The sequence below is a fragment of the Parasediminibacterium paludis genome, from assembly GCF_042651445.1.
Classification (GTDB): domain Bacteria; phylum Bacteroidota; class Bacteroidia; order Chitinophagales; family Chitinophagaceae; genus Parasediminibacterium; species Parasediminibacterium paludis.
Genome location: NZ_JBHSDC010000028.1, coordinates 1 through 57,671, shown reverse-complemented (window position 1 = coordinate 57,671; position 57,671 = coordinate 1). Strand labels below are relative to the sequence as shown.

The window sequence follows — 57,671 nt, the reverse complement described above, 5'->3', positions numbered from 1 at the left end:
CTACAGCTATTGCACAAGCATTTACGCAAGTACCGCCTACTTATAGCAGTGCAGATATATTAATGCAGCTAAAAAAATTGCAAGTACTTGGTAGTGTTTTATATATAGCTGCGCATCCTGATGATGAAAACAATGGTTTATTGCCATTTTTTGCCAAAGACAAATTGTATAGAACTGCTTACTTAAGCTTAACCCGTGGTGACGGCGGACAAAACTTGATAGGTAGCGAACAAGGTGTTGAACTTGGCATGATACGTACACAAGAACTATTAGCTGCAAGGCGAATTGATGGTGCTGAACAATATTTTAGTACAGCATACGAATTTGGTTTTAGTAAAAACCCTCAAGAGGCATTGCGGATATGGAATAAGGATAAAATACTAAGTGATGTGGTTTGGGTGATAAGAAAATACCAACCAGATGTGATTATTACGCGATTTCCTGGGGATGCAAGAGCTGGGCATGGACATCACTCGGCGTCATCTTTATTAGCTAATGAAGCATTTAAAGCCGCTGCAGACCCAACTAAATTTCCTGAACAGTTTAAATATGGTGTAAGCACTTGGCAGGCTAAGCGCATACTTTGGAACACGTTCAACTTTGGTAATACCAATACTACGAGTGAAGATCAATTAAAAATTGATGTTGGTGGTTACAATAATTTGCTAGGCAAAAGTTATGGTGAACTTGGCGGCGAAGCAAGAAGTATGCATAAAAGTCAAGGCGAAGGCCGGCCAAGAAGACGCGGACAAATATTTGAGTATTTTACAACTACTGGTGGTACAGCACCTAAAACCGATTTAATGGATGATATAGATATTAGCTGGGGGAGAATTACTGGTGGTGATGTGATAGCTGCCAAAATACAACATATTATATCTACTTACAATATAGAAAAGCCAGAATTAAGTGTAAAGCCATTGGTACAGATATATCAAACCATTAAATCTTTACCTGAAAGTAATTGGCGTAATAAAAAACTACAAGAGGTTCAAGACATTATTGAAGCTTGTAGTGGCTTGTATGTAGAAGCAACGACTGCCCAAAATAGTGTAGCACAAGGCGATGTGTTGAAATTAACTAGTTTTTTAAACAAGCGTAATACAACCAATGTAGTACTAGAAAAAATAAATACAAAAGGGGTAGATACGAGTTTAAACTTAAGTGTTGGTTTAAATGTAAATGTGCAACTTAATAGCAGTATTATGGTACCTGCCAACCAGAAAATATCGCAGCCATATTGGTTAGAAAATCCTCAACTGCAAGGTAGTTTCGATGTGAGAGACCAAACATTAATAGGTAAAGCTGAAAATGATGCCGCTTTTGAAGTGAATTTTTCAGTAATGATAGAAGGCGTGCCATTTACCATAAAAAGACCTATAATGTACAAAGTGGTAGATCCAGCAAAAGGCGAATTGTACCAGCCGCTGGTAATATTGCCAAAGATGGAATTAAACTATGTAAAAGACAATTTTGTGTCGCTAAATGGTAAGCCTGTAGCTACACAAATACATTTTAAAAGCAATGTAAAAGACAGCACGCTGTATCGCATTCAGCAGAACTATTCAAACAATTGGAAATATAGCGCCTCAAATATTACCTACGGCACATTTAACAATGTAGAAAACTATTGGGCAGGCACATTTACCCCAAATACTAAAGCTACCAATACAACTGAAGTAGCAAGCTTAAGCACTAATGATGGTACTTATGATGGCTATACCAAAACCATTAGCTACGATCATATACCTACTATTACATATTTTCCAAAGGCGAAAACCAACTTGGTGAACGTAGATATAAAAATAGTTGGTAAAAAAGTAGGCTATATAATAGGTGCAGGCGATAAAGTAGCAGAAGCATTGGTACAAATGGGCTATGAAGTAAGCTTTTTAAACGAAAACGATTTAACGGAAGACAAGTTAAAACAGTACGATGCAATTGTAACAGGCGTAAGAGCTTACAATTTGTATGAGTATTTAACCAACAAATACGATGTACTGATGAATTATGTAAAAAACGGCGGAAATTTGATTGTTCAATATGCTAAAAGCAATACTGTAGGTAGTAAAAATATTAAAATGGGCCCTTATCCTTTTATTGTGAATGCGGGTTCTAGAGTTACTGAAGAAGATGCTAAAGTGAATTATTTATTACCACAACATGCATTACTGAACTATCCAAATATTATTACTGAAAAAGATTTTGATGGCTGGATACAAGAAAGAAGTACTTACCAAGCTGAACAAATAGATAGCCATTACGAAGCACTGTTGGGTATGAATGACACTGGTGAGAAACAAGGTAATGGTAGCTTAATCACCACTAAGTTTGGTAAAGGCAATTTTACCTATGTAAGTTTGGTATTGTTTAGACAATTGCCCGCAGGCGTGCCGGGTGCTTACCGCATAATGGCTAATTTAATTGCACAAGGAAAATAAAACATATGCAGCAACGGAAAGGAATAAGTGCTATTATACTGATACTAATAGCAGTCGCTATTGGTAGTTTTTTAAAAAATGTAAAAACTGGATTGATTATAGGATTAGCGCTTGGCTTGCTATTGAGTGGGCTACTAAGTACGAGAAGAAAATAAAATGCGAAATGGTTTAAAATTCTTAAAAAATGTCTAACATACCACTATTTAAAACTTGGCAACAATGGTATGTATTTACCCTTGTGATGCTTTTTGCCATTATTGGCTTCTTTATTTGGTTTACAAATTATTTTGCATGAGTCAATTAGATTGGATTGTACTAACGATTACCCTTGCAAGTATTATAGGTTATGGCTTGTACAAAAGTCGTACGTCTAAAAACTTAGAAGGTTATTTTTTAAGTAATAGAAGCATGCCTTGGTACTTGGTTTTGTTAAGTATAATGGGTACACAAGCAAGTGCTATCACATTTCTTTCTGCGCCAGGGCAAGCGTTTACAGATGGTATGCGCTTTGTACAATATTATTTTGGCTTACCAATAGCTATGGTAATTTTGTGCATCACGTTTGTACCATTATTTAGCAAACTTAAAGTATTTACGGCTTACGAATATTTAGAACAACGTTTTGATATTAAAACAAGGGTGTTTACCTCTTCACTGTTTTTATTGTCAAGAGGGTTATCTACTGGTATTAGTATTTATGCGCCTTCTATCATCATTTCATCATTGCTTGGTTGGGATATTTTCTGGACCAATATTGTAATGGGCGGCTTACTCATCATTTATACGGTTAGTGGCGGCGCAAGGGCTGTTGCTTACACACAACAACTGCAGATGGCCATCATATTTGTAGGCATGTTTGCAGCAGGTTACTACATTGTACATTATTTGCCCAATGGTATTGGTTTCAAACAAGCGCTACAAGTAAGTGGCGCCAATGGTAAATTGAATGTAATAACCACGGGTATTTCAGCCAAAGGCTTTGACTTTAAAGATCGATATAATATTATCAGTGGCGTTATTGGTGGCTTCTTTTTGGCTTTATCTTATTTTGGTACAGATCAAAGCCAAGTAGGTAGATATTTAACAGCAAAAGATAATACCGAAAGCAAGCTTGGCTTACTGATGAATGGTCTTGTAAAAGTACCAATGCAATTTTTTATTTTATTAATTGGCGCGTTACTATTTACATTTTATCAATTTAATACAGCCCCTATTTTCTTCAATAAATCTGTAGATGACAAAGCAAAGCAAACTAGCTACAAATCAGAATTAGCAATTATTGAACAACAATTTACCCAAGCACAAAACCAACAACAAGCCCTTACAGCGAGGTATGTGGTTAGTAATAATATAGCGATAAAAGATAGTTTGCAACAAGCAAGTAAGCAATTAAATAGTTTGCAAAAGCAATACAAATCGGTATTAAAAAAAGCGCTACCGACATCTGATACAAACGATACCAACTATGTGTTTCTGCGCTTTGTGGTTGATTATTTACCCAAAGGCTTGGTAGGCTTACTAATAGCTATCATTTTTATTGCCTCTTGGGGGTCTATTGCGGCGGCTTTAAATGCACTAGCAAGTTGCACTGTTATTGACTTTCACTTGCGTTTTCGAAAGCAAAACACATACGATGCTAATAATATTGTGCAATGTGAGAGCGATTATAAAACATCTAAATATTATACACTGGGTTGGGGTATTTTTTGCATAATAACGGCAGAATTATCTACAGGTATCGGCAGTTTAATTGAAGCTGTAAATGTTTTAGGCTCGTTATTTTATGGTGTTATTTTAGGGATATTTCTAGTAGCATTCTACCTAAAAAAAGTGCAAAGCAATGCCGTATTTTATGCTGCTATATTGGGCGAATTAATTGTAGTCACTTTATTCATATTAGATAAATATGACATTATCGGTCTTGGATTTCTATGGCTAAATGTAGCAGGCGCTTTGGCAGTAGTAATTTTAAGTATATTTTTACAGCCATTGTTACAAAAAAGAATAGTAGCTCAATAATTGGATATAATAAAATAATATTAAGCCACAAAATTATTTCACTTTAATTTTTTCAAGAGTCGATTCAACGATGATCAATTCTTGTGAGTTTGAAGCTCGGTATATTTGATACAATCAATGGAAATTTTTCTACTATTACATTGCTTGGATCTAAACCAAAGCCACGTTCTTCGCTTAAGCTAATTTCTTTTAGCCAAAAATATAATTTCATAATTATACGTTCAAAAAACGGCAACTCGTTATCTTGGCTCAAGAATTTCTCAAGCACAATAATTTGGAAGTCGCCTACAACATTGTTTCTTTCCAAACTGGTATATCGGCTTGTAATATTAACTTCCTTGTTAGACACTAAGTTTTGAACCACTTGTTTTAGCATCAACGTAATCTTCTGCTCTACTCTAAAACCCAGTCTAAATTCAATACGAATGACTTCATCTTTTACAATATGGTCTACACTGTATTCGCTTGTATATGGATCGTCTAATACATCAACATGCACAAACCAATAGACATTGGCACGCTTGGGCTTTCTATTTAAAATGGAATAAATGATTTTGTGTTCAATTTCTTTAGGATTGTTCGCACTTGTCATATATACCAAATGAGTCGCATAAGTAGGGATACTGGTATCTTCACTTAGTTCTTTCAACATTGGTATATAATGTTGCAAACGCACAAATTCAACATAGCGGTTTTTAATTTTTCTACTTCTAAACCATACATACATTACCGAAAACAACGCACCGCCAACAATTAACGTCACATAACCACCATGCGGAAATTTCTCTAAATTGGCTATTAAAAAAGATATTTCAATAGTAAAATAAGTGGCGAGATATAAATATATCCAAACAGGTAATACCCTATGACTTACTAAGAAATTAGCGAATAGGATAGATGTACTAAGCATACACATGGTAATAGCCAAGCCATATGCTGCCTCCATATTGGATGATTTTTGGAAAAATAAAACCACCCCTACACAACCAAAAAATAATAGCAGGTTGATGCCAGGTATATATACTTGCCCTTTCTCATCTGTTGGGTAAGAAATTTTCATTTTAGGCCAAAGGTTCAAACGCATGGCTTCTGAAATAAGCGTAAAAGAGCCAGAAATTAGTGCTTGACTAGCAATAATCGCCGCAATAGTTGCTATGATGATTCCCACTAATTTAAACCATTGGGGCATGATACCATAAAATGGGTTGAAACCATTCTCTAAAAGGGCTACTGGAATAATTTGATTGTGATAATTTGCTAATAACCAAGCACCTTGTCCTAAATAGTTAAGTATCAAACAGGTTTTTACAAAAACCCATGAAATCCTGATATTACCTCTACCGCAATGCCCTAAATCGCTATAGAGCGCTTCGGCACCAGTGGTACATAAAAACACGGCACCTAAAATCCAGAATCCTTTTGGATATACCGTCAGCAATTCAATGGCATAGTGCGGGCTCAGTGCTTTAAAGATACCTAAGTCGTCAAATAAATGGGAACAGCCAAGTACTGCAAGCATACTAAACCAAACAATCATAATTGGCCCAAACATTTTACCAATTGATGCCGTACCAAATTGTTGTAAAAAAAACAAAAAAGTAATAATGCCTAATACAATAAAAATAATGGTTTGGGTGGTAATCTCGTGTAAAGAAGGCAATTGACGTAACCCTTCTACAGCAGATGTTACTGAGATTGGTGGTGTAATAATGCCATCCGCTAAAAGGGCGGCACCGCCAATCATAGCAGGTATTACTAGCCATTTTTTTCTACGCCTTACTAGGGCGTATAAACTAAAAATACCGCCTTCGCCGCGGTTATCCGCTTTCAAGGTCAGTATTACATACTTAACGGTGGTTTGTAATGTTAGCGTCCAAATAATACAAGATAATGCACCTAGTATCAAATCTTCCGAAATATGCCTTCCGTTGATAATTGAATTTAAAACGTAGAGAGGTGATGTACCAATGTCGCCATAGATAATACCAAGCGCTATTACCAAACCGGCGGCAGAAACTTTGTTAATGTGCTTGCTCACAGTAAAAGATTTGCCTTATGAAAAATCAAAAGTATTCTTAAATTCAATCCACTAACTTAAAAGTTATTTATAGAACTTGATAGCACACGTAAAACTACTCTTTTTTATATTATCAAGCGCGCAGATATTTGCATGAATATTATTAATAATAAAGTAAATAATTTCTATTGTACTTCTGAAATAAGATATTTATCAATAAAAATTTATAACTGAGATTCACTTCTTATAACTTTTCATTCCAGTAAGCTTCTTCTGCCAATAAGGTTTGCTTACGAAAAACCAGTTTTGAAGGAATATCTTTTGCAAATATTACGATAGCTATCGTGATATTGTATACTAAAAGAATCATAAATATCCATGAAAAAATTAATAGCTGCAATACAAAAATGGCTATAATCAGTAAAATCAAATAACTGAACAATAATAATGCGCTGATGCAAACGCATAGAAATGCTGCAGTAGATTTACGTACCAATAACACAAAAGCAGTAATACTAAATAGAAAGATGGCAGTAACAACTAAGGTAATCCAATGACCTGGTGAAATATATAAGTTTTGAAATAAACAAGCAATAGCTAGTACTACGCCTGCTACGCCTGCCACGGCGCAAAATTCCTCATCGGCTTTTGTAAGTTGTTTAGGTTGCTTCATGTCAGTTGTATTATATTGCTAATATACAGAACTATTGTAAAGTAACTTCTATTTTTGTAAAAACTTAAATTTAGTGTTTACTTAATAATGCTGCGGGCACTTGCTTGCAACCTTTTAAACGATACACATAAAAATAACGTACTGCTTTGCCGCTGCGCATCTGATTTATCATTACTGGCGACTCAATGGTAGCAAAGAATTTGCCGTAGGCATCATTAACATTAAAAGGCAAATTTGAAGGTACGATACAATAGGCATCATCACCAATAGCCAATGGCTGCCGAATTGTATTTAACCACGCAAATTTGTGAACATCTTGTAATAGACCAACGCCTAAAACGCGCTGCCCCGTTAGCCTGCTTGTATAAAATTCTAAGTGCCCCGCCGGAAACCATTTGCCTACAACAATGGGTGCATTTGCGGGCATTTGTTTGGTAGCAATATCTTCCTTCACTAAATCATTAAATTTTTTACTAAAGTCTTTCCAGCCACTGATATCTAGCGTAGGGCAAAATTCACCATAATTTTTAGCATCATGACTACCAAAATTAGTGGGTACCAATTGAATTGCTAATACCCCAATCAGTAAAACAACGACTATTAAACCGCCAGCAATTTTTATAGCTAATGGATATATTTTCTGTGTTATATTTTCTAGATAAATTGCTGCAAAAAAATAAAGTGGTAAATAACCTGGACCACTCCAATGCGGTAATGTAGGATTGAACAAGGCAATACCCCAAAACAAAACAATCATTGGTACACTCATACAAACTAGCCAGGTGTTAGTGGTAGCTGTAAACAAAACTTTTCGTTTAATACCAATTAAGATACCAGTTATAATCAATATAAAAATGACAGGATTTTGGTAGGCAAATTCGCCCACAATTTCTTGCAGCAACATATCCCATTGCAGGCTAGTATGCGTTACACGTTCTGCGTGAAATTTATACGTTATAAAATCGTTGACAATATTCCAATAAACGATTGGTAATAAGCAAATTAAAGTAATAACAAATGCAACATACAAACGCCAATTAAGCAACCATTTAATACGTTTACTTAAAATAAATAAGCCCAAACCAGCCCATAAATACAAGCCGTGTACTTTGCATAAACAAGCCAATCCAATAAGTAATCCCAACCAAAACCATAAATTAGCCTGTTTTTCTTTTTGCTGGAAAATAATAAGACTCATTACATACAAAGCTGCTGTGTACAAAGGCATTTGTGGGCTATCGGGCAAGATAAATAAGCCAGCAATAATTCCAGCATATACCGAACAATTGTAAATAAGTGCCGCATACCAACCTGTGCGCTCGTTACGAATGGTTTTACCGATTAAAAATATAAACCAAGACGAAATAGCACAGCCAAAAATGGCACCAAGACGAAGCGATACATCATTGACCCAAATTAAGTTTAGCGATGTCAATCGAATTAGCAAACCTACCATTGGCGGATGGTCGAAATGGTTATAATCTGGCTGTAGTGCGTACGTCCAATAATATACTTCATCGTTACCAAGCTCCACAAAAAAAGCTACTATCACTTTTATAATGATAGTAGCCAGTAGTAAAATATAAAGTTGCTTTTTGTAATTAATTGATTGCATACCAAGCAAAGGTAAGCGGCCTAAGGTTGCTTATCAAAAGCTGCTTTTACAGCATCTAAATGATTGATAAACTTTTGAATATCAGAATCGTAACCATATTTTTTATCGCTTAATGCATTACCATTGATATCTAAAAACATGTAAAGTGGTTGTGCATTTAGGTCAAACTTAGTGACCTCATAATCTAAATTTTTATCACCGACAGTTACAATTTTATCACCTTTTTTATTGGTATACTGTTCTGAAGCTGGCAATTCTGTACTTTCATCCACATACAAACTTACCAATACGAAATTCTCTTTGATTCGTTTCAAAACGTCAGGATTATGCCATACTTCTTCTTCCATTTTACGGCAATTTGCACAAGAATGTCCTGTAAAATCCAGCATTAAGGGTTTATGCAAAATCTTGGCAGCTGCCATACCTTCTTCCAAATCAAAATAAGCTGTTAATCCAAATGGCACATGTAATTTATCTATATATTTTTTGGGGGGGTGCGCATTAGAAACTATAGAGGAAGTTGTCGCATTATTAGAATTACCAATAGTATATTTTAGATTATCTAAATTAAAATCTTGTGTAGTTGCTGGCGGCACAAAACCAGACAGAGGCTTTAAAGGTGCGCCCCACAACCCTGGTACTAAGTACAATGCGAAACTAAAAGCCCCGATTGAAAAGAATAAACGTGGCACACTAATAAACTTTAAATCACTATCGTGAGAGAATTTTAACTTGCCCAATAAATAAAAGCCCATTAGCGCAAATACTACAATCCATAATACTAAAAACACATCTCTGTTTAGTAAATGCCAATGATAAATTAAATCTACATTAGATAAGAACTTCATGGCCAAAGCCAATTCTATAAACCCAAAAGTTACTTTAACTGAATTTAACCAACCCCCACTTTTGGGTAATGATTGTAACATGGAAGGGAAAAATGCAAATAAAGAAAATGGTAATGCCAAGCCTAAACCAAAACCAAACATACCTAAGATTGGTGCAATACTTACGCCTTTTGTGCTAGTTTGACCAAGTAGCGTACCTACCAAAGGACCAGTACAAGAAAATGAAACAATCACCAATGTTAAAGCCATGAAAAATATTCCGATAATACCGCCCTTACCAGCTTGCTGATCGGCTTTATTAGCCCAACTGTTTGGTAACGTTAACTCAAAAGCGCCGAAAAATGATGCTGCAAAAACAATAAATATTGCAAAAAACAATAAGTTTGAAATGGCAGAAGTAGAAATAACATATAAGGCTTTATCACCAAAAATTAAAGTAATTAAAATAGTAGGTATTGTATAAATGGCAATGATAGACAATGAATAAATAACTGCATTTCTGATACCTGCTTGACGAGAGCCACTACGTTTTAAAAAGAAACTAACAGTAACAGGAATTAAAGGAAATACGCAAGGCGTGATAATGGCAAATAAGCCAGTAGCAAAACATAACAAAAACACACTTAGTAAAGTATCATCTTTTTTAGGTATATCGGCCTTAAGAGATACCGCTTCTACTTTTATAGAAAATTTTTCTTCTTCGCTAGGAAACTCCTCACCTTTTTTTAGCAAAGCTGTAAACAAGCCTTTTAATATAAGTGTACTATCAACTTTTACATGTACCAAATAAGTAAATGATACAGTATCACTGAATAATTTGTAAACACTGCTATCAGTTGATTTTACTAGTTGCAGCGTACCATTTTCAGTTACAGTATCTTTTAGTGTAGCCAATGGCTTTGCAGTTGTGTCAAGCATCAAAGCCGATACAAAAGCATCGTCGACATTAGATTTTTTGGTAGAAAATAGCTGCGAGCCTTTGCTAATTTTTGCTGCTACGGTAAGCTGTACAGTGGTGTCGTTAATCGCTTTGGCAGCAAAATTAAACTGCACAGGTTTGGTTTCCTGTGCAGTTCCTATTTTACATATTACCAATACGATTATTAGAAGTAATGCAATTTGTTTTTTCATGCTTTGTTGATATTCATTTTGTGTAATGACGTGTTTGTAACGTAATCATTACAATAGTTTTATGTCAAATGTTTTTTTAGTTGGAGGCAAACATTGTTCATCATCACACACCATATATTCAACCGTACCACTCACATTGGTTTTTACACCAGCTTTTACTTTAACCAATTGTGTAAAAACCACCTTGTTACTGTAAAATAATACGTCTGTAGAGAAGTTTTTATCGTATACTTTTTCAAGTTTACCAGTTTCTATCACTTTACCACTGATGGTAATCAATGGATTTTTTTTGAAACTAAAAGTCGTTGGCACTGGTCCATTTTTACCTGTATTCTGAGAGTAAATATGCCAAGGCTTATCCACAGTTGCGGTTAACACAATTTCATAATCAGCACCTTTCTTTTTAGCCTCAAATTGCCACTGAACGGGATTTTTTACTTGTGCATGTAATGTTGAAATACCTACAAACATTAACGCAGCGAATACTATTTTTTTCATTTATAAATTTTATTAATTTAAGCCAAGAATTTCAAACACTCTTTTGCCATCAATATTACCTAATGTTTGGTTGGTAGCCCTTTCAGGATGCGGCATCATACCAAACACATTACCTGCTTTATTACGGATGCCAGCAATATTCCTTACAGCACCATTAGGATTTGCCTCTGCATTTATTTCACCAGCCTCAGTACAATATCTAAATAATACTTGCCCATTTGCTTCCAATTCCTCGATGGTGGTATCATCTGCAAAATATCTACCTTCCCCATGAGCTATAGGTACCTTTAAAGCGTCATTCGTGTGCCGTAAGTACACATTTTTACAAATAAATTGTTGATTGGCATTTTGCAACAACACACCTGGCAGCAAACCGCTTTCACATAAAATTTGAAAGCCGTTGCAAACGCCCAATACTTTACCACCTTTATTGGCAAATTCAATCACAGCTTGCATCATTGGGCTGAACCTTGCAATAGCGCCACAGCGCAAATAATCACCATAGCTAAAGCCGCCCGGGAGTACGATACAATCATCTGTAGTAAACATGCTTAAGTCGTTGTCTTTGTGCCAAAGCATTACAACTTTTTTACCAAGGTCTTGTTCTAATGCATCTTGCATATCTCTATCGCAGTTAGAACCAGGAAAAACCACTACGCCAAATTTCATGTGTAAAAATTAATGTGTATGATAATAGATGCTGTAAAAGTAATTAGATACCAGTTAAGGCAATTCTAATTTTTAATGATTACCCAATTATTGTGAATAACCGCCGCCAAAGCCAAAAAAAACAAGATATTTGGCCACCACATTTTTCTAGGATAAACAAATACATTAGAAATAATAGCCGCAAAAGGCACCATACTTAAAGCTGTAGCAGCCATACCCGCATCTATAAAAAGGAATGGCAGTGGTATCATAATAAAAGCCATTACAGTAATAATACCCCAGTTTTTTCTAATTTGAATGACCATCCTATTAGTATTATTATTAAGCGTAATGAAACCAAATAACAGCAAGATAGTGGCAATGCCTACATTTACCCAAAACCAAATATTATTTGTAACCAATACTTTGGTGAAATGAATTCGTGGCACGAAGCTCTGCCACATTCCTATTTTATCGTTTAAAAATAATAATGCGCCAATTATATAAAATGGCATTAGTACACCAAGTAACAGCACAAACCATTCGCTTAACACAAATGGACGTACAATAATTAAAGCAAAAAACACGATGATTAATAGCAAGGCTATGGAATGATAACATAAAACAGCCGCACCAACAATGAGTCCTGTATTAAACAACAAACTTTTAGGCGAAGGGTTGTTGTACAATTTGGTTAATTGTATAAAAATCCAAATAACAAAACTATTAGCAATTAATGCGGGGGTAATACTAGCCCATTCTGGGAAAAACCCGGTTAGTAAAACATAGCTCATGGCAGTGGTAAAACCCGTTTGCGAAAACATCCGGTATTCGTTTAGCAAAATATTTAAACGAATAGCTTGCAGTAACACAATCGCCATGTACAATAAACTAATAGCTGTTGGCTGCAAAAACTTAATATACTTGATTAATACAAAAGCAATAACGCCACTATCCTGCATTACAGGCACTGTAGGTACATTGATAAACAAATGACCGTGTACTGCAAAACACAATAATATCAAGCAAAATACACTTGTAAACGACTTGTTTTTAAATAAAGAAACCACTATTGCCTACTGTTTAAAAAATGGGTTACATATCTATTTTAGCAAAGCAAATGTAGTTTCTATATTGGCATGGCATAATAATCTGTTTGCTGCCAGTTTGTTTTGCCTGTCTTGGCATAAAATCGTAGCCCTTATCAAGGTTTTTTAATGTAGGGGCTCTCGTAACTTGTCCTTCAGGATTAATACTTTGGTCTGTTAATAGCATCTGCCTTTTCTCTTGCGAGTTAAATAGAAAATGAATTTCACCACCTGTATTCACAATACCATAACCAATAAAATGATCGGTATTGTCATCATATTGCGATTTTCTAATCACATTCGACCAATCCATTTTTCCAGTTGGGTCAACAGATAATACAGCAATATTTTCTGCATAATATCTTACGATGTTAGTATTATAGCCAAACCTATTCCAAGGATAATTATATATGTTAAAAGCCGAGCTGTTATAATAATAATTATTTATAAACCCATTGTTTGGCGAGCCAAAATTATCCCATCGAGTATACGGCCCACTTCCTCTAGATGAAGTATAAACACTTTCAGCAGAAATAATAAAACCACCATCTTTACGCATAATGATATTATGTAAAAAATAGTCATTAAATGCCATTTTGGTACTTCCGTCACTCTTAGCTTCACTTCTTAACTCGTCACTAAATGTGATACTAGTATTCAATAATTCTTTGCGGTCAGTTTTATCGTACAAAAAGCAATACAAGCCGTCAATATTACCACGCCTTTGCTTACTACCAAAAGATGTGACCAAGTAGTGCTTGTTTACATTATCCACTTTTACCCTGATATCATCTAAATACAAACCTTTAATGCGCAAGTCCGTTTGCTGAATAGAGTCGTTAGTAGCAGCTTTTTGTAATAAAATAACTTTGTTAATATTATCATTTTGTGCCGTGCCTGATGTTTTGATAAACACCAAGTCACCATCATTATCTAATTGAAACTCATTTAACACATCGTTACGCTCTGGCATGGCAATAGCATTGGTCGTTTTCTTAATCAGCATTAAGTCTTTATTAAACAACGATGTTGTGAGATAATGTACTTTATCGTTTTTGTTATTTACTTTAAGTACCATCAGCGCTTGCTTGTCTTCGCTGTTTAAAACGGTATAAATTTTATTTGAAGCGGTATAATTTACCTCTGTTGTGTCTAATTGGATGGGCTCACCAATTTTGCGCGCCTTCGCATCTAGTTTTACCGCCATACAATACACAATATTGCGCTTTTGATATTGGTAAAACATATAGTAAAAACCAGGATATTGCAAAAAGTCGGCATTAAAAATACGATCTGGTAAAAAGTCAAGTTTTACTTTTTCTATTTGATTCATATCGTTATCAAACAAGCAAATAAAATTTTGATCACGGTAATTTTTATACACGTGAAAAGTACCATTCATTTTACCCATTATTTCAAAACTAATATCACGCGCATCATCACGGTCAGGCTCTGAATAGGTTATGAGTTGTGCGTGTGCTTGCAAACCGATTATTAATCCTATAGCGAAAAATACTGCAACAATTTTTTTCATGGCTTAGTGTTTTTAATGTGCCTATATATTATACAATCTTGTACATCAATAGGTTAAAAATAAGGGATGTAAAATGAAATAAATAGTAGCAAATCGTTAAAATACATCTGCTTCTATTTTGAAATAAGTAGCAGTAATTATCTTACCAAATTTCTTTTAAAGTTACTTCCGTTTTAGACACTTTTAATTCGTGATTGACACCTATTTTCAGCGCAACATTTTCTACACCATGGCTTACGGGGAAATTGTAACATACAGGAAATTTATAACCTTTTACATGGTGATTAATGAGGTTGTATACATCTGTGCCAAAAGGTATGGTGGTATCTTTTAAATCGGTAAAACCGCCAATAATTAATCCATTTAAATGCTTAAACATCTCTGCTCGTTCTAGCTGAATGAACATTCTATCAATATTGTACAGATACTCACCTACATCTTCTAAAAACAAAATTTTATGCCTCGTTTTATAGCTACTGTGCGAGCCAATTAAATGCGCAATTATCGATAAATTTCCCCCAATTAAATCGCCCTCGCCTTTACCTATTTTATTTAATGGATGAATATTTTTGCCATAATCAGCCGTTTCGCCCTCGAGCGCCATTTTTAGAGATGCTACGAATGGATTATGAAACCCTCCCTCGTTAAATGCAGCAGCCATAGGTGCATGCATGGTAGCTATTTGATAATGCTGGTAAATATGGGCATGCAATACTGTAATGTCGCTAAAACCAATGATCCACTTAGGATTTTTCTTAAATTTTTGAAAGTCTAAATCGTCAATAATTCTACTCAATCCATAACCGCCTCTTGCACACAAAATGGCCTTTACAGTACTATCATTGAGCATTTGTTGCAAATCTTGAACACGTTGCTTATCTGTACCACTAAAATAGTTGTATTGATGGCCCAAAGTGCTACCAATTTTCACCCGATAGCCCCAAGCTTCTAAGGTTTTAATACAAGTTTCAGCGTTTTCGGCAGGCATATAACCGCTAGGACACACAATACCTACTGTGTCGCCTTTTTTTAAATATGGAGGAATCGTAATCATATTGCAACATTAGCGATTTTTATTTAATAATATCCTTAAATATTACCTTATCTACAGCTACGTCTAATTCATGTATTATACCACATTTTAACGCATAATTATTTCGCTGGTGGCCTACTGGAAAATTGAAACAAACGGGATAATGATAGCCTTCCAATTTTTCTTTAATTATCTCATAAACGGTTTTGCCAAACGGCTCGCCACCTAAATCTTCTTTTATTTTAAAACCGCCAACAATTAAGCCAGCCAAATGCTTAAGCTTACCACTGCGCTGCAAATTCCAAAACATTCTATCGATGCTGTATAAATATTCGCCCGTATCTTCTACAAATAATATTTTACCAGCAGTATCTATGTCAGATGTGCTTGCAGCAAGACTTTCCAAGGTTTTTAAATTACCACCAACCAATACGCCTTTTGCTTTGCCCCACACATTTTCTGCTGTTGGAATTGCATTGTACACCATTGGCGTACCTTGTAAAGCATCTTTTATCGATAAAATGGTGGCTTTTTGTTCTGCATCAGCAAGCGACCAATCATCGGGAAAGCTATTGCACATTTTTGAGTGAATGGTAGCCACATTATATTGTTGGTGTATGTGCGAATGCAACACCGTAATATCGCTAAAACCTATTACCCATTTTGGGCGCTTTCGAAAGTTTGTAAAGTCAATATTATCTATAATTCTCACTGCACCATAGCCACCTCTTGCACACAAAATAGCTTTAATAGAATGATTATCTAGCATTGCTTGAAAGTCTTGCAAACGCTCAGCATCGGTACCGCCATACGTAAAATCTCTCTTGCCAATGGTGTCGCCAATTTTTACTTGAAAACCCCAACTAGTTATTTGTGCAACTGCGGGTTCAATATCTTTTAATGTAATATATCCAGCAGGACTTGTAATACCGATGGTATCGCCTGTTTTTAAGTAAGGCGGTATCATTAATTGGGGATTTTTGTCCCGATAGCTATCCGGATGAAATTGATGATTTTTATGTGGCTTAGTTTGCGCCAAAGCATTGGCTGCAATACTTGCTGGTAATATGGTGGCTAGAAAATGCTTACGGTTCATGTATATTTATATTATCAATTGTTAATGTGGCAGGTTTAGCATTTATTTACAGACAATTTTTTCAAATATGAGTGTTTATTTTCTACTTCGATTTGCCACTATTCCAATCATTTTTATAGGTTGGTTAATTTATCAAAGAGAATTTAAAAATAGGCAATGGAAGGATTTAAAAGATGATGCGCTCGTTATCTTTTTCTTCATAGTAATTAGTAGTCTGGTTTATTATTGGCTATTTTTCTAAAATTCTTGCTAACGGCAAATGCTTAACTTTGCAATCTTCGTTTGGTTGCATAGTAAACAAAACGTACAAGTTGTCCGCCTTAGGCGGGACGAAGTTTTATACAAGAACTAAAAGCTGGTTACAAAAGAAAAATGACGACACCAAAAAGATACTTGATTACGGCGGCTTTGCCTTATGCCAATGGTTTAAAACATATTGGTCATTTGGCGGGTGCTTATTTGCCCGCAGATATTTATGTGCGCTATTTAAAAACCCAAAAAAGAGATGTGGTTTTTGTTTGCGGCAGCGATGAACACGGCACGGCCATTCCTATTCAAGCCATGAAAGAAGGGACCACTGCGCAAGCTATTATAGACAAATATCACCCAATCATTGAGCAGAATTTTAAAGATTTGGGTATTCAATTTGATATTTATCACCGCACATCAGATCCATTACATCATGAAACAGCGCAAGAATTTTTTAAGGTTTTAAATAACAATAACGACCTAGAAATAAAGGAAAGTGAACAGTATTACGATGAAGCGAGCAACACTTTCTTGGCCGATAGATACATTAAAGGTACTTGCCCTGTATGTGCTAATCCCAATGCATTTGGCGACCAATGTGAAAAATGTGGATCATCGCTTAGTCCTGATCAGTTGATAAATCCGGTAAGCACTTTAAGCGGTAATCAGCCTGTAAAAAAAGCGACAAAACATTGGTATTTACCGCTAGACCGTCACGAAGCTTTTCTACGTGAATGGATTTTAGAAGAACACAAAAATGATTGGCGAGCGAGTGTGGTAGGGCAATGTAAAAGCTGGATTGATGGTGGCTTACAAGCAAGAGCTGTAACGAGAGATTTGGATTGGGGCATAAAAGTGCCAGTTGAAGGCGCTGATGGAAAAGTGTTGTATGTATGGTTTGATGCGCCAATTGGTTACATCAGCGCTACCAAACAATGGGCAAAAAATAACGATAAAGACTGGTCACCTTATTGGAATGATCAGGACACGAAACTTGTGCATTTTATAGGTAAAGACAATATCGTTTTCCACTGCATTATTTTTCCTGTCATGCTAAAATTGCATGGTAATATTTTACCTACCAATGTACCCGCAAATGAGTTTATGAACTTAGAAGGCGACAAAATGAGTACAAGCCGAGGTTGGAGTATTGAGATGGATGATTACATTAATGATTGGGTAAAACCAGACAATGGTGGCGAAAGCATGGCTGATGTATTACGCTATTATTTAACGCAAATTGCCCCAGAAAGTAAGGATAGTGAGTTTACATGGAAAGGTTTTCAAGATGCGAATAACAGCGAATTAGTAAGCATTTTTGGTAATTTTGTCAACAGAACTTTTGTACTAATGCACAAACTTTGTAAAGGCAAAGTACCTGTGTTTCATAATGATATTATTGACGATAAAGACAAGCAATTAATCATAGATATTAAAACAGCAACAGCTAAAATCGAAGCTTTATTAGAAGCTTATAAATTTAGAGACGCCTTGTTTGAAGTGATTGATTTGGCAAGAAAAGGCAACAAGTATTTACAAGAAAAAGAGCCTTGGAAAAAAGTACCAAAAGATGGTAGCTTACCATTAATTCCCGATCAACAGCAAATTGATAATTGTATGCATTTGTGCTTGCAATTAACTGCCAACTTGGCTATTTTAATACATCCATTTTTACCATTTACTGCCAAGAAATTATGCCACATGATGAAGGTGGTAGACAGAATGCTTGAATGGGAAAATGCAGGTAATATTAACTTACTAAAAGTTGGTTACAGCCTACGTGAGCCACAGTTATTGTTTAGAAAAATAGAAAACGAAGAAATAGAAGTACAACTTGAAAAATTAAAGCAGAAGTCAATGGTCAATGGTCAACAGTCAATAGAAAAAACAGAAGTTGTAGAAAAAGAAACAATAGCCTTAAAACCTGAAATAGTATTTGATGATTTTGCTAAAATTGACCTGCGTGTAGGCACCATTGTTTCCGCTGAAAAGGTTGAAAAAGCAGATAAACTATTGAAGCTTTCAGTTGATTTAGGCTTCGAAACTAGAACTATCCTTTCTGGTATTGCCTTACACTTTAAACCAGAAGATATTGTGGGCAAACAAGTGAGTGTAGTAGTAAATTTAGCACCAAGAAAAATGCGCGGTATAGAAAGCAACGGTATGATTTTAATGGCCGAAGACCATCAAGGAAAATTACATTTTGTAAATCCTGAAAGCGAGATAAATGCGGGTGCGGGTATTAGCTAAACATATTTGGCTGATGAATAAAAAAAGTGCCAATCATCTATGATGATTGGCACTTTTACTTTAACTAAAGTATTAATGGTTGTCGTCGGAAAATGCGGTTGCCTTTTCCTTCAATGCAGCCAATTTTTCTTTGCTATAAGCAATTTTAGAAATCAATACGAATAATACTGGTACAATAAAAATTGCCAATCCTGTGGCAGCCAACATACCACCAAGTACCGTCCACCCAATCGTATTGCGTGCTACAGAACTTGCTCCCGTTGCTAACGCCAATGGCAAAACACCTAAGATAAAAGCAATAGATGTCATTAAAATGGGCCTTAAGCGCAATCGAACGGCGTCCAAAGTAGCTGCAATAATTGGGACACCATTATCTACACGTTCTTTTGCAAACTCAACAATCAAAATAGCATTTTTAGCAGATAAACCAATTAAGGTAATCAAGCCAATTTGTGCATATACATTATTGGTTAGGCGTGGTATTAAAGTAAGCGTTAAAATAGCGCCAAATACACCAACTGGTACCGCCAATAATACTGAGAATGGTACTGACCAACTTTCGTACAAGGCGGCTAAAAATAAGAATACAAAAATGATGGATAAAGCAAATATATACACTGCACTAGAACCAGACTTCAACTCTTGCAAACTTAAACCAGAAAACTCATAACCATAACCCTCAGGAAGCACTTTTGCGGCAGTGCGTTGCAATGCCTCAATCGCTTGCCCACTACTAAAACCTTGCTTGGCATTACCATCCACTTCAGCACTTCTATATATATTAAAATGCGATATCAGCGGCGCACTTTCAGTTATTTTATAGCTCACAATGGTACTTAATGGTATCATTTGCCCCATATTATTTTTTACATAATAAGAACCAATATTTTTGATATCATTACGGAAAGTGGTATCGGCTTGGGCAACCACATAAAAATTTCTACCATATATTGTTAGCTGATTGATATAAGTACTACCCATATACATCTGCATGGTACTGTACACATCTGATAAATTAAGACCCAGCTTTTTGCATTTTTCTCTATCAACATTCACAGAATAGCCAGGGGTATGTGCACTAAAAAATGTGAATGCCCCAGCAATTTCAGGTTGTTTATTAGCCTCTGCAACAAAACTGTTCACTACTTTCTCAAAAGTTTTAATATCATCATTAGACTGCTTTTGTTCAATTTGAATACTAAAGCCGCCTGCATTACCAAGACCAGGAATTGCAGGTGGTGGAATAACCACAATTTTGGCTTCTTTTATGGCAGCAAAACGTTTGTTCAACTCGGCAATAATACCCATCAGTTGCTCAGATTTTTCCTTACGATCGTCCCAAGGTTTCAATTGCATAAAGATGGTACCACTATTGGATTTGGAACCGCCTGTTAAGATGTTTAAACCACCCAAAGCCGCAACGTGGAAAACACCTGGTACGCTTTTGGTAATTTTCATCATACTATCTAGTACGCCTAATGCCCTTACTGTTGAGCCAGCTTCAGGTATTTCATACGAAATATAAATACGCCCATCATCTTCAGTGGGTATAAAACCTGTGGGTTTATTTTTAAACAACAAAACATCCCCTGCTATAATACAAGCCAGTAACACCAATACCAATGGCGCCCGTTTAATCCATCCTTTAACACTTAAGGTATAGTTAATACTCAGTTTGCGATAGCTTTCGTTAAACGCATAAAAAAACTTATTTAACCCTTTCGATTCTTTACTAATCGTCTGAGGTTTTAATAACATTATACACAATGCAGGCGTAAGCGACAATGCGATAAAAGCTGAAATCAAAACAGAAATAGCAATAGTGATAGCAAATTGTTGGTATAGCCTACCCACAATACCAGGAATAAAACCAACAGGTACAAACACAGCTGCCAATATTAAAGCAATGGCAATAACAGGCCCAGTAATATCCTTCAAGGCTTTTGCAGTGGCATCTTTAGCCGATAAATGCTCATGATCGATATAATGCTGCACAGCTTCTACCACCACAATCGCATCATCTACCACAATACCAATGGCCAATACGAAGCCAAACATGGTTAATGTATTGATGGTAAAACCAAGTGGCACGAAGAAGATAAATGTACCCACAATGGCTACAGGGATGGCAAGTACTGGAATTAATGTAGATCGCCAGTTTTGAAGGAAAAGAAATACAACGATTGTTACCAGTAATAGCGCTATCAACAATGTTTGCACCACATCTGCAATAGATACTTTAACTACCGAAATAGACTCAAAGGGTATTACATAATCTACATCATTAGGAAAATATTTCTTTTGCTCGGCCATTGCCTTGTACACACCTTCGGCGGTAGTTAAGGCATTACTACCAGGTGCTTGGTATACCAAAAGATAAGACGACCGCTTACCATCAACAAATGAATTACTAGTATAGCTCACTTTTCCCAATTCTATTCTAGCGATATCTCTGAGATAAACGGTTGCATTTTGTTGTGGGCTAGATTTTATAATAATGTCACCAAAATCTTTCTCAGAAGTGAGGCGACTATTGGTAAATACGGTGAACTCAAAAGCTGTAGAGGCGCTTTGCGGTGCCGCACCAACAGAACCTGCCGCTACTTGTAAATTTTGTTCATTAATTGCATTTTGTACATCGTTGGACGTTAATCCCAACTGCGCCATTTTATCAGGTTTCAACCATACGCGCATACTAAAATTATCAGCACGGCTAAATACATCTCCCACACCAGGCACACGTAATAAAATATCTTTTAGATAAATATTAGCATAATTATCCATAAATGGAATACTGTGTGATCCTTTGGGCGAATAAATAGCTACCAACATTAAAATACTTGGATTACGCTTTAAAGTAGTAACACCCAGTTTTTGAACTTGACTAGGCAAAGCTGGAGTAGCAATTCCCACTCTATTTTGAATATCTAATGCCACAATATTGGGGTCAGCGCCAATATTCAATGTAGCCGTAATGGTTGATTGACCATTATTAGCACTGTTGCTTTGCATATAAGCCATACCAGGTACCCCATTTACCTGCGATTCAATGGCAGTAGTCGTTGTTTGCTCTACCGTTTGCGCATCTGCACCTGTAAAATTGCTAGTAATCTGTACGGTGGGTGGCGTAATATCTGGATATTGGCTAATAGGCATATTTAATATAGCCAAAGTACCTACCAACAGTATAACCAAAGAAATGACAATTGCCATTACTGGTCTTCGAAGAAATATATTTGATGATTCCATTTGCTTAATTATAATATGAATGAATAGTGTAGGGCTGATGGCTCAATCATTTTTACTATTAGCCATTAGCTACTATTGTTACTATTTTGAAGCAGGTGCTTTGGGTTTACCAACTTGTACCATTGAGCTATCTCTCAATTTTTGCACACCTTCGGTTACAACTTTATCCCCTTCTTGTAAACCTGTCAATACCACTATTTTATCGTCTATCTTATTTCCTAAGGTTACTTTATGTTGTAATACACGACTACCATCTAGCACAAACACAAAATTTTCGCCCAATTGCTCAACAACTGCTTTGTAAGGGATTAATAGAGTATTTGCTGCATTTTTATTTTGAACTCGTACATTACAAGTCACACCAACCTTTAATATTTTTTTAGGATTTGGAAAAATGAGCCTAGCTTTTATGGTAGCAGTTTGTGGGTCAACGGCACGATCTAAAAATGCAATTTTACCAACTTGGTCATAAATAGAACCATCAGGCAAGGTTACGGTAAATGTAGAATCGGTACTACTTGATTTTTGCGCCGCCAAATTAGCAAATTTTGGAATTAATGATTGGTCTACTGCAATGTCCACCGCAATAGGATCTTCGGTTGAAACGGTATTTAATACCGTATTACCAGGTGTTACGGCTGTTCCCAACTTTACTTGCGAAATACCAATAGTGCCAGATAAAGGCGCATAAATAGTGGCATATTTTAAGTTCGTCTGAACACTGTTTACCGCTGCCTCAGACGCTTTCAATTGCATTTTGGCGGCTTGCAAATCTGCCAATGCATGGTCTAATACTTGCTTGGCAATGGCATCATTTTTAGCCAAATCATTGTATCTATCTGCATCTTGCTGAGCCTTCGCCAAATTTGATTTTGAAACATTTAAATTGGCGACAGCTTGCTGATAATTGGCATTGTATAACTGCTCATCGATGGTATATAATTTTTGTCCTTTGGTTACTTGTTGTCCATCTGTAAAATAAATACCAGTAATATAACCGCCCACTTGTGGTCTGATATCTATTTGGTTTAATGCTGTAACGGTTGCTGGATAAATATCGTAGAAAGTAGCATTGCCTGTATGAACTTCATAAACAGATACTAAAGTTGGCGGCGGGGCTTGTGGGGCTTTGCTTTTATCGGCGCCACAGGCAGCCAATACTAATATAATAGTGTACGTTAGGGGATGTTTGCGTAATAAGCTATTCATGATATAAATATTAATAATTATTGTTAGTATTTGATAGTTCCTAATGCCTGTTGTACATCTATTTTAGCAGCTAAAACATTGTACAGCGCATTGGTATAATTAACTTGTGCAGATCGTAAATCTGTTTCAGCAGTGATTACTTCCAAATAGGTTTTGATACCCGCCTTGTATTGTAATTGAATGGTATTGTATACTTCTGTGGCAAGTGCTAAGTTTTCTTTCAAATTATAATAATCGTTCAAATTACTTTTATAATTCGTTAATGCTTGCGTATACTGCGTATTAATATTATTTTTTAGTTGCACAAAATCCCAATCCACACGCTTAATGGCTAGCTCTGCAGCTTTTGTTTGATATACTCTTTTATTACCTTGAAAAATAGGAAACGAGAACTTTAACCCCATAAACGAATTAGGAAAATTTTGATTATACAATTTACCAAAATCTGTATTCAAATAATTAAAATTATAGTTACCAAAAGCAGATACTGACGGTAAATAATTCCATTTGTAGTATTGTAAATTTGCTTCTTGCAAGCGTTTTACGGTTACAAGCTGTTGGTATTCAATTCTATTACTGTAATTTAAAGTTTGCAAAGTATCAAGCACTACTTCATTGGCCATGGCCGTGGTATCGTATTGCAATTCAAAACTATTATCAGCCGCATAGCCCATTGCATTTTTCAAAATTGCAATTTTAGACTTCAACAATTCTTGTTGGCTCTTTAGTTGCGCTTTCGAATTGTTTAACGATATTGTTGCTCGCTTATAATCAATTTTATCTACAATGCCGCCTTGATATTGGAAATAGGCGTTTTTAAAACTTGTCTCTAACCGCTTAATATCATCATTCAACAACTCAATTTGCTTTTGAGACAGCAACACATTGTAAAAAGCTTTACTAACGTTTACAGCTACATTTATTTTATCACTTTCTGTATTTTCCTTTGATTGCTTGCGAACGTCAACTGCAGACCTTTTTGCCAACAATACATCTTTATTAAAAATAGTTTGTGTTACCGAAAACAGTGCCGACGATGTGTTGTCTATCCCCTGTTTTATGTAATTACTATTAAAATAAGAAGTTGGTAATTGAAAATTGTGCTGCACATTGTAATCAAGATTAAGCTGCGGATACCAATCTGCGAGTTTACTTTTAATAGAATACTCCGTTGTTTGTTCATCAATAGCAGATTGCTGCAATAACGGTTGGTGCTTTAATGCATATTGAACACAAGTTTCTAAAGATGCATGCTGTAAAACGGAATCGTTTTGCGCAAATGCACACGAGAAGAAAGTAGTAATCAACAATACGACTAGCATAATTTGTTTACTCATATAATAAAATCAACTTTTAAATAAATAAATGGCCAGCAGAAGTCAGAGAGACAAAATTTTGTAGATGTGCAAATGTAATGTTTTAAGGTTTTTTTAAATTGTTGAAATAAGGAAGTTGTAACATTGAAATGACAAACGGTAATAAATGTTAAGTTTTATTTTTTCTATAAATAGTTGCATAGCTAACTATTTTTTATTTTAGCTTTGTTTCTGCGAGATATAAATAAAATAAATGCTTACATATGAAACATTCTATTAAAAAAGTAGCTGTTCTTGGTAGTGGAGTAATGGGCAGTCGTATTGCTTGCCATTTTGCTGGTATAGGCGTGCAGGTTTTACTGCTTGATATGGTGGCTAAAGGTGCTGAAGAAAGTACCAAACCTGCCGAAAGAAATAAATTGGTTAACGATGCTTTAGCAACAGCTATTAAGAGTAATCCTAGCCCTGTATTTACCAAAGATGTAGTTAAAAAAATCACTACTGGCAACTTTGATGATAACCTTAAAGACATTGCTACTGTTGACTGGATTATTGAAGTAGTGGTAGAACGTTTAGACATTAAACACCACATTTACGAGAAAGTAGAGCAATTTCGCAAGCCTGGTACTTTGGTCACTTCTAATACGTCTGGCATTCCTATTCATTTACTAAGTCAAGGCAGAAGCGACGATTTTAAAAAGCATTTCTGTGGCTCACACTTTTTCAATCCGCCACGCTATTTAAAACTATTAGAAGTTATCCCTACACCTGATACAGATCCTGCTGTGGTTGACTTTTTAATGCATTATGGCGATTTGTATTTGGGTAAAACCACAGTGCTTTGTAAGGATACACCTGCTTTTATTGCCAATCGCATTGGCGTATTCAGCATCATGAGCATTTTTCACATAATGGATAACTTGGGCCTTTCTATTGATGATATAGATGCTTTAACTGGCCCTATCATTGGTCGTCCTAAATCTGCAACGTTTCGTACAGCCGATGTGGTAGGTATAGATACATTGGTAAAAGTGGCAAAAGGCGTGGCTGACAATTGCCCTAATGATGAAGCCAGAGCTATTTTTGCCATACCATCTTGGCTTGAAAGTATTTTGACTAATAACTGGCTTGGCGATAAAACTGGTCAAGGTTTTTTCAAGAAAAATAAATCTGCCGCAGGCAAAGAAATACTAACACTTGACTTAAAATCACTAGAATATCAACCACGCATTAAGCCCAAATTTGCCACACTTGAAGCTGCTAAACCTGTGGAAAATTTGCAGCAACGCTTAAAAATAGCCGCTGCTGGTACAGATAAAGCTGGCGACTTTTACCGTCAATTTCACTACTCACTATTCTCATACATTTCGCACCGCATACCAGAAATAAGCGACGAATTGTACCGTATAGACGATGCCATGATGGCTGGTTTTGGCTGGGAAATTGGAGCTTTTGAATCATGGGATGTTTTAGGCGTGGCCAAAACTGTTGAAGCCATGAAAGCCAATGGTGTGAAGGTTGCTACTTGGGTAGATGATATGTTGGCTAGCGGCGCCACTTCTTTTTACAAAGTAGAAAATGGCAAACGCTTGTATTACGATGTAGCTACTAAAACTTACCTAGCAATACCTGGTGGCGATGCATTTTTAGTATTGAAAAATAATAGCGATAAGCTTGTTTGGAAAAGCAGTGCTTGTAAGCTTTACGATATAGGCAACGATGTACTTGGCCTTGAATGGAGCACCAAAATGAACAGCATTGGTGGCGAAGTTTTAGAAGGTGTACAAAAAGCCATTGCTATGGCAGAAGATAAATACAAGGGCTTAGTTATTGCTAATGATGGTCCTAATTTTAGCGCAGGTGCTAATGTGGGCATGATTTTCATGTATGCCATTGAGCAAGAATATGATGAATTAGATTTTGCAATTCGTCAGTTTCAAAATACTATGATGCGTGTGCGTTACTCATCTGTACCTGTGGTTACCGCACCGCATGGCCTTACGCTTGGTGGTGGTTGCGAAATGAACTTACATGCTGACAAAGTTTGCGCTGCCGCAGAAACTTATATTGGCTTGGTAGAATTGGGTGTGGGGTTAATTCCTGGTGGTGGGGGCACCAAAGAGTTTGTATTACGTGCATCTGATGAATTGCATGAAGACGAGCCTGATACCAACACACTTAAAAAACGCTTCTTCGATATTGCAACGGCCAAAGTAGCTACTTCTGCGCATGAAGCTTTTGATATGGGCATTTTACGTAAAGGCCACGATGAGCTGGTAATGAATAGCAACCGCAGAATAGCAGAAGCTAAAAAATCGGTGATTGAAATATACGATGCAGGTTACGTAACACCTACACAACGCACCGATATTAAAGTGCTTGGTCGCTTGGGTTTAGGCGCTATGTTGGCGGGCATCAATGGTATGTGGCGTGGTGGCTATGCTACAGAACACGATGCGTTAATTGCTCGCAAATTGGCGTACGTGATGTGTGGTGGCGATTTAAGCGAAATGACTTTAGTAAGCGAACAATATTTGCTTGACCTTGAACGAGAAACCTTCTTATCGCTTTGTGGCGAGCGCAAAACGCTTGAACGTATACAAAGTGTACTTAAAAGCGGAAAGCCTATTCGCAATTAAAATATTTCTTTTAAAAAAACAAGCGGCCTCACCATTATGGGACCGCTTTTTTTATTTAACAAAAGGAAGTCAATTAAAATTTCTTCGCATCTTTAATCAAGTCCTTCTTGTCTTTAGTTACATCTTTTTTATCTTTATTGTAATCCTTTAAATCTTTGTTTTTCTTATCTGCTTCTTTCTTTAATTGTTGCTTATCCTTGTTGATATCAGCAATATCTTTACTCTTATCTTTTTTTAATGCATTAATTTCGTTTTGTTCTTTTTGAGCTGCAGAATATTTCTCTTTTTTAACATCTGCGTTTCTTTCTTTGTACTCTTCCGCTAATTTAGCATTGTCTTTTTTAACATCTGCAGCATCCTTATTAATATCCTGTTTAGCTTTATTAGCAGCAGCTTTATTTTTTTGATAATCTGCTGCATCTTTTTTCATATCCGCCCTATCCTTATTGATATCTTTCATATCATGGTTCATATCCTGAGCCTTTTTAACTGGCTTTGGCTTATTTTGGGCGTTTACAGAGGTAATGCCAACGAAAGCTGCAAGGGCTGCAATAACAATTTGTGTTTTCATTTTTTTAAGTTTTTAAGTTTAATGTGTAGACCAAACACAAAATAATCGGTTTAATGAAAACATAGAAATTATGCCATCCTTTTTAAAAATCATATCAATAGTAACAATTGTTCTCAAGATAAAGGTTAACAATACAAGCATACATAATGCTAGGAACAATTACACTGCACAACGCTACTTCGTATTTTAAAGACATTTTATTTTAACAAGCAGTAGTAAGACGATGCAGCAGCATAGGCGGCACACACTGAAGCTGTCGAATTTTTAGGTGGCTTTTATGGTAGCTTAGATTTTTTCTTAAAAAAAGAAGGCAAGAACATAACTGCTATTTTAATGATGCACAGTCGTTGTTGTGTCTTTGACCAACAACGAAAAAGCCACACCTACAGTGGCTGAAAATAATTCAAATGCTTTCCTTACGCCAATAATTTTATGAAAAAAATCCATCTTAACTATACTATATATCAAAATATATATTACATTAGCTTTTATAAATCTACAAACTATGGCTAATTTAAAAGTTGTTCGTATTTATTCTGGTAGTGATGTTGACATGTTGACCGCTGCTGCTACTATTATTGGTCATGCTAAGGACAATAAAGCGGCCTTAATTGCCAAACGTAGTAGCTGGAAGGACCCATTTTTCAACAACATTGCTGCCGCTATTGACCAAGCATTTACCAATATTTTAGGTACTAATGGTGTCAAAGAACAGAAAAAAGCAACCAAAGCATTGGTCAAAGCCATGAAAGAAATTGTACCACTTTTGGGCGATTTCAAAACACAAATAGAAGTAGACTTTGAAGACGATAATCGAGAAAAAGACGTTTTGCTTAGCCTTGGCTATGGCTTAATGCCTAAAGTACAAAAGGGCGACCAAGAAGCACTTACCAAACTATTAGCCACTTTTACCACCAATATGTCGGCCTCTTTAAAACAAGAAATTGTTGCTGCGGGCACCGATGCTGACATTATAGATACCATCATTAGCTATGCTGCCATTATCAAAGACAGCAACATAGCACAAGAAAAACAAAAAGGTATTAAGAAAACCATTACCGCCGAAGGCATTACACAACTCAACGCTATTTACAAACAAACCATTGGTGTGGCAAAAATAGCCGCTCGTTTTATGGCTGCAGATGCATCAAAAGCCGCATTATTTAGCTTTCACAAAACCAAAGCGGCTTTAAACACCACTACAACGGCAGCTTCCAAAATTAAAAAAGCAGCCCCAAAAGCCTAGTACAACAGGGTAAAATTGTATACTTTAAGTTTATTACCTAACTTTTCTAACATAACCCTAGGCTTTAGCCTTGGGAAAAAGAAACACCTAAAGAATGGCTTCAGCCAAAATACTATTAGGCTTTGGCTAAAGCCAATATTACGCTTATTATTGCCCAATGCTGAAGCCTTGGGTTGTTATTTTTAGGTACATACAAGCAATTTTAACTCATGTGCCTATTTGTCTATGTGGTAAAAAAAAAGCTTGCTTATCTAAATAGTACCTGCCCTTATCTAAGTTATATCTGTTCTTATATCAGGCATAGCGGCGTTATCTAAACAATTGCTGCCATTATCTAAATAGTTTTGGTGCTTAGCTAAGCACTACCTGCTCTTATCATAAATTCTTGTGCACTTGTCGCTGTTATATCTGCCTTTGCCTTAGCTTTCCTGTTCTAATCTAAACAATTTTGGTACTTATCTGAGCATTCGCTACCCTTCTCTAAACCTCTTACAAATCCAAACCCGATAGCTATTGGGTCATAAATCCATCTCACTATGTTACTTTTGCCGCAATGCAGTACACACTCAAAAAATCACTCGGGCAACATTTTTTAACAAACGAAAACATTTGTAAGCAAATAGTAACAGCCTTGCAAGCGAACCCTTTTACTAACTTGGTAGAAGTTGGGCCAGGTGCTGGCGCTTTAACCAAATATTTACTGCCGCTTGAAAATATCCACTTTAAAGCAATAGAATTGGATGATGAAAAAGTGGTGTATCTGCATAAAACCTACCCTGCCATTGCTGGTAAAATTATTAATGCCGACTTTTTAAATATCAGCGCCCCATTTGAAGGCCATTTTACCGTGGTGGGCAATTTTCCTTACAATATTTCGTCGCAAATACTGTTTAAAATTCTCGATTGGAAAGACCAAGTACCTGTGGTAATTGGTATGTTTCAAAAAGAAGTGGCCATGCGTGTGGCTGCCAAAGAAGGTAGTAAAGTATATGGCATTATTAGTATTTTAATTCAGGCATTTTATGAAGTGGAATACCTGTTTGACGTGCCGCCAGAAAGTTTTAACCCGCCACCAAAAGTAATGAGTGGTGTAATAAGACTCACGCGTAAGCAAACGAGCTTTCCCGTAAAAAGCCAGAAAGAGTTTATACTACTGGTAAAAATGGCATTTAACCAACGTAGAAAAATGTTGCGTAATGCGGTTAAAGGCTTGTTTACAGCAGAAGTATTGCAAGACCCATTTTTTAACCAACGTGCAGAGCAAATTAGCATTGAGAAATTTGCTGCGCTTACGTTTAAAATGAACACAGGCGTGAAGGTTGATAGGAACACGGATGACCTGAATTTAGCGGATTGACGCAGATTTTTAATCTACAAAATCCGTTTAAATCAATAGAATCAGCGTCATCAGCGTTGCCATCCAATTTCAAATTTCAAATCATTTAATCATACATCATGAAAGCAATTATTACCGCCAAAGTGCATCCTTACTTACAAGCAACTTTGGAGAAAAATGGCTACGAGGTAACCTATTTACCAGCCATTACTTATGAAGAACTTGGCCAATTAATTGGCGATATGACGGGTTTGATAATCACAACCCGCTTAAAAATTAATGCACCGATGCTTGATAAAGCGCCTAACCTAAAATGGATTGGCAGGCTTGGTAGCGGTATGGAATTAATAGATGTACCGTATGCAGAAGCTAAAGGCATTACCTGTGTAAGTAGCCCTGAAGGCAATAGAAATGCTGTGGCTGAACATAATTTGGGCTTTCTGCTAAGTTTGATGAATAAGATAAATAGTAGCCACCAAGAAGTAAAAAAAGGGCTTTGGCTGCGTGACGAAAACCGTGCAGATGAATTACTCAACAGAACGGTAGGTATTATTGGTTATGGCAATACGGGTAGTCAGTTTACCAAACTATTAGCACCATTTGAAGTACAAGTGTTGGCACATGATAAATACAAAACTGGCTTTGGCAATAGCTATGTAAAAGAAGCAAGCCTTGAAGAAATATTTGAACAAGCCGATGTGGTAAGCATGCATTTGCCCTTAACTGCTGAAACAAAGTATTATGCTAATGACGCATTTTTCAACAGCTTTAAAAAGCAGCCTTATTTTTTAACGGCTTGCCGTGGTAAGGTTACTGACACCGATGCGCTCATTACTGCGTTAAAAAATGGTAAGGTAAAAGCTGCTGCATTAGATGTTTTGGAAAATGAAAAATTAAACACCTATAACGAAAAAGAAAATGAGCAATTACAATGGTTGCTTGCACAGCCAAACGTAATAATCACGCCACATATAGCCGGCTATAGCCACGAAGCATTCTTTAAAATGGCCAAAGTTGTATTGGATAAATTGGGTATTGTGTAAGATTGATAGGAACGCTGACAAGGCTGATTGGAAATGATAATCACTGATATTTTCATTGATTAAACAGCTTTTGATAGTCTCCGTAATAATGTTAATGAAGTGAGAAAAATCTGTTTAAATCCGCTGAATCTGTGTTATCTGCATTCCCGTCCAAAAGTTTAATTAGGCTGCTCGGCTTAATAAGCCTATGTTTGCCGCTCAATTTTAATTTACAATTTTACAAATGGACACAAAAATCACAGGAACTGTAAAGTTCTTCAACGAAGAGAAAGGATTTGGTTTCATCAAGCATGATGATTCAAACAAAGAAACTTTTGTACACGCTAATGGTTTGATTGATCAAATCGAAGCTAATGACAAAGTTCAATTTGACGTGCAAGAAGGCCGTAAAGGCTTGAACGCCGTTAACGTAAAACGTATCGCATAGTAGTAATACTCTATAATACATTTTATCAAAGAGGCCGTGTTTATACACGGTCTTTTTTTATGCCCCTATTTATTCCATTTATTAAATGCTGATAGCCATTTAATTTTAGAACATTAATTTCTGTTGCACATAACTGCAATGCTTACGAACCCTATATTTGAAAGATTAAACCATTACGTATGAGTGTATTATTAGAGCAATTACAAGAAACTGTTATTTATATCAAATCTCAATTTACCAACGAAGCCAAAATAGGTATCATATTGGGCAGCGGGTTGGGCAATTTTTCAACCGAAATAATTATTGAAAAAGAAATTGCCTATAGCGATATCCCACATTTTCCTGTGAGTACCGTACAAGGTCATGGTGGTAAATTAATACTAGGCGAATTGGCTGGCAAAAAAGTATTGGTAATGAGCGGTCGCTTTCACTTTTACGAAGGTTACAATCCCTTACAAGTTACTTACCCTGTGCGTGTAATGAAAATGCTTGGTGTAGACACCTTATTACTTTCTAATGCAGCAGGTGGTGTACATCCAGATTTTAACGTAGGCGATTTAATGATAATTAACGACCATATTAGTTTCTTCCAAATTAACCCACTACTTGGGCCAAACGATGATAGTTTAGGACCACGTTTTCCTGATATGAGTGAACCTTATAGCAAAGCTTTAATTAATAAAGTATTGGCGATTGCTAGCACCAATAACATTAAAGTGCATCAAGGTGTATACACAGGTGTTACCGGCCCTACGTTTGAGACAAGAGCAGAATACCAATTCATTAAAGCCATTGGTGGCCATGCGGTAGGTATGAGTACGGTGCAAGAAACCATTGCAGCAGTGCATTGTGGAATGCAAGTATTTGCTATGAGTGTCATTACCGATTTAGGCATTCGCGAAGAAGAAAATATTATTACCCACGAAGAAGTATTGCAAGCAGCTAAAGAAGCTGAACCTAAACTCACCTTATTGTTTAAAGAATTGATTAACCAGTTGTAAGATACCTATGTAAAAGTATAATGCTATTGCCCAACAAAGGGTTTGACTTGTGATACAAGTCAGACCCTTTTATTTTTAGTAATTTTATCGAATTAACACCACAGTACCTTTTCTATATACTTCACCACAGTTAGTGGTTGCAACCACTTGGTACACGTAAGTGCCTAATGGCTGTGCAACGCCTTTATACGTACCGTCCCAGCAGGCATTACTATCATAACCGCTGAAAATACGTTCACCAAAGCGATTATAAATATCCAATTGTAGGTGCGATACATTACCCCATTTTTTCACGCCAAAACAATCATTAATACCATCACCATTGGGTGTAAAGGCAGATGGCATTTGGTAGCCAACATCAGATGGCGTATTAGATACGGTTACAAGTATCGAATCTTCGCCATAACAGCCTTGATCACTATAACTTTTTACGTGATATATCGTAGTGGTAGATGGTGTGGCAATAGGATTAGCAGTAGCCGCATATTGCAGCGTTTGTGTGGGATACCAGTAATATTTTGCACCACCATTGGCATGCAACGTTGTTACAGCTTTTACACAATTAATATCATTGTCTTTAGTAAGTACCAAATTGGGCGGCTGATTTACTATCACCACTACTGAATCGGTAGTGCTACATTTATTGGCATCGGTTACGGTCACATTGTACTGCGTAGTAACCAATGGCTTAGCAATTGGATTGGCAATCGTTGTATTGCTTAGACTAGCGCTTGGCTGCCAGCTATAAGTACCATTAGCACCTACTATTTGCAAAGTGGTACTATCGCCCTTACAAAAGCCGCTATTGCCTATAATACTAAATGTAGGTGTAGGTAATAAGTGCACATTCACCGTATCGCTGCTAAAACAATTGGGCAAATTATAACCTATAACAATAAAACTTGTGTCTTTTAAAGGCATTGCGATTGGATTCGCGATTGTAGTAGACGATAGATAACTATTGGCTTGCCATACATAGCTACTTGCCCCACTAGCCCGCAATTGCAACGCTGTGCCAGTACAGATAGCTGTATCTGCATTAAGGGCAAGCACGGGCTTATTAACCACAGTTATTGTAATAGAATCTTTGTCAACTAATAATGGTGCAAACACAATATCATCCAAAGCAAAATCATTACCAGTTCTTATTGTGTCTTTATTAATGACTGAAATAGATGCATTCGTGGTATTACCAGATTGCCAGGTAGTGTAAAATTGCTGCCACTGCCCTTCAGTAGCACTTGCCTTAAAAATATTGCCTACTGGGTTGCCATTAATTGAAAACTGTAGTTCAGCAGGATTCCCGGAATAAATAGATTGTAGCCATACAGAAAAGATATAATTGGTATTTGGTATTACCGAAATATCTTGTTTCCAAATGATGATATTAAAAACCGTGTCACCATTTACCAAAAGCATATTGCCAGTGCCAGTTGTATGGTCTACATGCGGGTTTAAAAAAGGATGCCAAGGATAAGAATTAGTTCCTACAAAATATACCCCCTCTGGTATGCCAGATAAAGAATACAAATACTGCGAAGTAAAGCCAGTATTACCTGCTGAAAAATCACCATTGACCACCAAATTATTACCAATTGTTTGTGTTTGTAGGAGATATTTTGTAGTTGTTACAGGCGTAGCAACAGGATTGCTTATTGCAGTATCATTTAAGCCTGTTTTGGGTGTCCATGCATAGCTAAATGCGGGTAAAGCTTGTATTGGTACTGATTGACCTTTGCAAATATTGGTATCGTTAGTAACAATTAATGTATCTAGTAAAATCGCGTTGTGATGAATAGTTGTTTTTAATTCGTGGATGCCAGCAGCCTTCACCAAGTTTTGGCATAATAATAAACAGAAAAGAAAAATTAGACGTTGTTGAAAGTACATTGGAAAGTTAATGCTAGCATCTGTACAGATGTGATGCTAATAGCTTTATTTTTCTAAACATACCACTAATTATCAACTTATTATGGTATAGAAAAAAGATTAGCGAAACTTTAAAAGAATTTTACAGCTGAAATGCGTTTATCCAAATAAAAAAGCACTTACAATAAGTAAGTGCTTTAATTATTTTGAACTCGCCTAGTTCTAGTTGTGTGCCTCAGGCGGGAATCGAACCCGCACCTCCGTTGCTGAAGACAGGATTTTAAGTCCTGCGTGTCTACCAGTTCCACCACCAAGGCTGCCAAAAAAAATTCCATCTTGCGATGGAAATTTTATCTGAGCGGAAGACCGGGCTCGAACCGGCCACCCCGACCTTGGCAAGGTCGTGCTCTACCAAATGAGCTACTTCCGCTTTTGTTTTAAGAACTCTTCCGTTTTTTCGGATTGCAAAAATAGGGAAGAAAAATTAACAACAAAATATTTTTTAGAGTTTTCCAGAGTTTTTTATTTGTACTCTGGTTTGTATTGGCTACTCTTTTGTATTTCTACATCAGGTGTGCCTTTGTAACGGTAGGTATACAATTTGTAACAACCACCAAGAATAAATGCTAATAAACAAAACACTTGTAAATAAAATAAGAAACGAGATGAATTTACCCAATTTTTGGTAAAGTCTTTATTGCTGTTGTCGCTAACTTCGTATGCCATAGTTGTAATATTGCGGTGCAAAAATAGGGGTCAGCAACAAATTATAAAAGCTTCTAGCCAACTATTTCTGTAAACTTTGTTTTCTGTTTTACAAAATGCTGCCAAACAATGCTGCCTTTATAGACACCTTCCAAGCTACACAATTGTTTTTTAGGTAGTTGATGTTTGGTATAACCCTTTAGCAGTAAGAAACATACAGCAAAATGTGCTTTTACAATTGCGATAAAAAAATAACTATCGCCGTGCAATAACCCTTTCCAAGCGGATACTGCATCCAATAAAAATCGAAGCGGCATCTTATATAATTTTTCTTTGATAGGTAAATTTTTAGCCAGCATTAAAAGATTATTCCTAAAATTTAGAAACACCTTACGCCCACCTCTAGGTAATGTACCTGCCCCTACATGATATACTACCGACTTTGGGCAAACCATTATCCTGTATCCTGCCAATTGCATGCGCCAACACAAATCTATTTCTTCTTGGTGCGCAAAAAAGAAGGCATCTAACCCACCAAGCTGATGATACACATGACTGCGCACAAACATAGCAGCGCCACTTGCCCAAAAAATTGGTTCTGTCGTTTCGTATTGGCCATTATCTGCTTCTAATACATCAAACACTCTTCCACGAGATAATGGGTAGCCAAGCGCATCTATCCAACCGCCACTGGCGCCAGCATATTCAAAAGAATGTTTATTATTATACGCTAATAATTTAGGCTGACAAGCCGCTATTTGCTTATCATTTTCCATTAGAGAAATAATGGGCTCAATCCAATCGGGTGTTACCTCTACATCAGAATTTAGCAACACATAATAATCACTTTTCACTTGCTGCAAAGCCCAATTATAACCTCCAGCAAAACCATCATTTTGCGTATTAACTAAGACTTCCACAGTTGGAAATTGCGCTTGCAAAACCTGTAACGAATGATCGGTAGACGCATTATCAGCAACGATTACCCGTTTATTGGCATAAGAAGATGCTAGTACTGCTGGCAAAAACTGCCGCAAATATTGCTGACCATTATAATTAAGAATAACGATGGCGACTGTTGGTTGCAAAAATTAAAATTTTGGCGAAAATAGTAGTTTATAAATCAGGTTAGAGAAGATTATGAATTGAAAGTAATTACTTTAGCACTCGATTAAAATTTGCCTATATGGATTTAACAAAAGCCGCACAACTATTCTTGCTATTAATTACCGCCAATATGATATATGCCCAAAAAATAATTCCTTTATACAAAGGCGCCGTACCCAATGCTAAACCTTGTAATAAAATTGAAGATAATACAGTTGCAGGTAGAGTTTCAGGTATTACAAAGCCCTGTTTGTATGCATTTATTCCCGAAAAAAAAGATAGCGCTAAAACTTGTGTAATTATTTGCCCAGGTGGTGGCTATGCACGCTTAGCGATAGACCATGAAGGTTATCAAGTAGCGCAAGCGTACAACAGAAGAGGCATTACAGCCTTTGTATTAAAAAATAGAGTACCCATTGATGCAGACTGTTTTGAAAATAAAGAAATAGTGGCGCTGATGGATGCACAACAAGCGATAAAATTAGTGAGAGAAAGAGCTACTGACTACGGTATCAATCCAAATAATATTGGCTTAATGGGTTTTTCGGCTGGCGGCCACTTGGCTACAACAGCAGGTACACATTTCAATACCGTTGTTATAGAAAATAACAACAATACCTCTGTTAGACCAGATTTTTTAATACTTGGCTATCCAGTTATAAGTTTTAATGACAGCCTAGCACATATGGGTTCAAGAGACAATATGCTTGGCAAAAATCCAACTGAAGAGAAAAAAACATTGTACAGCAACGAACTACAAGTAACGTCTCAAACACCACCAACATTTTTAGTACACGCCACTGATGATCAAACGGTAAAAGTTGAAAACAGTATTTTGTTTTTTATGGCTTTACTAAAAAATAAAGTGCCTGCTGAAATGTACATTTATCAAAAGGGCGGCCATGGTTTTGGGTTAAATAACAAATCAGAACCGACCGATTGGCTTGCGAATGTATATGCTTGGATGAAGACCAATCGTTTTATAAAAGGTGATGTAGAATAAGTGGGGAGTTTAAAGGATAATATATTTGATGAGCATTGCTATTTGGTAGAAAAAGCTGAATAGCATGCTTTAAGATGCAGTGTGCGATGCAAAGATGATATATATAGATATTCTTAAGCTACTTACAAAAGAATCTTACCATAGATAGAAAACAAAAAAGCTGACTCAAATAAATGAACCAGCTTATTGTAAGTTATAATAAACACACACAATTATTTCTCAGCTAAGAAATCTTTCACTTTGTCTTTGTGTATGATTGCCTCTTTAAAAGTATAGGCACCTGATTTAGGGCTACGCACAGCTTTAATTACTTTAGTGTAATTTTTGGCTTCTGCTGCAGCCTTTAAATCCTTAACTTTCGCGTTCTTTGAAGCTACTTTTGCCATGGTTTATTTAATTTCTTTATGAACAGTTACTTTTTTCAAAATGGGGTTATATTTCCTTAGCTCTAAACGCTCAGGAGTATTTTTTTTGTTCTTTACGCTGATGTAGCGGCTTGTACCAGGCATACCACTTGTTTTATGCTCGGTACATTCCAAAATCACCTGAACTCTGCTACCTTTCTTTGCCATTATATAGATAATTTGTGGTGTGTAAAATTAGATTTTTTCGCCTTTGGCTCTTAGTGCTTTTACAGTCGCTTCTAAACCATTTTTGTTAATGGTACGAATAGCTTCGCCAGATACTTTTAAAGTAATCCAACGGCCTTCCTCAGCATAAAAGAAGCGTTTAGTTTGTAAATTCGGTAAAAACCTACGTTTAGTTTTAATGTTTGAGTGAGAAACACTGTTACCAACCATTGGCTTTTTTCCTGTAACCTGACATACTCTTGCCATAACACATTTTTTTTCGGACGGCAAAAGTAGGGAATCACTTTTAAATAGCAATAGAATTTTAGAGTTTTTTATTACAAACTACCAAAAATTTAATTTTAAACCTTTCTATAACGCAATACGCGCATCATTTGCAATACGACTGATAAAATAATGAGTGCAAAACCCCAATAAAACCCTGTACCAAGCTCTTTATTTTCATGATAAACTGCAAAAGCTAAGATAATACCATACACCGGTTCTAAGTTTAATGTGAGATTTTGTGTAAATGCTGATACTTTTTGCAAAGCCTGTAACGATAAATCCATTGCCCACAACGTACAAAACCAGCTCATAAGTACCAGCCAAAACCAATCTGACAAAGAAGGCGTGAGATGATTAGTAGGTAAGGCTTTCAAATAAAATGGCAATAATACGGTGATGGCCAAAAAACCACCACTTAATTCATACAGCATCATGGTTTTAGGCGCAATGGTAGCTACCACTTTTTTATTGACAATAGAAAATACCACACTAAAAATAGTAGCTAATATGCCTATGATAATACCTAATTTATAGTGTGGATCGAAATGAAAGATGAGATAAATGCCTGCTATCCCCACAAACCCTAGCAAAAACTCTCTAATATTAAATTTTTTCTTAGTTAAAAGGGGTTCTATCACTGCTGTGAATAAACCAGCGGAAGACAAACACACCAAAGCAATAGATACATTAGCAAATTTGATACTGCCATAAAAAAATACCCAATGCAATGCCACAATAGCACCTGCGCCAAATAATTGCCATATTTTACGGGCTGGCAATTTTTCTAATTTACCAGTATACCAAAGCATTACAAACAGTGTAATAACAGTAATAAAAATGCGATACCAAACTAATAATGGTGCATTGAGGGTAATTAATCTTCCAAGTACACCCGTGAAGCCCCAAAGAAATACAGCAAAATGAAGCTTGATAAGAGTAGAGCGCAAAAAATAATGATTTGAGATTAAAAAAATTATAATCTGAGATTTAAAAATCTCTTATTTACTTTCTGCTACAAAGTCGCCATTAAAGTTGGCTGTTATAACTTTCGCAGTTCCAGTGGTAGACGCTTTTACTCTACGTTTAAACCCACCAAACATGCTTTGCCATTGCAAACGGAGAACGCCAACCATACCTTCTTTCAAAATTTTAACGCTCATTTTACTAACGCCATTTTTTCTATCTTGAAAAGTGATGGGTACTTCGGTTATTATAAAGCCAAGTTTCCACGCAACAAATTTCATTGCAATTTGAAATGCATAACCAATAAAATTTATTTCATTAAGATTAATCGCTTCTAACACGTTTATGCTGTAGCAAATAAAGCCAGCAGTTGGATCTTTTATTGGCAGCCAAGTAAGTATTTTGGTATACAAAGCACCACCTCTTGAGTAAAAATGTCGATCAATTGGCCAATCTAATACGTGACCACCTTTTACATACCGGCTACCTACAGCCACATCAGCACCACCAATTTTGCAAGCCTCATACAAACGTTGCAAATCTGTGGGGTTGTGAGAGAAATCTGCATCCATTTCAAAAACGTACCGATAACCATTTTTAATCGCCCATTTAAAGCCATGTACATAAGCAGTGCCCAGCCCCAATTTACCAGAACGTTCTTCAATAAATAATTGGTTAGGATAGATTAGTTGCAAATTTTTAACTATTTGACCCGTGCCGTCGGGCGAACCATCGTCTATCACAAGTACATGAAAGTTTTGCTGTAGATTAAATACAGCATGAAGGATGTTTGCCACATTCTCCTTCTCATTATAAGTAGGTATTATAACCAGTTTTTCTAACACTACAAAGGGGTATTTGTTACTAAAATAGTGAAAAAAGTGACACTACAAGCTATTTTCGGTAAATAACAGGTATTTATTGCTTAGTTATCCCTTCTTTAACAAAGTTCTATTTAAAATTTCGGTGAATTTTTGTTTGGTGTTAATGGCAAAGTCACCTTTCATCATCCAATCGTAATATTGCGGTTCTTCTTTTAGCACTTGTGTTACGGGTTTGCCTTTATGCTTACCAAAATTGAAAACTTCTACTCCATTTACACGAATAAAACGACGGGCAAAATCTACAATATCATCTTCACCAGTAAATTTCACAATGCTTTCTACCGTATTACCAATGTTGGGATAACGTTCTACTTGTGCTTCTAAAACTTCCCAAGTAGCCGTAGCATCTGCTTCAGCACCATGCGCGCCCTCTAATACTTTATTGCAATAAAATTTATAGGCAGCACTTAAAGTACGCTGTTCCATTAAGTGAAACACTTTTTGCACGTCTACCAATTTTCTACCTTCAATATTAAAATCTATGCCCGCACGAGAAAATTCTTCTATTAATAGAGGCAAATCGAAGCGATTGCTATTGTAGCCGCCGAGGTCACAATTATCTAAAAATTGTTTGATTTCGTTGGCTACTGCTTTAAAAGTAGGTGCATCTTTTACCATATCATCAGTAATACCATGCACATCGCTTGCGCCCTGTGGTATTGGTATTAAAGGATTGATAATTTTGCGTTTTACTAACTTAGTACCGTCTGTTGCAATTTTTACAATGGCTATTTCTACAATTCTATCGTTACTAATATTGATGCCTGTGGTTTCTAAATCTATAAATGCAATCGGACGGGTTAATTGTAATTTCATGAACTTAATGGGTATTAAAATGCACTTTGCCTACTGCGAAAGTAAGCAACCACAGGTAGCATGATGAAAATAATTTTGCAAAAACTTATGTTTTTCTAGAGGCAACAACAAGCATCTTTACCTTATCTTTGAACTGACATATGTCTTTTTTCACCCTTCATAAATGTTTTTATGAGAAAACTAATCATAGTTATTGTATTGTTCGCATTTACTGGTGTTATTCTAGCATCTTGTGCTTCTAGCCGTGGTAAGGGCTGCCCTACTACCAATCCAAAATATTTTAGAGGTTAATTTTTGTAGAATTCTTATACATCAAAAGCATTTATGAATTGGATCGCACTTGACAACGAACAACAGCTTGAAACTATTGCTGAGAAATCTTTTACTACACCACAAGTTATTTTTAAACACAGCACTACTTGTAGCATCAGTAGCATGGTCTTAAACAGACTAGAACGTGCAGAGACTCCTGCTAATATTGATTTTTATTACCTCGACCTTTTAAAATTACGTCCTATTTCAGCAGCTATTGCAGAGAAATTCCAAGTACACCATGAGTCGCCACAAATATTGGTAATAAAGAATGGCGAATGCATATACGATGAAAGCCATTACGGTATATCGATGGACGAAATTGCAGCGCAAACTGCTAGCTAATTAACTGATTTACACACGAAATTTATTAACCGCAAATAATTGCAAGCGTAAAACAATGTGTATGTTTTACACGTTTGTATATTGCGGTTCAATATTGTTTTATCATTGCCAAAATAACTTCTGTTTTATGAACTTTAGAAACTACTCAGTTCCTTATCAGATTAATGAAAACTACAGCAAAAAAGCAGCGTACTTTTCAATGGAATTTGCTATCCACCAGCCACTAAAAATATACAGTGGTGGTCTAGGTTTTTTATCTGGTTCGCACTTGCGTAGTGCTTACGAATTGCGCCAAAACATGGTTGGCATTGGTATTTTATGGAAATATGGTTATTACGACCAAACTCGTAACCAAGACCAAACCTTGCAGCCCGCTTGGATGGAAAAAAACACTTCTTTTCTTCAGGATACAGATATTAAGTTTCAGATACTAATACACGACGCACCAGTTTGGGTAAAGGCTTATTACTTAGCGCCAGAAACCTTTAACACAGCACCTTTATTTTTATTGAGTACTGATATGCCTGAGAACGATTATGTGTCTCAAACCATTTGCCATCGCTTATACGATGCAAATGTGGCTACAAAAATTGCACAATTTATTCTACTAGGTATCGGTGGTGCAAAATTGATGGATGAAATAGGCTTTAATCCTGATGTATACCATTTGAACGAAGCACATGGCATCTCTTCTGCGTTTTACTTGCTAAATAAATTTAGAAGTGTAGAAAAATTAAAAGAACATTTAGTATTTACCACACACACGCCTGAAGAAGCTGGTAATGAAAAGCACGACCTTTACTTATGCCACAAAATGAGCTATTTCTGCGGCCTTAGTATTGATGAAGTGCGTAAATTAACTGGTACAGAAGACGACCAATTTAACCACTCGCTAACTGCCTTACGCTTTGCTCGCAAAGCCAACGGTGTTAGTGCTTTGCATGGAGTGGTATCGAGAGATATGTGGGGTAAATATCCTGGCATTTGTGATATTATTTCTATTACCAATGCACAAAACTGGAAATACTGGGCAGACAAACAATTGTATGGCTTTAAAGATAGCGGTAACGACTTTGGCTTTGACGACCGTAAGAAATACTTAAAAAAACGAGCTTTTGAAATTATTGCCGATCAAACAGGTAAAATATTTGACCCGAACGTGTTAACCATTGTATGGGCAAGACGCTTTGCAGGCTACAAACGTGCAGATATGTTGACTTACGACATGGAACGTTTTGAAAGACTACTTAGCAATATTAAACATCCTGTACAAATTATTTGGGCGGGCAAACCTTATCCATTCGACTATCCAGCTATTGGTACTTTCAATAATTTAGTACACATCAGTAAAAAATATAAAAACGTAGCTGTATTAATTGGTTACGAATTAGCTTTAAGTAAACGCCTAAAACAAGCGGCTGATATTTGGCTGAACAATCCTCGTGTACCGCGTGAAGCAAGTGGAACTAGTGGTATGACCGCTGCTATGAATGGTGCAGTTAACTTTAGCACCGATGATGGATGGATACCAGAATTTGTAGACCATGGCAACAATGGTTTTGTGGTGCCAAAAGCAGACTATGACAACATGCACACCCACGAGCAAGATGAATACGATTTAAATAAAACGTATGAGATTTTAGAAGATCAAATTTTGCCTTTGTATTACGATAATTACGATACTTGGAGACAAATTATGAAAAATGGTATGAGAGATGTGCGTTTCCAATTTGACAGTAATCGTATGGCGCATGAATATTATGAATTGATGTACAAATAAGTCCATAGTCGATAGACCATAGACGACAGATAGAACGACCGCCCAAAGCTTGATTGCTTTGGGCGGATTTGTTTTACTATTGTTTATCAAGGTAAAAACTTAAAAAAGTTCAACGAGGTTCGTTGAGCAAAATACCAAGGTGGAAAATGCTCGAACGAGGCTCGTTGGGCAAAATACCAACGAGAAAAATACCCAAACGGGGTTCGTTGGGCAAAATGTCAAGATGGAAAAAGCGCAAGCGAGGTTCGTTGGACTAAATGCCAACGAGAAAAATACCCCATTGAGGTTCGTTGGATAAGAACTTCAATAAAAAGCCCTCAATATTTTTGAGGGCTCTTTTGTTTATTATAAAAATTCTACAATCTTATTTCAAATCGTCACTTCCAAAACCAAGTGGTAACAATAAAGACGCTTTTGGTATAATAAATACCTTACCTTCTAGGCCACTTAATATTAAGCGCATGGGCTGTTTTACACGGGTTTCAAATTCGGCTAATGATTGTCTGCAAATACCACAAGGTGAAGCAGGTGTGTTGCTACTACCATTTTTATTATCATAAGTAATAGCTATGGTATCTATGGGCATATTTGGGTATAAAGTAGCTGCTACAGAAAGCAAAGTTCTTTCAGAACAAATACCTACGGGATAACTCGCATTTTCTTGGTTGGTACCACGCACCACTTCGCCATTAGCAAGCTTCGCAGCCGCCCCTACATGAAACTGCGAGTAAGGTGCATAAGCATCTTTCGTTACCTCTTTTGCTTGCAGAAGCAAAGCCGCATCAGCAGGCGTTAAATCATTTATAGAGCCGTAAACTTCGTATTCAAAACTAGATGTCATAACCCCAATGTGATAATCTTATAATTTGCTGATGTGATAATAGTCAGTGACTTACTGACCATTAAGTATTCACTTATTTAATAAATTTGAAAATACGGCTAAAACGTGGGCCATTTTCCCAGCTAAACCAAATGAATGATGCTTTACCTACCACATGTGTTTCTGGTACAAAGCCCCAATAGCGACTATCTTGGCTACGGTGGCGGTTATCGCCCATCATCCAATAATAATCATATTTAAACGTATACGTAGTGGTTTCTTTACCGTTAATGATGTATTTACCGTTTACTGTCTCAAACTTATTGCCTTCGTAGTTTTCTATGGCGCGTTTGTAAAGGTTGATATTGCTTGGATCTAAGGTGATAACCGTACCTTTTTTTGGTATTAAAAGAGGTCCAAAATTATCAGTTGTCCAATTGTGGAATGTATCATATGGATAAGTTGGTTGGTCTACTGGCATTCTTACAATACTTGTAACAAAAGGCAGTTTTTTCACTTTTTCAGCATCTTCAGCACGCATATTTAGCGAATAAGTAGAATCGCTGAGTTTAGAAAACTCTAAATTATCGTCATCTTTCAGCCAAAGGTTTAATTCATTTTTTAAATATTCTTCTGTAAAACCAGTACCATTTGTTTTTACAATATAATCTGTTTGTGCATCTTTAAACGGCTGGGATGGTTCGCCATTTACATACAATAAACCCTCTTTTATTTGTATTGTTTCGCCAGCAATCGCTACACAACGTTTAATATAATTGTCGGTTTTATCCATTGGGTGCACCAATATTTCGTGTTCTGCCAATAAAGCTTCACGATTGCCTTTATACACTTGGCGCAGCACATCATAATACGGTACAGCAGAACCATAACCAATTTCATTAATAATAGTATCGCCAGCAGGAAAGTTAAACACCACCACATCGTTGCGCTTAATAGGTGTGTAACCCGGCAAGCGGTCGTACTTTAATTGTATCCATTTCAAGTAAGAAGGTGCCGTTTGAGAAAACGGTAAAAAATTATGCACAAATGGAAAAGCCAATGGTGTTTGTGGTATACGTGGGCCATAAGCCACTTTATTTACAAACAAAAAATCATTAATGCGTAAGGTTTTTTCCATACTACCAGTAGGAATTACATAAGCCTCAAACACAAATGAGCGAATGATGGTGGCTGCTACAATGGCAAATACCCCTGCATCAATCCATTCTCTACTCACAGGCTTGTGATAATGTTTTAAAGGTTCTTTGCCATACCATTTTTCTTTATCAGAAAACCCTAAATAAGGGAAATAAATAAACGGTAGAAACACCGTAAGTGTGTGTGCAATAAGATTTACCTTTTTAAAGTGCATTACCCAAATAATGGTAATCCAAATAGTGATAAACTGCCCAGCAATTGGAATTAATTGCAACCAAAACCAAGTTTTCTTTATTTCACACTTTTCTACTATTAACCAAGTATTATAAAAAGGTACGAAAGCCTTCCAAGGTTCTAACCCTGCTTTTTTAAACATGCCATACATACCAACATGCCAACCAATTGTACCTACAATAAATAAAATTATGCCCATGAGTATTTTTTAAGTGTCACAAAAATAAAGGTATCCAACCCCAATAGTATGCATTTAATTTGTTAAGAAAAGTCTGCATTACACGAATAATGTCGAATTGCACGAATTGAATACGACTAAATACTATTTAAACCAATGTTATCAGCCCCTATTATCATAAACTAACACCAAACTTAACCCCCACTTGTGTTAAATCATCCACTACCGATTGCAATAAAGGAATACCTTCTGACATTCTGATTGCAGACATCTCACGTTCTGGGTCTCCAGGGATTAGTACCTTATCATAGCCTGGTGCAGGCTTTGCGTTTCTAAATCTACTAATCCAATTATCCATATGGCTTTTAAATTCATCGGCAGGCCTAAACGCATCTACACGCATGGCGCCAAAAAAATGCCCCAAACCTTGCCCTGGCTGATTCTCCGGCATAGCAATATAAGCAGGAAAAGGTGGCGCCCACGGGCCATAACTAGCACCGCTGAGCACTGCTGAAAAAATATCTACAATACTTCCCAATGCATAACCTTTATGACTACCATGTTCTCTATCGCTACCAAGCGGCAATAAAGCGCCTTGCTTTTTTAAAATATTTGCGTCATTGGTAGTGTTGCCATCTTTGTCTTGCACCCAACCGTCTGGCGTATCAGCATTTTTGCGTTGTAAAATTTCTAGCTTGCCGTTGGCAGCTGTTGTAGTTGCAAAGTCAGCCACAAAAGCTGGTTGTTCATTAGCGGGTATAGCAACAGCAATTGGATTGGTACCCAACATTTTTTCTATGCTAAACGTTGGCGCTACCAAAGCACTCGCATTGGTCATAGCCATACCAATTATATCATGTTGCAAGGCCATCATGGCATGATAGCCCGCAATACCAAAGTGGTTACTATTTTTCACACTTACCCAACCAGTACCTACATTTTTAGCTTTATCGATAGCCACTTGCATAGCGTATGGCGCCACTACTAAACCCAAGCCTGCATCGCCATCTATGACAGCGGTTGAGGGTGTTTCGTGTACAATGCGAATATTAGGTGTGGTATTAATACGCTTTGCTTCCCATAATCGTACATAACCACTCAAGCGGGCCACGCCATGGCTATCAATGCCTCTAATATCGGCAGATAATAACGCATTGGTAGCAGTTGCAGCATCAGTAATACTACAACCCATTTGTATAAAAACAGATTCGGTAAACTGATATAAATGTTGGAAAGAAAATATTTGATCCATTAATTGACTATTTTAGTAGAGCTATGCATTAGTTTATCAGTATAAACGCTTGCCCATGATGGTTAAACTTCTTTCTATATTATCCATCACTGCAATATTTTTTAAATTACCCCACTGCTCAAAACCTTGTGATGCAAACAACTTGAGACTTGGTGTATTGTGTGCAAAAATAAAGCCCACTAAGGTATGTACTTGATAATTAGCTGCGGTAGCCATAGCATGTTGCAATATTTTTTTGCCGTAGCCCTTACCGCGGTGCTTTTCATCTATGTAAATACTGATTTCGGCTGTACCATTGTAAGCAGGCCTACCGTAAAAGTCTTGCAAACTCATCCAACCAATTAAAGTGGTATCATCATGCACCATTAGCAGCGGTCTTGTATTACGATTATGTTCATGAAACCATGCTAGTTTGCTTTCTACACTTACAGGCGCTGTATCTGCCGTGACCATTCTACTAGCAATGGTACTATTATAAATTGCTACAATATTTGGTAAGTCTTCCTTCCCTGCATCAGAAAATTGTAAAGCCATACTTTCTAAATTGTTGTTCTGGTATTACTTGCAAAATAAAAATGGTCACTTTTCAGCAACCATTTTAGTATCAAATATAATTGGCAAATAAAGTATAAAAAATGTCATTCAAATATCGCAAATGTTCATACAACATTAAAATCAGTAAACATCCAAGATATCGATAGAAACCTAAAATTAGAATGGTAAATCATCCAAAGGTTCTGTTAGTTCAGCAGCCGATGGTGCAGCAGGGCGATTAAAATTTTGCTGTGGTTGTGGCTGGTATACCTGTTGTGGTGGTGCTTGTTGGTAACTTTGTTGTGGCGCAGCTTGCTGATAATTATTATTGTAATTACCGCCACTAGTATCGCCTTCAGCTCTACCACCTAGTAACTGAATATTTAATACACGCAACGTTAACGTAGCGCCATTTCTACCGTCGTTAGTTGTATAAGTTCTTATATCTGGGCTACCTTCTGCATATACTTGTGTACCTTTTTTTAAATAAGGCGCTATCGCTACTCTATCCGTCCAATAAGCACAATCTACCCAAATCGTTTTATCTTTTTGGTTGCCTTGTGCATCTCTCAATTTTTCTGTGTGTGCAATAGAAAAGTTAATTACGGATTTGCCGTTGGCATTGTTTACCACAGCGTCTTTTCCCAAATGGCCAATAACGTTAAGTTTAATCATAACTAATAAATTTATGTTTGTGCATTAAATAAGGAGAATAAAAATAAGAAAAAAATAATAATCTTTTAATTTAGCACTAAGCATTTACCCACATTTTTAATTTTTGTGGTACCAGCTGCATCTTTTCAATTAAGCTTCGTTGCGTCGCACACTGCATCGGTTAAATACTATATTCAGCTTAAATCGTATGATATTCATCAATAGTAACTCATATTTATACATAAATATAAATATATTATATTTGCTTTGCAAAAATCATGTAGCTCATTTCTACCGATTCTGTCTAACGCTTTATCTATCTATGTTAGTGAACACCTTCTCAAGCTTTTATCTTTAAATCCTGAAAACAAACCTAATTGACACATGAAAAAAATCAGCTTATTGGTAGTGCTCATTACAACACTATTATTCCAGTTTTGTAGTCATACTAAAAAACTACAAGAACCGCCACCTGAGATAGTAAAACTTACTTATGAAACAGATATTAAACCCATTATTGCTACTAAATGTGCACCTTGCCATATACCACCACAGGGTAGAAAAGAAACCTATATTACCTATGCAGCCGTAACCAAAGACATTGACGATATTATTCGTAGAATAAAACTTAACCCAGGCGAAAGAGGTTTTATGCCGCAGCGTAATCCCAAACTATCAGATTCTACTATTCAAGTATTTGATAAATGGAAAGCCGACGGCTTGCTAGAGAAATAATTACATAATGTTAAATAATAATTACAAACCCATTTGTTGTAATATCAAATGGGTTTGTTGTTTACTAGAAAACCTACGCTACGATAAAAGCTAAATAGCGAACAGAACGTACATACCGATAGCTATCGGTAGTGTGCAACCGAAGTATTATAGCACTACAAAAGCTGGCTACCATAAAAAATATGATAAACGGTTTAAGGTTCTAATATCACTTTAGTTATCTTACAACCATCATTCATTAACCAAAAAGAAGGAGACCACACTTTGAGACGTAAAGACTTCTTACAACTATCTGCAATGGGCTTAGGCGCTGTAATGCTGCCTAGTACCAACTTGCTAGGCAACCCTATTGACGTTGCCGAATTACTTGCCCCGGGCATAGATGCTGCTGCTAAAAAAGTGTTGGCCGATGTGGCTTTGAACACTGCTAAAAGTAAAGGCGCATCTTATGCCGATATTAGAATTGGTCGCTACTTAAGCCAGGCTATTGCAACCAGAGAAAACCGTGTACAAAACGTATCCAATGCCGAATCTTTTGGGGTTGGTATTCGTGTTTTGGCCAATGGAAGCTGGGGTTTTGCTGCTACCAACGATGTTACTAAGGAAGGCGTTTCTAAAACTGCTGAACGAGCTGTAGCTGTGGCAAAAGCGAATGCAAAAATTATGAACGAGCCGGTACAACTAGCACCACAAAAGGGTTACGGCGAAGTAAGTTGGAAAACGCCTATTGAAAAAAATGCGTTTGAAGTGCCTATTAAAGAGAAAATTGACTTGCTGTTAAATGTAAATGGCATAGCCATGAAGGGTGGTGCAAGCTTTGTAAACTCTAGCATTTTTGCCATTAACGAACAGAAATATTTTGCATCTACCGATGGTAGTTATATTGACCAAGATATTCATCGCTTGTTTCCTAGCTTTAATATTACCAAAATAGATAGAGCGCAGGGCAAGTTTGAAACAATAAAATCGTTGAGTTCGCCAGTAGGTATGGGCTACGAATATTTAACAGCAGGCGCAGCAGATAAAGTAGGTGGCATTATTACACGCTACAAAAACCGCTACGATATTATTCAAGATGTAACTGAATCGACGGCTGCAGTTAATCAAAAAATAAATGCTAAATCTGTAGAACCGGGTAAATATGATTTAATTTTAGATCCATCGCATTTATGGTTAACCATTCACGAATCGGTAGCGCATCCAACAGAACTAGACCGTGTATTGGGCTATGAAGCTAACTATGCAGGTACTAGTTTTTTAACCATGGACAAATTGAAAAGTGGCAACTTTAAATTTGGTAGCGATAAGGTAAACATTGTTGCTGACAAATTGCAAAAAGGTAGTCTTGGCGCAGTGGGCTACGATGATGAAGGTGTAGGTACTAAACAATGGGATATTATAAAGAATGGTGTATTGGTAAATTTTCAAGCGATAAGAGACCAAGCACACATTTTAGGCTTAAAAGAAAGCCAAGGTTGTTGCTATGCGCAGAGCTGGAATGATGTGCAGTTTCAACGTATGCCAAACGTATCATTAATGCCGGGCAAAGACAAACTTAGCGTAGACGATATGATTAAAAATGTAGAGAAAGGTATATACATTATTAATGATGGGTCGTTTTCTATTGACCAACAACGTTATAATTTTCAATTTGGTGGACAGTTGTTTTACGAAATTAAAAATGGCAAAATTGTAGGCATGTTAAAAGATGTGGCTTATCAAGCTAACACAAGAGAATTTTGGAATTCTTGCAGTGCGGTTGCTGACGAAAGCGACTATCGCTTAGGTGGCGCATTTAACGATGGTAAAGGGCAGCCTGCACAATCTAATGCTGTATCGCATGGGAGCGCTACCACACGGTTTGATGGCGTAAATGTGATCAATACAGCTAGAAAAATCGGGTAATCAATCCATTAATTAACATCATTTAATCATATATAAATGGCAATTTTAAATAAAGAAGAAGCAAAAAAACTGCTAGAAAAAGTACTGAAGTACTCTAAAGCAGATGAATGCGAAGTGACATTAAACGGTAGCGAAGGCGGTAATATTCGCTATGCGCGTAATGCTGCTTCTACATCAGGCGATATTAGTACCATGACGCTTTCTGTCAATTCTATTTTTGGCAAAAAATCTGGTACAGCTAACATCAACGAGTTTGACGATGCAGCGTTAGAAAGAGTGGTAAGACGCGCAGAAGAATTAGCGCAACTAGCACCCGAAAATCCTGAAAGAATGCCTCTGCTAGGGCCTACTACTTTTAAAGATGGGATTGGCTACGATGAAAAAACAGCTGCCGCCACACCTGCCACTAGGGCAGAATTAGTAGCAAAAAGTATCGCTGTAGCAAAAGAAGCCAAACTGGAAGCAGCAGGTTTTTTAGAAAATACAACTTCATTCACAGCCGTATTAAACTCAAAAGGTTTATATGCTTATGATAAAAATACAGATGTTACTTTCTCTGTAACCACCCGCAATGCAGAAGGCACAGGCTCTGGCTACGCTGCTAGAGGTTTTAATGATATTAGCAAGCTCGATACATTTACAGCGACTAAAATTGCTGCGCAAAAAGCCAATGGTTCGGCTACAGCAAAAGCAATTGAACCAGGTAAATACACAGTGATTCTTGAGCCAGTAGCCGCTACTTATATGCTAGAAAACATGTTTAGAGGCTTTGACGCAAGAACTGCAGATGAAGGTAGAAGCTTTATGAGCAAACCGGGAGGTGGTAACCGATTGGGCGAGCAATTAATGGATGAAAAAGTAACCATCTACTCAGATCCGTTTAATACCGAACTACCTGGAAGTACATGGAGTCGTGAAGGTCAGCCTTTGGAAAGAATCAACTGGATTGAAAAAGGGATTGTAAAAAACTTAAGTTATTCAAGATATTGGGCAGAGAAAAAAGGTGTACAACCAATACCGTTTCCTAGTAATATTATTATGCAAGGTGGCGATGGTGGTACCGTAGAAGACATGATTAAAAGTACAGAAAGAGGTATTTTGGTGTCACGTCTTTGGTACATACGCCTAGTAGATGCGCAAACATTATTGCTCACTGGCCTTACCCGAGACGGAACCTTTTACATAGAAAATGGAAAAATTAAACATCCAGTAAAAAACTTCCGCTTTAACGAAAGCCCAGTCATTATGTTGAATAATGTGGAAGCTTTAGGTAAAGCTGAAAGAAGTATCAGTGTTGAATCGTATCGTAGCTATTTAATCCCACCAATGAAGATTAAAGACTTTACGTTCAGCTCTTTATCAGACGCTGTTTAGGTTTAAAGAATAGTTGCTTACAAAAATGGTCCTCGTGTCTACGAGGACTTTTTTATACCACCAATAAACTACAACCACGTATATCACTGTTATCCAACCGCCCCCAAACTTCAAAACTGCCATCTTCATGCACTACACCTACATCTTCTGTAGCTATAAAACTACAACTATAAATATTAGCCAAATCTATCACATTTAAAACACCTTTACCCCTCGTTTTTATATTCAGCGGATCTTCTTCATCACGTACCAAAACCTTCATCCAAGGTGGGCAGATAAATCTACCATCACCTTTACTATAAGCTTGGCTTAATAGCTCAGTCATGCCATATTCTGAATGTACTTTACTTACCCCTAAACCATTAGTAATAATGGCATGCACTTCTTCTCTTGTTAATTCTTTCCTTCTACCTTTCATACCACCAGTTTCCATTACTACAGTATGCTGCAATGGCATAGCATAATTTTCGGCAAAATCAAGCAGGGCAAACGTTACACCAATCAGTAGGGTCTTTTGTTGTTTTGCTTCTAAATGCTGTAAAGTGTTTGTGAGCTTATCAAATTCATTTAGGTAAAACCCACTGTCAGTATGGTTGCTTAATTTAATCAAAGCATCTACCATCATTACCAACGAAGAATTATTACGCTCTAAATAAGAAGGCAATAATCCTATTATACACCATTCATTAATATTGCCATAAAATAACTCGAAAGCTTTAATAAAACTTTGCTCGTATATGGTTATATCTTTTACCAAATGCTTGCTATTAATCGTTTGCGTAGTACCGCTACTTTCAAAAATTTGTTGCGGCTCAAACAACGTTGTAGTAATTGTATGGCTCTTAAAAAATGAAATGGGAAGAAAAGGTGGTCGCCTGTCAACCGTTGACTGTTGACCTTTCAACAAATCGCACCATTTAGCATAAACTTTGTTATGTTGGTATTGAAATTGAAACACTTCAGTAGCCAAGCTATCAAAGGCATTATTGGTAAGTGAAAAAATATTGTTAATGATGTTTGCTTGCACAATGAACTGTTGAAATAATATAACTAAATTTGAAATCTATATTAGAGATTTATGAAGGCAAAAATATTGATACTGTTGTTAATTACGCTAGTTATTAATGCTTGCAGCAAAGAGGCAAATGGTGGTAAGCCACAATTAAGCTTTAGCAGTGTAACAGCCACGACCATTTCTCTTAACAGTATTGTTACTTTTAATCTTGTTTTAAAAGATGCCGTAACAAGTACTACTAACGATACCCTGTTTGTAGCTAGAAAATTTTATACTTGTCCATATATTACTAAAGACACGAGTTTTGCCATTATACCTACCTATAATGGTGTTAAAAATCAAAAAGCAAATATCGAGTACACTTTCCAATATGGAAGTGGTGGCTATTACAATGGCTGCATAAATAGTGTGGGCAATGCATTACGCACCGATTCTTTAAACTATTATTTCTGGGTAAAAGATGCCCTTGGAAATACGAGTGATACAGTAGCATCTCCTAAAATTATTCTATTAAATAGATAATGCCAAATGACAGCAAGCTTATAAAAGCAATTTTCTTTGGCAACTATTTTTATGGTTTATGCGCCGTTACATTGTCTATTGAAGCGGCTTTGCAGCAATTTGTGTCACTAAATACATATGTATATTATATAGCTGTCTTCGTAGCAACAACACTGTATTATACATACGCGTATATTTCTATCAATGTTGCAAATCCTCGTAATACACGGGCAATGTGGTATTTATATCACAAGGCTGCTATGCAATGGTCTCAAATTATTTTAACGATTGTATTTGCCCTTTGCTCAGTAACATTGTTAATTACAATTTGGCCCCATATACCCAATATGTCTATCAAAGAGTGGGTGATTATCTTCGCTGTGCCCATTATAGCTGCCCTATATTATGGCATTAATTTACCCATACTTACTACAAAAAATTTAAGACAGTTAGGTTGGCTAAAACCATTCGTTATTGGTTTTGTATGGGCTTCAATGGTTACGGTATACCCAGTTATTTATAATAATATTGTTCACAATACGGCTTACAACATCACATTACTAAGTTTACTATTATTTATTAAAAATTTTATGTTTGTGACGGTACTATGTATTATGTTCGATATAAAAGATTATGCCGCAGATCATAACCAGCAGCTTAAAACTTTTGTGGTACGTGTAGGCTTAAGGAAAACCATTTTTTACATTATCATTCCATTGAGTATCATCGGATTATCTACCTTTATACTGTTCGCAACATCAAGGCAGTTTCCCTTGTTACGTATTCTTATCAATACCATACCATTTGTATTACTCATTATAGTAGCGTATTCTTTGCATCGTCGCAAAAGTATTCTCTACTATTTAGCAATTATAGATGGGTTATTGTTGGTAAAATCTATTTGTGGCATTACAGCAATGTTGTATTTCTAATATGCGCATAATTTGTATCGTCCACGTTCATTCGCGCAATTTATTTAATTCGTGTAATTCGTCTAATTGTTCTTAATTCGTGTATTAAAATAAATATTATGGCAAAAGCTAAAAAAGAAGTAGAAAAAAAGAAAGAGAAGACCAAAAAAATTGTTACAGAAACCTCATTGGCATTTTTTAAAAACTATATTAACACACCATCACCCGTGGGTTTTGAAAGCGGTGGGCAAAAACTTTGGGTAGATTATGTAAAGCCCTTCGTTGATGAATACTTTGTAGATCCCTATGGTACAGCAGTAGGTATAATTAACCCAAAAGCAGCTTTTAAAGTCGTAATAGAGGCTCATTGCGACGAAATCAGTTGGTTTGTAAATTATATCACTGCCGAGGGCTTAATTTATTTAAAACGCAATGGCGGTGTGGATCATCAGATAGCACCAGCTATGCGTGTGTTTATTCATGGCAAAAAAGGCCCTGTAAAAGCCGTATTTGGATGGCCCGCCATTCACACACGCTATAGCAATCCAGAAGCAAAAGAACCAGTTGCAAAAGTTGAGAATCTTTGCCTTGATTGCGGTGCTAGAAGTAAGCAGGAAGTAGAAGCTTTAGGAATTCATATAGGTGCTGTTGTTACTTATCAAGATGGGTTCGATGAACTAGCAAACGGTTATTATATTGGCCGTGCGATGGACAACAGGGTTGGTGGTTTTATGATTGCAGAAGTAGCTCGTTTACTAAAAGAAAACAACAAAAAATTACCCTATGGTTTGTATGTGGTAAATGCAGTGCAAGAAGAAATCGGCCTTCGTGGCGCAGAAATGATTGCACGCAGATTAAAACCAAATATTGCCATTATTACCGATGTGACACATGATACACAAACACCAATGATCAGTAAAATCATAGAAGGTGATGTAGCTTGTGGCAAAGGCCCTTCACCATGTTATGGCCCAGCGGTACACAATAAGTTATTACAATTTGTACAAGATGTAGCCGAGAAAAAAGAAATTCCTTTACAAATGCGCACTGTTAGTCGCAGTACAGGTACAGATACCGATAGTTTTGCATATGCTAATGATGGCTGTCCTAGTGTATTAATATCTATCCCTTTGCGCTATATGCACACCACTGTAGAAATGCTTCACAAAGATGATATCGAAAGTACGATACAACTCATGTACGAAACCTTATTGGCATTAACACCTGCGACCAATTTGAGTTATTTATAATTAGTGCATAGAATTTATGTAGACCAGCTGCAAAACAAGCATTAAGCTGCTATTGACAGTTTTGATTTAAATTATATATAGGTACAAGGTTACTACTACTAATTAAATAGTGTCACGGCTAAATAAAACCTGCAAATGATAAAAGATCGCCAGTTGGCGATCTTTTATCATTTGAAATTTAAAAATTCAGTTTAAAACTTAACAGAAAAACCAACTTTAAATAAGAGTGTATTATAATTGATAGTAGGTGTAGTTGCAGATTGATAACTAGTGTAAGCAGCGCCAACTTCAATTAAATGAATAATTTTAACACCTGCACCTACCTCGTATAAAAACTTCGAACCACTTGTATTGCCTTTACTATAACTTTCAATAGCCGTACCAATTTGCCCATTTACAAATAGCTTCCCTACTAAATAACGTCTAAAACCAACTTTAATCGGTATCACATTCAAATCGCCATATGTCGTTGTAGTCGTAGCAGCTAGATAATTTATATAGCCAGCACTACCAATTATCATTGTTTTACCAATACCAAGGCCTCCACCAATTTCAAAACCAAAGCCGTTAGCGAAATCTTTTGTAAAATCTGTACCTTGTGGCGAAACAACTGTAAAATTGCCAAATACCAAGGCTTTAGGTGCCTGTGCATTTACATAATTAGCACTACCAATTACTAACAAAAAAACAAGTAAACATAAATTTTGTATCTTACGCATAATCTAAGGTGATAAATATTTTTCAAAGAAAACAATAATAATCGTAACTGCACGAGTATTTACAGTAATAAAATGTTATAGTTCTATGCTCTCAATGAAAACACAATATGCTTTTAAAGCATTGATGTATTTAGCCCAAAAAGATGCCAACGGCCCAGTATTAATTGCTGAAATAGCTGATAAAAAAAATATACCTCTAAAGTTTTTAGAAAACATCTTATTAGAACTTAAAAAAGCGGGTGTTTTAGACAGCAAAAAAGGAAAAGGTGGTGGCTATTTCTTTAATGAGAACCCATCAAAAATAAAATTAGCGCGTGTAATGCGTCTTATAGATGGGCCAATTGCACTTTTGCCTTGCGTTAGTATAAATTTTTACCAGCAATGTAAAAACTGTGACGAAAAAACATGTGGTTTAAGCGAAGTAATGAAAGAAGTAAGAGATGCAACCTTAAGTATACTAGAAAATAAAACAGTCGCTGATATTTCTTTAATAATAAAATAGGCATATTTATATCATAAACTCATACCTATCTTATTGCATTACTACTTATTGGTGCATTTTGTGTTGGTGTAGTGTGGTGTAGTGATGAAGGGCGTGGGAGGAGGTGTGTTA

Annotated in this window: 50 protein-coding genes and 2 tRNA genes (1 of these 52 running past the window's edge); 20 read left to right on the top strand and 32 right to left on the bottom strand. The window is 36.4% G+C overall.

Annotated features, from left to right (window positions below; translation table 11 throughout):
* From ACFOW1_RS13865 to ACFOW1_RS13855, 3 genes are all read left to right on the top strand, one after another.
* Positions 1-2,441, top strand: the 3' portion of a protein-coding gene (locus ACFOW1_RS13865; RefSeq protein WP_379015055.1) for a PIG-L family deacetylase. 34 nt of this gene lie to the left of the window's left edge; the window shows 2,441 of its 2,475 coding nt (coding positions 35-2,475); its start codon lies off the left edge, out of view; it ends in the stop codon at positions 2,439-2,441.
* Between the two features lie 5 nt (positions 2,442-2,446).
* Positions 2,447-2,596, top strand: coding sequence for a hypothetical protein (locus tag ACFOW1_RS13860; protein ID WP_379015054.1), 150 nt, complete (start codon positions 2,447-2,449; stop codon positions 2,594-2,596).
* A gap of 136 nt (positions 2,597-2,732) precedes the next feature.
* Positions 2,733-4,460, top strand: a complete 1,728-nt coding sequence (locus tag ACFOW1_RS13855; RefSeq protein ID WP_379015053.1) for a sodium:solute symporter — start codon at positions 2,733-2,735, stop codon at positions 4,458-4,460.
* A gap of 64 nt (positions 4,461-4,524) precedes the next feature.
* On the opposite strand, the gene ACFOW1_RS13850 is transcribed toward ACFOW1_RS13855, so the two are convergent.
* The 10 genes from ACFOW1_RS13850 to ACFOW1_RS13805 form a co-directional block, all read right to left on the bottom strand.
* Positions 4,525-6,498, bottom strand: coding sequence for a KUP/HAK/KT family potassium transporter (locus ACFOW1_RS13850; RefSeq protein WP_379015052.1), 1,974 nt, complete (start codon positions 6,496-6,498; stop codon positions 4,525-4,527).
* A gap of 223 nt (positions 6,499-6,721) precedes the next feature.
* Positions 6,722-7,150 carry a hypothetical protein gene (locus ACFOW1_RS13845; protein ID WP_379015051.1) on the bottom strand — a complete coding sequence of 143 codons (429 nt, stop codon included), beginning with the start codon at positions 7,148-7,150 and terminating at the stop codon, positions 6,722-6,724.
* A 70-nt stretch (positions 7,151-7,220) separates the two neighbouring features.
* Positions 7,221-8,765, bottom strand: a complete 1,545-nt coding sequence (locus tag ACFOW1_RS13840) for an ArnT family glycosyltransferase (RefSeq protein ID WP_379015049.1) — start codon at positions 8,763-8,765, stop codon at positions 7,221-7,223.
* Positions 8,766-8,785: 20 nt separating this feature from the next.
* Positions 8,786-10,744, bottom strand: a complete 1,959-nt coding sequence (locus tag ACFOW1_RS13835; RefSeq protein ID WP_379015047.1) for a protein-disulfide reductase DsbD family protein — start codon at positions 10,742-10,744, stop codon at positions 8,786-8,788.
* A 48-nt stretch (positions 10,745-10,792) separates the two neighbouring features.
* Positions 10,793-11,242: a protein-disulfide reductase DsbD domain-containing protein gene (locus ACFOW1_RS13830; RefSeq protein WP_379015045.1), complete on the bottom strand. Its 450-nt coding sequence runs from the start codon at positions 11,240-11,242 to the stop codon at positions 10,793-10,795.
* Positions 11,243-11,254: 12 nt separating this feature from the next.
* Positions 11,255-11,911, bottom strand: a complete 657-nt coding sequence (gene purQ, locus ACFOW1_RS13825) for a phosphoribosylformylglycinamidine synthase subunit PurQ (protein ID WP_379015043.1) — start codon at positions 11,909-11,911, stop codon at positions 11,255-11,257.
* A 65-nt stretch (positions 11,912-11,976) separates the two neighbouring features.
* On the bottom strand, positions 11,977-12,915 hold the full coding sequence (locus ACFOW1_RS13820) for a hypothetical protein (RefSeq protein ID WP_379015041.1): 939 nt from the start codon (positions 12,913-12,915) through the stop codon (positions 11,977-11,979).
* A 70-nt stretch (positions 12,916-12,985) separates the two neighbouring features.
* A complete protein-coding gene (locus ACFOW1_RS13815) occupies positions 12,986-14,512 on the bottom strand; it encodes a hypothetical protein (RefSeq protein WP_379015039.1) in 1,527 nt (508 codons plus the stop codon).
* A 142-nt stretch (positions 14,513-14,654) separates the two neighbouring features.
* On the bottom strand, positions 14,655-15,566 hold the full coding sequence (locus tag ACFOW1_RS13810; RefSeq protein ID WP_379015038.1) for a S66 peptidase family protein: 912 nt from the start codon (positions 15,564-15,566) through the stop codon (positions 14,655-14,657).
* 19 nt (positions 15,567-15,585) lie between these two features.
* Positions 15,586-16,641, bottom strand: a complete 1,056-nt coding sequence (locus ACFOW1_RS13805; protein WP_379015037.1) for a S66 peptidase family protein — start codon at positions 16,639-16,641, stop codon at positions 15,586-15,588.
* Between the two features lie 372 nt (positions 16,642-17,013).
* Between ACFOW1_RS13805 and metG the strand changes: the two genes are divergently transcribed.
* On the top strand, positions 17,014-19,140 hold the full coding sequence (metG, locus tag ACFOW1_RS13800) for a methionine--tRNA ligase (RefSeq protein WP_379015036.1): 2,127 nt from the start codon (positions 17,014-17,016) through the stop codon (positions 19,138-19,140).
* 72 nt (positions 19,141-19,212) lie between these two features.
* Here metG and ACFOW1_RS13795 read toward each other — a convergent pair whose 3' ends face one another.
* The 3 genes from ACFOW1_RS13795 to ACFOW1_RS13785 form a co-directional block, all read right to left on the bottom strand.
* Complete coding sequence (locus ACFOW1_RS13795; protein WP_379015034.1) at positions 19,213-22,389, bottom strand: efflux RND transporter permease subunit; 3,177 nt, start codon at positions 22,387-22,389, stop codon at positions 19,213-19,215.
* An 81-nt stretch (positions 22,390-22,470) separates the two neighbouring features.
* A complete protein-coding gene (locus tag ACFOW1_RS13790; protein ID WP_379015033.1) occupies positions 22,471-23,598 on the bottom strand; it encodes an efflux RND transporter periplasmic adaptor subunit in 1,128 nt (375 codons plus the stop codon).
* A gap of 23 nt (positions 23,599-23,621) precedes the next feature.
* Positions 23,622-24,935, bottom strand: a complete 1,314-nt coding sequence (locus ACFOW1_RS13785) for a TolC family protein (protein ID WP_379015032.1) — start codon at positions 24,933-24,935, stop codon at positions 23,622-23,624.
* A 242-nt stretch (positions 24,936-25,177) separates the two neighbouring features.
* Here ACFOW1_RS13785 and ACFOW1_RS13780 point away from each other — a divergent pair, with 242 nt between their 5' ends.
* Positions 25,178-27,553, top strand: a complete 2,376-nt coding sequence (locus tag ACFOW1_RS13780) for a 3-hydroxyacyl-CoA dehydrogenase NAD-binding domain-containing protein (RefSeq protein WP_379015031.1) — start codon at positions 25,178-25,180, stop codon at positions 27,551-27,553.
* 73 nt (positions 27,554-27,626) lie between these two features.
* Here ACFOW1_RS13780 and ACFOW1_RS13775 read toward each other — a convergent pair whose 3' ends face one another.
* Positions 27,627-28,124: a hypothetical protein gene (locus tag ACFOW1_RS13775; RefSeq protein ID WP_379015030.1), complete on the bottom strand. Its 498-nt coding sequence runs from the start codon at positions 28,122-28,124 to the stop codon at positions 27,627-27,629.
* A gap of 505 nt (positions 28,125-28,629) precedes the next feature.
* Between ACFOW1_RS13775 and ACFOW1_RS13770 the strand changes: the two genes are divergently transcribed.
* The 5 genes from ACFOW1_RS13770 to ACFOW1_RS13750 all read left to right on the top strand — a co-directional run bounded on the left by ACFOW1_RS13770 (position 28,630) and on the right by ACFOW1_RS13750 (position 33,177).
* Positions 28,630-29,370 carry a hypothetical protein gene (locus ACFOW1_RS13770; protein ID WP_379015029.1) on the top strand — a complete coding sequence of 247 codons (741 nt, stop codon included), beginning with the start codon at positions 28,630-28,632 and terminating at the stop codon, positions 29,368-29,370.
* Positions 29,371-29,923: 553 nt separating this feature from the next.
* A complete protein-coding gene (rsmA, locus tag ACFOW1_RS13765; protein ID WP_379015028.1) occupies positions 29,924-30,727 on the top strand; it encodes a 16S rRNA (adenine(1518)-N(6)/adenine(1519)-N(6))-dimethyltransferase RsmA in 804 nt (267 codons plus the stop codon).
* Between the two features lie 98 nt (positions 30,728-30,825).
* Positions 30,826-31,749 carry an NAD(P)-dependent oxidoreductase gene (locus ACFOW1_RS13760; RefSeq protein WP_379015027.1) on the top strand — a complete coding sequence of 308 codons (924 nt, stop codon included), beginning with the start codon at positions 30,826-30,828 and terminating at the stop codon, positions 31,747-31,749.
* A 223-nt stretch (positions 31,750-31,972) separates the two neighbouring features.
* The gene (locus tag ACFOW1_RS13755; protein ID WP_379015026.1) at positions 31,973-32,176 is read left to right on the top strand and encodes a cold-shock protein; all 204 of its coding nucleotides are present in this window, start codon (positions 31,973-31,975) and stop codon (positions 32,174-32,176) included.
* A gap of 179 nt (positions 32,177-32,355) precedes the next feature.
* Positions 32,356-33,177, top strand: a complete 822-nt coding sequence (locus ACFOW1_RS13750) for a purine-nucleoside phosphorylase (RefSeq protein WP_379015024.1) — start codon at positions 32,356-32,358, stop codon at positions 33,175-33,177.
* A gap of 84 nt (positions 33,178-33,261) precedes the next feature.
* Here ACFOW1_RS13750 and ACFOW1_RS13745 read toward each other — a convergent pair whose 3' ends face one another.
* The 5 genes from ACFOW1_RS13745 to ACFOW1_RS13725 form a co-directional block, all read right to left on the bottom strand.
* On the bottom strand, positions 33,262-35,067 hold the full coding sequence (locus tag ACFOW1_RS13745) for a gliding motility-associated C-terminal domain-containing protein (protein ID WP_379015023.1): 1,806 nt from the start codon (positions 35,065-35,067) through the stop codon (positions 33,262-33,264).
* Between the two features lie 210 nt (positions 35,068-35,277).
* Positions 35,278-35,363: transfer RNA gene (locus ACFOW1_RS13740), tRNA-Leu, on the bottom strand.
* Between the two features lie 40 nt (positions 35,364-35,403).
* Positions 35,404-35,476, bottom strand: a tRNA-Gly gene (locus ACFOW1_RS13735).
* Between the two features lie 92 nt (positions 35,477-35,568).
* The gene (locus ACFOW1_RS13730; RefSeq protein ID WP_379015022.1) at positions 35,569-35,772 is read right to left on the bottom strand and encodes a hypothetical protein; all 204 of its coding nucleotides are present in this window, start codon (positions 35,770-35,772) and stop codon (positions 35,569-35,571) included.
* A 53-nt stretch (positions 35,773-35,825) separates the two neighbouring features.
* Positions 35,826-36,839 (bottom strand): glycosyltransferase family 2 protein, encoded by a 1,014-nt coding sequence (locus ACFOW1_RS13725; protein ID WP_379015020.1) that lies wholly within the window; start codon positions 36,837-36,839, stop codon positions 35,826-35,828.
* Between the two features lie 98 nt (positions 36,840-36,937).
* On the opposite strand from ACFOW1_RS13725, the gene ACFOW1_RS13720 reads away from it, so the two are divergent.
* The gene (locus ACFOW1_RS13720) at positions 36,938-37,861 is read left to right on the top strand and encodes an alpha/beta hydrolase (RefSeq protein ID WP_379015019.1); all 924 of its coding nucleotides are present in this window, start codon (positions 36,938-36,940) and stop codon (positions 37,859-37,861) included.
* Between the two features lie 212 nt (positions 37,862-38,073).
* On the opposite strand, the gene ACFOW1_RS13715 is transcribed toward ACFOW1_RS13720, so the two are convergent.
* From ACFOW1_RS13715 to ACFOW1_RS13690, 6 genes are all read right to left on the bottom strand, one after another.
* On the bottom strand, positions 38,074-38,247 hold the full coding sequence (locus ACFOW1_RS13715; protein WP_379015018.1) for a DUF4295 family protein: 174 nt from the start codon (positions 38,245-38,247) through the stop codon (positions 38,074-38,076).
* Positions 38,248-38,250: 3 nt separating this feature from the next.
* Positions 38,251-38,433: a 50S ribosomal protein L33 gene (gene rpmG / locus ACFOW1_RS13710; RefSeq protein ID WP_379015017.1), complete on the bottom strand. Its 183-nt coding sequence runs from the start codon at positions 38,431-38,433 to the stop codon at positions 38,251-38,253.
* A gap of 27 nt (positions 38,434-38,460) precedes the next feature.
* A complete protein-coding gene (rpmB, locus tag ACFOW1_RS13705) occupies positions 38,461-38,697 on the bottom strand; it encodes a 50S ribosomal protein L28 (protein WP_379015016.1) in 237 nt (78 codons plus the stop codon).
* Between the two features lie 95 nt (positions 38,698-38,792).
* Complete coding sequence (locus tag ACFOW1_RS13700) at positions 38,793-39,665, bottom strand: DMT family transporter (RefSeq protein WP_379015015.1); 873 nt, start codon at positions 39,663-39,665, stop codon at positions 38,793-38,795.
* 51 nt (positions 39,666-39,716) lie between these two features.
* Positions 39,717-40,526, bottom strand: coding sequence for a polyprenol monophosphomannose synthase (locus ACFOW1_RS13695; RefSeq protein ID WP_379015014.1), 810 nt, complete (start codon positions 40,524-40,526; stop codon positions 39,717-39,719).
* A gap of 84 nt (positions 40,527-40,610) precedes the next feature.
* Positions 40,611-41,381, bottom strand: coding sequence for an exonuclease domain-containing protein (locus tag ACFOW1_RS13690; protein ID WP_379015013.1), 771 nt, complete (start codon positions 41,379-41,381; stop codon positions 40,611-40,613).
* 324 nt (positions 41,382-41,705) lie between these two features.
* On the opposite strand from ACFOW1_RS13690, the gene ytxJ reads away from it, so the two are divergent.
* Entirely contained in the window at positions 41,706-42,038 is a 333-nt protein-coding gene (gene ytxJ / locus ACFOW1_RS13685) for a bacillithiol system redox-active protein YtxJ (RefSeq protein WP_379015012.1), read from the top strand.
* Between the two features lie 127 nt (positions 42,039-42,165).
* Complete coding sequence (gene glgP, locus ACFOW1_RS13680) at positions 42,166-43,818, top strand: alpha-glucan family phosphorylase (protein ID WP_379015010.1); 1,653 nt, start codon at positions 42,166-42,168, stop codon at positions 43,816-43,818.
* A 364-nt stretch (positions 43,819-44,182) separates the two neighbouring features.
* Here the strand turns inward: glgP and ACFOW1_RS13675 are convergent, their stop codons facing one another.
* The 5 genes from ACFOW1_RS13675 to ACFOW1_RS13655 form a co-directional block, all read right to left on the bottom strand.
* Positions 44,183-44,659: a cytidine deaminase gene (locus ACFOW1_RS13675; protein WP_379015008.1), complete on the bottom strand. Its 477-nt coding sequence runs from the start codon at positions 44,657-44,659 to the stop codon at positions 44,183-44,185.
* Positions 44,660-44,732: 73 nt separating this feature from the next.
* Positions 44,733-46,229, bottom strand: coding sequence for a signal peptidase I (lepB, locus tag ACFOW1_RS13670; protein ID WP_379015006.1), 1,497 nt, complete (start codon positions 46,227-46,229; stop codon positions 44,733-44,735).
* 154 nt (positions 46,230-46,383) lie between these two features.
* The gene (locus ACFOW1_RS13665) at positions 46,384-47,460 is read right to left on the bottom strand and encodes an Ldh family oxidoreductase (RefSeq protein ID WP_379015005.1); all 1,077 of its coding nucleotides are present in this window, start codon (positions 47,458-47,460) and stop codon (positions 46,384-46,386) included.
* A gap of 36 nt (positions 47,461-47,496) precedes the next feature.
* On the bottom strand, positions 47,497-47,994 hold the full coding sequence (locus ACFOW1_RS13660) for a GNAT family N-acetyltransferase (RefSeq protein ID WP_379015003.1): 498 nt from the start codon (positions 47,992-47,994) through the stop codon (positions 47,497-47,499).
* Positions 47,995-48,171: 177 nt separating this feature from the next.
* Positions 48,172-48,669 (bottom strand): single-stranded DNA-binding protein, encoded by a 498-nt coding sequence (locus ACFOW1_RS13655; RefSeq protein ID WP_379015001.1) that lies wholly within the window; start codon positions 48,667-48,669, stop codon positions 48,172-48,174.
* 363 nt (positions 48,670-49,032) lie between these two features.
* Between ACFOW1_RS13655 and ACFOW1_RS13650 the strand changes: the two genes are divergently transcribed.
* The 3 genes from ACFOW1_RS13650 (at position 49,033) to ACFOW1_RS13640 (ending at position 52,662) form a co-directional block, all read left to right on the top strand.
* Positions 49,033-49,383: a hypothetical protein gene (locus ACFOW1_RS13650; protein WP_379015000.1), complete on the top strand. Its 351-nt coding sequence runs from the start codon at positions 49,033-49,035 to the stop codon at positions 49,381-49,383.
* A 264-nt stretch (positions 49,384-49,647) separates the two neighbouring features.
* Positions 49,648-51,288 (top strand): TldD/PmbA family protein, encoded by a 1,641-nt coding sequence (locus ACFOW1_RS13645; protein ID WP_379014998.1) that lies wholly within the window; start codon positions 49,648-49,650, stop codon positions 51,286-51,288.
* A gap of 36 nt (positions 51,289-51,324) precedes the next feature.
* Complete coding sequence (locus ACFOW1_RS13640; RefSeq protein ID WP_379014997.1) at positions 51,325-52,662, top strand: TldD/PmbA family protein; 1,338 nt, start codon at positions 51,325-51,327, stop codon at positions 52,660-52,662.
* Between the two features lie 52 nt (positions 52,663-52,714).
* Here ACFOW1_RS13640 and ACFOW1_RS13635 read toward each other — a convergent pair whose 3' ends face one another.
* Positions 52,715-53,689: a LuxE/PaaK family acyltransferase gene (locus ACFOW1_RS13635; RefSeq protein WP_379014996.1), complete on the bottom strand. Its 975-nt coding sequence runs from the start codon at positions 53,687-53,689 to the stop codon at positions 52,715-52,717.
* A gap of 51 nt (positions 53,690-53,740) precedes the next feature.
* Between ACFOW1_RS13635 and ACFOW1_RS13630 the strand changes: the two genes are divergently transcribed.
* From ACFOW1_RS13630 to ACFOW1_RS13620, 3 genes are all read left to right on the top strand, one after another.
* Positions 53,741-54,199 carry a hypothetical protein gene (locus ACFOW1_RS13630; RefSeq protein WP_379014994.1) on the top strand — a complete coding sequence of 153 codons (459 nt, stop codon included), beginning with the start codon at positions 53,741-53,743 and terminating at the stop codon, positions 54,197-54,199.
* 326 nt (positions 54,200-54,525) lie between these two features.
* Entirely contained in the window at positions 54,526-55,110 is a 585-nt protein-coding gene (locus ACFOW1_RS13625; protein WP_379014993.1) for a hypothetical protein, read from the top strand.
* A 98-nt stretch (positions 55,111-55,208) separates the two neighbouring features.
* Positions 55,209-56,339, top strand: coding sequence for a M42 family metallopeptidase (locus ACFOW1_RS13620; RefSeq protein ID WP_379014992.1), 1,131 nt, complete (start codon positions 55,209-55,211; stop codon positions 56,337-56,339).
* A 191-nt stretch (positions 56,340-56,530) separates the two neighbouring features.
* Here ACFOW1_RS13620 and ACFOW1_RS13615 read toward each other — a convergent pair whose 3' ends face one another.
* Positions 56,531-57,058: an outer membrane beta-barrel protein gene (locus ACFOW1_RS13615; RefSeq protein WP_379014991.1), complete on the bottom strand. Its 528-nt coding sequence runs from the start codon at positions 57,056-57,058 to the stop codon at positions 56,531-56,533.
* A 94-nt stretch (positions 57,059-57,152) separates the two neighbouring features.
* Between ACFOW1_RS13615 and ACFOW1_RS13610 the strand changes: the two genes are divergently transcribed.
* The gene (locus tag ACFOW1_RS13610; RefSeq protein WP_379014989.1) at positions 57,153-57,560 is read left to right on the top strand and encodes an RrF2 family transcriptional regulator; all 408 of its coding nucleotides are present in this window, start codon (positions 57,153-57,155) and stop codon (positions 57,558-57,560) included.
* The last annotated feature ends 111 nt before the right edge of the window (positions 57,561-57,671 follow it).

Excerpts from the sequence above, each read along its gene's own strand:
- ACFOW1_RS13860 (WP_379015054.1), top strand. The coding sequence starts at position 2,447 with ATGCAGCAACGGAAAGGAATAAGTGCTATTATACTGATACTAATAGCA.
- ACFOW1_RS13855 (WP_379015053.1), top strand. The coding sequence starts at position 2,733 with ATGAGTCAATTAGATTGGATTGTACTAACGATTACCCTTGCAAGTATT.
- ACFOW1_RS13845 (WP_379015051.1), bottom strand. The coding sequence starts at position 7,150 with ATGAAGCAACCTAAACAACTTACAAAAGCCGATGAGGAATTTTGCGCC.
- ACFOW1_RS13840 (WP_379015049.1), bottom strand. The coding sequence starts at position 8,765 with ATGCAATCAATTAATTACAAAAAGCAACTTTATATTTTACTACTGGCT.
- ACFOW1_RS13835 (WP_379015047.1), bottom strand. The coding sequence starts at position 10,744 with ATGAAAAAACAAATTGCATTACTTCTAATAATCGTATTGGTAATATGT.
- ACFOW1_RS13830 (WP_379015045.1), bottom strand. The coding sequence starts at position 11,242 with ATGAAAAAAATAGTATTCGCTGCGTTAATGTTTGTAGGTATTTCAACA.
- purQ (WP_379015043.1), bottom strand. The coding sequence starts at position 11,911 with ATGAAATTTGGCGTAGTGGTTTTTCCTGGTTCTAACTGCGATAGAGAT.
- ACFOW1_RS13815 (WP_379015039.1), bottom strand. The coding sequence starts at position 14,512 with ATGAAAAAAATTGTTGCAGTATTTTTCGCTATAGGATTAATAATCGGT.
- ACFOW1_RS13810 (WP_379015038.1), bottom strand. The coding sequence starts at position 15,566 with ATGATTACGATTCCTCCATATTTAAAAAAAGGCGACACAGTAGGTATT.
- ACFOW1_RS13805 (WP_379015037.1), bottom strand. The coding sequence starts at position 16,641 with ATGAACCGTAAGCATTTTCTAGCCACCATATTACCAGCAAGTATTGCA.
- metG (WP_379015036.1), top strand. The coding sequence starts at position 17,014 with ATGACGACACCAAAAAGATACTTGATTACGGCGGCTTTGCCTTATGCC.
- ACFOW1_RS13795 (WP_379015034.1), bottom strand. The coding sequence starts at position 22,389 with ATGGAATCATCAAATATATTTCTTCGAAGACCAGTAATGGCAATTGTC.
- ACFOW1_RS13790 (WP_379015033.1), bottom strand. The coding sequence starts at position 23,598 with ATGAATAGCTTATTACGCAAACATCCCCTAACGTACACTATTATATTA.
- ACFOW1_RS13785 (WP_379015032.1), bottom strand. The coding sequence starts at position 24,935 with ATGAGTAAACAAATTATGCTAGTCGTATTGTTGATTACTACTTTCTTC.
- ACFOW1_RS13780 (WP_379015031.1), top strand. The coding sequence starts at position 25,178 with ATGAAACATTCTATTAAAAAAGTAGCTGTTCTTGGTAGTGGAGTAATG.
- ACFOW1_RS13775 (WP_379015030.1), bottom strand. The coding sequence starts at position 28,124 with ATGAAAACACAAATTGTTATTGCAGCCCTTGCAGCTTTCGTTGGCATT.
- ACFOW1_RS13770 (WP_379015029.1), top strand. The coding sequence starts at position 28,630 with ATGGCTAATTTAAAAGTTGTTCGTATTTATTCTGGTAGTGATGTTGAC.
- rsmA (WP_379015028.1), top strand. The coding sequence starts at position 29,924 with ATGCAGTACACACTCAAAAAATCACTCGGGCAACATTTTTTAACAAAC.
- ACFOW1_RS13760 (WP_379015027.1), top strand. The coding sequence starts at position 30,826 with ATGAAAGCAATTATTACCGCCAAAGTGCATCCTTACTTACAAGCAACT.
- ACFOW1_RS13755 (WP_379015026.1), top strand. The coding sequence starts at position 31,973 with ATGGACACAAAAATCACAGGAACTGTAAAGTTCTTCAACGAAGAGAAA.
- ACFOW1_RS13750 (WP_379015024.1), top strand. The coding sequence starts at position 32,356 with ATGAGTGTATTATTAGAGCAATTACAAGAAACTGTTATTTATATCAAA.
- ACFOW1_RS13745 (WP_379015023.1), bottom strand. The coding sequence starts at position 35,067 with ATGTACTTTCAACAACGTCTAATTTTTCTTTTCTGTTTATTATTATGC.
- ACFOW1_RS13730 (WP_379015022.1), bottom strand. The coding sequence starts at position 35,772 with ATGGCATACGAAGTTAGCGACAACAGCAATAAAGACTTTACCAAAAAT.
- ACFOW1_RS13720 (WP_379015019.1), top strand. The coding sequence starts at position 36,938 with ATGGATTTAACAAAAGCCGCACAACTATTCTTGCTATTAATTACCGCC.
- ACFOW1_RS13715 (WP_379015018.1), bottom strand. The coding sequence starts at position 38,247 with ATGGCAAAAGTAGCTTCAAAGAACGCGAAAGTTAAGGATTTAAAGGCT.
- rpmG (WP_379015017.1), bottom strand. The coding sequence starts at position 38,433 with ATGGCAAAGAAAGGTAGCAGAGTTCAGGTGATTTTGGAATGTACCGAG.
- rpmB (WP_379015016.1), bottom strand. The coding sequence starts at position 38,697 with ATGGCAAGAGTATGTCAGGTTACAGGAAAAAAGCCAATGGTTGGTAAC.
- ACFOW1_RS13690 (WP_379015013.1), bottom strand. The coding sequence starts at position 41,381 with ATGAAATTACAATTAACCCGTCCGATTGCATTTATAGATTTAGAAACC.
- ytxJ (WP_379015012.1), top strand. The coding sequence starts at position 41,706 with ATGAATTGGATCGCACTTGACAACGAACAACAGCTTGAAACTATTGCT.
- glgP (WP_379015010.1), top strand. The coding sequence starts at position 42,166 with ATGAACTTTAGAAACTACTCAGTTCCTTATCAGATTAATGAAAACTAC.
- ACFOW1_RS13675 (WP_379015008.1), bottom strand. The coding sequence starts at position 44,659 with ATGACATCTAGTTTTGAATACGAAGTTTACGGCTCTATAAATGATTTA.
- lepB (WP_379015006.1), bottom strand. The coding sequence starts at position 46,229 with ATGGGCATAATTTTATTTATTGTAGGTACAATTGGTTGGCATGTTGGT.
- ACFOW1_RS13665 (WP_379015005.1), bottom strand. The coding sequence starts at position 47,460 with ATGGATCAAATATTTTCTTTCCAACATTTATATCAGTTTACCGAATCT.
- ACFOW1_RS13660 (WP_379015003.1), bottom strand. The coding sequence starts at position 47,994 with ATGGCTTTACAATTTTCTGATGCAGGGAAGGAAGACTTACCAAATATT.
- ACFOW1_RS13655 (WP_379015001.1), bottom strand. The coding sequence starts at position 48,669 with ATGATTAAACTTAACGTTATTGGCCATTTGGGAAAAGACGCTGTGGTA.
- ACFOW1_RS13650 (WP_379015000.1), top strand. The coding sequence starts at position 49,033 with ATGAAAAAAATCAGCTTATTGGTAGTGCTCATTACAACACTATTATTC.
- ACFOW1_RS13640 (WP_379014997.1), top strand. The coding sequence starts at position 51,325 with ATGGCAATTTTAAATAAAGAAGAAGCAAAAAAACTGCTAGAAAAAGTA.
- ACFOW1_RS13630 (WP_379014994.1), top strand. The coding sequence starts at position 53,741 with ATGAAGGCAAAAATATTGATACTGTTGTTAATTACGCTAGTTATTAAT.
- ACFOW1_RS13625 (WP_379014993.1), top strand. The coding sequence starts at position 54,526 with ATGTCTATCAAAGAGTGGGTGATTATCTTCGCTGTGCCCATTATAGCT.
- ACFOW1_RS13620 (WP_379014992.1), top strand. The coding sequence starts at position 55,209 with ATGGCAAAAGCTAAAAAAGAAGTAGAAAAAAAGAAAGAGAAGACCAAA.
- ACFOW1_RS13615 (WP_379014991.1), bottom strand. The coding sequence starts at position 57,058 with ATGCGTAAGATACAAAATTTATGTTTACTTGTTTTTTTGTTAGTAATT.
- ACFOW1_RS13610 (WP_379014989.1), top strand. The coding sequence starts at position 57,153 with ATGAAAACACAATATGCTTTTAAAGCATTGATGTATTTAGCCCAAAAA.